Below are 56,703 nucleotides of genomic sequence, written 5' to 3' on the forward strand. Positions count from 1 at the left end.
GGTTGGCGCGCCCCCGCCCCCCGCGGGGGGCCCGGCCGCCCCCACGCGGCGGAGCCCCACACCGCCACCGCCCCCCGCCCCTTCGGGGCGCTCCGGCCTCGTCCAGGCCCCGGGGGCCGGGGTGCCCCCGGAATTCGCGGGGTCCAGGGGCGAAGCCAATGGTTCGGGAAGGGGCGGGGTGGGGACAGAAGCTCGCTCCGCCCCCCCCACAAGCGCACCAGGAAAGGAACGGACATGAGACCACTGGCCATCGCCGTCCTGGCCACCGCCCTGCTCGGCGCCGGGACCCCGGGCGCGGGCGCGGACCCGAGCACAGGCGCGGGTTCCGCCGCCGCTCCTGACCCGGCCGTGCACCAGGCCGCCGACACCCAACTCGACGCGAAAGCAATCTACTTCGTGTCGTACGACGGCCTGGTCAACAACAACGCCTTCCAGAAGAACGGGCTGCTCACCTACAAGGGCTATCAGTACGCCGCCTGGTACACCGCCGACCGCAGCGCGGTCATCGGGCGCCGCGCCCTCACCCAGCAGAGCTGGCAGACCGTCACCCTGCCGCACCGGCTCACCGCCGACGACTCCCACAACGTCATCTCCATGGGGATCTCGCGGACCGACGGCCGGCTGCACCTGAACATGGACTCCCACAGCAGCGGCTTCTTCTATGTGAAGTCGGCGGCCGGGCTGGTGGACGACCCCGCCGGACACTCCTGGACCACCGGCCAGTTCGGCGCCGTCCAGACCACTCTCGACGGCCTCGCCCTCACCTCCCAGTTCACCTACCCGCAGTTCATCGCCACCCCCGAGGGGCGACTCCAGCTCAGCTACCGCGTCGGCGTCTCCGGCAACGGCCGCAACGCGCTCGCCGAGTACGACGGCACCAAGTGGCGGGCGCTCGGCGAGTGGTCCTCCGCCGTCGGCACCTACAGCAGCGAGCACGGCTCCAGCACCGCCCGCAACATGTATCTGCACGGCATCGACTACGGGCCCGACGGCCGGCTGCACGCCTTCTACACCTGGCGCGAGCAGAGCAACGCGGTGATGTGCGCGAGCGGCGGTCTCACCAACCACGACACCGGCTATGTCTACAGCTCCGACCGGGGCCGCACCTGGCGCACCGCGGCGGGCGCCGTCGTCGGCACCACCGGTGGCTCCGACACGGTGGCGGTCGGCGACGCCGGAACGGTCGTCGACCCCCTCAATCCGGACCACTCGCTGATGAACCAGGAGAGCCAGGCCACCGACTCCGCCGGCGCACCCCACGCCCTGATCAGCTATGTCCCCGGCCGCTTCGGGCAGTGCACCACCGACTATGTGGCCGACCGGACTGGATACGGCCGCACCTTCCACGTCTTCAAGGACACGGCAGGCACCTGGAAGAAGACCGAGATCCCGGTGGCCCCCGGCTCCACCCAGCGCAGCCACCTCGTCTTCGACGCTTACGACAACGCCTACGCCGTGATGCCGTACGGCCGGATCGTGGCCGCGTCCAAGTCCTCGGGCTGGACGGACTGGAAGACCCTCTACGACGGCAGCGGGCTGAACGCCTTCGGCGAGGTCGTCGTGGACGACACCCGGCTCGCCCAGGACGGTGTGCTGTCGTTCATGTACCAGCGGAAATCCAGCGGCACCACACCCTCCGCCCTCCGCGTCATCGACTTCACCCTCCCCTCCTGACGATGGCACCAGGCGTGGGCATCAAGGAGGTGGCGCGCGAGGCCGGGGTCTCGGTCGGCACGGTCTCCAACGTCATCAACCGCCCGGACTCGGTGTCCGAGGAGACCCGGGCCCGGGTGCTGTCCACCATCGAGCGCCTGGGCTATGTACGCCAGGAGTCGGCGCGTCAGCTGCGGGCCGGCCACAGCCGGATCATCGCGCTGCTGGTGCTGGACATGGCGAACCCGTTCTTCGTGGACGTCGCGCGGGGCGCGGAGCGTGTGGCGCGGGAGGCGGGTCTTGGGGTGATGGTGTGCAACAGCGCGCAGAGCCCGGAGGAGGAGGCCGACTACCTCGGGCTCTTCGCCGAACAGCGGGTGCGTGGAGTGCTGATGACCCCGGCCGATATGACCGGGCGCAATCTCGCCTCCTTCCGGCGCCGGACCATCCCCTTCGTCCTCGTGGACCGGGTGCTGCCCAGCGCCGAGGGGTGTTCGGTGTCGGTCGACGACGTCACTGGCGGCGAGCTCGCCGCCCGCCACCTCCTGGGCCTCGGCCATCCCACCCTCGCCTATGTGAGCGGGCCGATGCGGCTGGCTCAGTGCCGCGACCGCCGCGAGGGCGCGCTGCGCGCCCTGCGCGAGCGGGGGCTCGGCGAGTCCGCGCTGCGCCATGTCGAGGTGGACCGGCTGGATGTGACCTGCGGCCGGGACGCGGGGGCCCGGCTGCTGGGCATGTCCCCGCGCCCGACGGCGGTCTTCTGCGCCAATGACCTCCTGGCGCTGGGGGTGCTGCAGTCGCTGTACGGGGCCGGGGTGTCGGTGCCGGGGGAGGTGGCGCTGGTGGGGTACGACGACATCGAGTTCGCCGCGGCGGCCGCCGTGCCGCTGACGTCGGTGCGCCAGCCGGCGTTCCGGATGGGGCGTACGGCGGCCGAGCTGCTGATCGAGGAGACGGGGGAGCGGGCCGGGGACCACCGCCACCAGCGGATCGTCCTCCAGCCCGAGCTCGTGGTCCGCGGATCGAGCCTGGTGCGCTCCCGGGGCTGAGCGGGGCCGGGGCCCGCGGCGGCCCGGTCCGGCCCGACCGGTCGAACAGCGCACTACCATGTTCCCGCGACCGCGGTGGGTCGCGGGAAGGCGGAGGCCCGGGTCGTGGGACGCATGGTGGGGATCAAGGACGTCGCGCGGCAGGCGGGAGTGTCGGTCGGTACCGTCTCGAACGTGATCAACCGGCCCGAGATGGTCGCCGAGGCCACGCGCGACCGGGTGCAGGCCGTGATCGAGCGCCTGGGCTACGTACGCCAGGAGTCGGCGCGTCAGCTGCGCGCCGGGCGCAGCCGCATCATCTCGCTGCTGGTGCTGGACATGGCGAACCCGTTCTTCGTGGACGTGGCGAGCGGTGCGGAGCGTGCGGCGCGAGAGGCGGGTCTTGGGGTGATGGTGTGCAACAGCGCGCAGAGCCCCGAGGAGGAGGCCGACTACCTCAGTCTCTTCGCCGAGCACCGGGTGCGCGGGGTGCTCGTCACCCCGGCCGATGTCACCGGCGCCAACCTGGAGAGCTTCCGGCGCCACGACATCCCGTTCGTCTTCGTGGACCGCGAGGTGCCCAGTGCCGACGGCTGCTCGGTGTCGGTCGACGACATCGAGGGCGGTGCGCTCGCCGGGCGCCATCTGATCGCCCAGGGGCACCGCTCCGTGGTCTACGTCAGCGGCCCGATGCTGCTCCCGCAGTGCCAGGACCGGCGCACCGGGCTGTGGGGCGCGTTCGCGGAGGAGGGGCTGCCGGAGGAGGCGATGGTGCACATCGAGGCCGAGCGGCTCGACGTGGCCTCGGGCCGCGACGCGGGCGCCCGGCTGCTGGGGATCTCCCCCCGGCCGACGGCGGTGTTCTGCGCCAATGACCTCCTGGCGCTGGGGGTGCTCCAGGCCCTCTTCGCGGCCGGGGTGTCGGTGCCGGGGGAGGTGGCGCTGGTGGGGTACGACGACATCGAGTTCGCGGCGGCGGCCGCCGTGCCGCTGACGTCGGTGCGCCAGCCGGCGTTCCGGATGGGGCGTACGGCGGCCGAGCTGCTGATCGAGGAGACCGGCGATGAGGCCGCCGCCCACCAGCACCGGCGGATCGTGCTGCAGCCGGAGCTGGTGGTGCGGGACTCGACGTTCACGTCCAGACCGGGCGCTGGCTGACCCAGACGATGACGGCCACGCCACCCACACGGAACTGCCGTCAGCCGGCGGAGAAGTAATGGCCGTTGTCCAAATCGGCGAGCAGGCTGGGCTGAGCGGGTTCCCAGCCGAGGGTCCGGCGGGTGATGAGGTTGGACGCCGGGTAGTCCTGCGTGACTATGTTCGCGAGGAACCCAAAGTATCCCGGCACCATCAGTACGTCCGCGGGAACGCTCACGGCCGGCAGGTCCAGACGGCTGCCAATGGCCTCGGCGACCTCGCGGAACGGGATGCCCCCGTCCTCTACCGCGTGCCAATATTTGCCGGCCGGCCCCTTCTCCAGCGCCAAGCGGAACAAGGAGGCGAGATCGCGGACGTGCACGGCGTTCCACAGGTTCGCGCCGTCTCCGGGGTAGCCGACGAACCCCTTCTCCTTCGCGAGCGCGATCAGCGTGGGGAGGAAGCCGGCACGGTCGGTCGTGCTGTGCGCGATGTTGGCAATCCGCACGACCGAAGACCGCACTCCCCGCTCGGCGAGGCCGACTACGGCGGTTTCCACGACGTTACGAACCCGCAGGGTGCCCTTGTACTCATCGCCGCCGGGAAGGGCCGGGTCCTCCTCGGTGGCCGGCCGGCCCAGGTTCCCGGGCGAGCCTATGCTCCCCGCTGCGACCAGCGGCTTTCCGGTTCCCGCGAGTGCCTCGCCGTACGCGAGCATGATCGGGAGCTCCGCGGCGGCCACGGCGTCGATCCCGCCGGACGGAAGCAGATCTTGCCTGTGCGCGACGTGGATGACGCCGTCGGAGTCCGCGGCCGCCTCCTTGAGCCCGTCGAGATCCTCGAGGTCGCCGCGACGCACCTTCGCGCCGAGTGCGGACACCGCCGCCGCGGCCGTGTCCGACCGGGCCAGGCCGGTGACCTCGTGCCCGGCGGCGATGAGTTCGGGGATGATGTACGAACCGGAATGGCCGGTCCCGCCAGTGACGAAAACGCGCATGCTACTTCCTTGTAAGGGTAAATGGAGGGGCTGTTCTTCTCGTGCCGTAGATCGACTGGCGTGATGTGGTGCGAGAAGTGGTGGTGCGGGTGTGCTCAGCTGAGAATGCTGACGCCGAGGAAGAAATTGGTGTGCTTGACGGAGTGGGCGACGAGGCCCAGCTGCAACAGGGCGACGTTCTCCAGTGCCCGCGCCATTGGCAGCTGCCCGGTGTCCATCGGGCGCAGTCCCAGGCTCTCGATAAACGCTGACACGCGTGCCTTTGCCTGCTCGTCGTCGCCGGCGATGAACACGTCCAATGGGCGACCCTCGACTGGGCCGGCCGCCAGAACATGGGAGAACAGGGTGTTGAACGCCTTGACGACATGCGTGCCGGCGGGGGCGGCCTTGGCGATCTCCTGCGCGCCGGAACTGCCGTCGGGGGTGACAAAGCCCTTGAAATCGGGGGAGACGGGGTTGGTGATGTCGATGATGACCTTGCCGTGTAGTGCGTCCCCGTACTCGCTCACCACTGCCGCCGCGCTGGCGTACGGCACCGCGAGGATAACGATGTCCCCGGCCGGGGCGGCGCCGGCCGTCCCGACAGTGGCGCCGCCGAGCGCGGCGGCCAGTTCCTTGGCCTTGGCTGAGTCGCGGCCGATAATCTCGACGGCGTTGCCGCCGGCGAGCGCCCGGTCGGCCAGGGCGCCGGCCATGTTCCCCAGGCCGATAATGCTGATACTGCTCATTGGTGACCCTGCTTTCTGATTGTTAATTCTCGTTTTGGGTCCTGCTGTCAAGTCCCGATGTCGAATTCTTATGCCGAATTCGCTCCGGCTCCATTAGGTGCCTAATTAAGAATGACATTGGCCTGAGTGGAGTGTCCAAGACCTCTTTCAGTCGTGGTGATACCCTGAAGGCATCGCCGGACGGGAAGGTTCCATGGATCTGGACCTGCGCAAGTTGCGCTACTTCGTCGCCGTCGCCGGTACGTTGCACTTCGGCCGCGCCGCCGATGAGCTGCACATCGCGCAGCCGGTGCTCAGTCGGCAGATCCGCGCGCTGGAACAGGATCTCGGCACCTCGCTGCTGACAAGGGATAGCCATGGCGTGGTGCTGACCGACGCCGGCAGGCAGTTGCTGACCGACGCCGGTCCGCTGCTGGCCTCCGCGCACGCGGTCCGCCGCCGGGTGACCGTGGCCGCGCGGGGCAGCCGGCGGATAACGGTCGGCTTCCGGGCGGGCATCGCGGTTGCCCCAGCGGTACAGCTGTTCGCCGCCCAGCACCCAGACGTTCTGGTGGACGTGCAGCGGATCGAATGGGACGACCAGGCCGCGATGCTGCTCGACGGCCGCATCGACGTCGGCTATGTGCGGCTGCCCATAGACGAGGCCGGCCTACGCGTCGCCCCGCTGTACACCGAGCCGCGGGTGGCGGTGCTGCCCGTCGGCCACCGGTTGGCCGGCCGGGAGCAGATCACCGAGGCCGAACTGGCCGGTGAGCCGCTGGTCTGGCATATGGACACGAGCACGCAGCCCACCAGGCGGCCGCACCCCAACGCCGGGTACCTGGTGCGCGGGGTGGACGAGACGCTCGAGCATGTCGCGGCCGGCCGGGGCATCTCGTTCCTGGCCCGTTCGGCGACGGTGTTCTACTCACATCCGGACATCAGTTACGTGCCCGTCCCGGATCTGGCGTCCGACCAGGTGTGCCTCGCGGTGGCGGCATCGCACACCTCGCCGGTGGTCGAGGACTTCTTCTCCGCGGCTCAGGCGGCGGCCGAGATCACGGCAGAATGTGGGAACTATGAAATGTGGAAGCTTGGAGGCGATGCCGTTTCAAAGCACGATTGAGCGGCTCGGCTGACAACAGCAGCGCCAACAGAGGGCGCGCGGTGGTGCGCGACTCAAACGGAGCTACACCCATCGGGAAGGGCCCCGGCACCGGGCCGGGGCCCTTCCCGACGCATGGGGCCCGGTCAGACCGGGGGCTTGACCGCGACGACGGGGACGGGACTCTCCAGCAGCAGCCGCTGGCTCACGCTGCCCAGCAGGGCCTTGCCCACCGGCGAGCGTCGGCGGAGGCCGATGACCAGCCGGTCGATGTCGGGCCGGGCCTCGATCTCGTCCAGGACGGCGTCGACGGGGTCGCGGTCACCGGGGCCGCTGCGCTCGACGGTCGTGATCTTCAGGTCCTCGGGCACCCCGGAACGGTCCAGCGCCGACAGACGCAGATTGACCAGTACCAGATCGGTGCCCAGCAGTCGGGCCTCGGCGATTCCCGCGGTCAGCGCGTGGTCTCCCTCGCGGCCCTCGGCGATGGCGGTCATGACGGTCATGGTGTGGGAGCCCTTCTGCCGGAGTGGATCGGGTCAGGAGTAGCGGGCACGGAAGTCGTCCTCCAGCTCTTCCAGTGAGCGGTCCTTGGTCTCGGGGACGCAGGTCGCGATGAAGACGATGGCCAGCACACCGAAGGCCGCGAAGGCGAAGAAGGTGTTCGAGATGCCCATGGCCTCCACGACGGGCGGGAAGCCGAGGGCGACCAGGGCGTTCGCCATCCACAGCACGAAGATGCTGATACCGATGGCCAGGCTGCGGATCTTCAGGGGGAACATCTCGGAGAGGATGAGCCAGACCAGCGGACCGATGGTGGCCTGCATGGAGAAGACGAAGAGCACGACGAACACGAGAATGAACCAGGCCTTGGCGCCGCCCTCGGGCATCAGCAGCGCGGAGAGACCGACGAGCAGATGGAACGTCGTGGTCAGGGCGAACCCACCGAGCAGCATGGTGCGTCGGCTGAGCTTGTTGATGACCAGCAGGCCCATCGTGATGCCGATGACGCTGAAGGCGCCGTTGAGGGTGTTCGCGATGATGGCGGAGTCGCCCGAGAACCCGGCGTCGCCGAGCAGCTGCGTACCGTAGTACATGACGGAGTTGATGCCGGTGAACTGCTGGCAGAATCCGAGACCCGCCCCGATCAGGATGAGCACACGCACCCATCGCACCCCGAGATCCACCCTGCCCGCGGTCTTGGCGACCCGCTCCTCCTCGGCGAGGCGATGGACCTCGGCCATCTCGGCCTGGGCCCGCTCGGCGGTGCGGACCTGGGACAGCACCGCGAGCGCCGCTTCGTCACGGCCCTGGGAGACCAGCCAGCGCGGGCTCTCCGGCAGCCGCAGCATGCCGATGAACAGCCCGATCGCCGGAAGGACGGCGACAAGGAGCATGAGCCGCCAGATCCCGTCGACCTCTCCCCATATGTTGAAGATGATCGCGTTGATGACGAACGCGGCGAACTGGCCGGTCACGATCATCACCTCGTTGCGGGTGACGATGGAGCCGCGGCGTTCGGACGGGGCGATCTCGGCCAGGTAGACCGGAACCGTCGCCGAGGCCCCGCCCACGGCCAGGCCGAGGATGAAGCGGAAGAGGGCGAGCACCTGCCAGCTCGGTGACAGGACGCAGCCCAGGGTGCCGACCATGAACACCACGGCCAACAGCAGGATGTTGTGGCGGCGGCCGTGCCGGTCGGACAGCGCTCCGCCGATCATGGCGCCGAAGGCGGCACCGAAGATGAGGATGCTGACGACGATTCCCTCGGTGAGGGCGGTCAGACCGAGGTCGGCGGTGAGGGGATCGAGGGCACCGTTGATGACGCCGGTGTCGTAGCCGAACAGCAGCCCGCCGAAGGTCACGATGACGGCGACCAGGCCGAGCCGTCGTGAATGGGGGCCTTTGGTGTCCGGCGGTAGTTCGGGTTCTTGGGGTGCGATGCCCGAGTGCTTGGGGCCGAGTCGGGTGTTCATCGTCGTTGGCTCCTCGTGGAGGCAGCGGAAGGTTGGTGGCGCCCCGACACGTGCGGTTGTTTCCCGATGTCGGGTGAGTGGCCGCCCAGCCAGCCACGATCGTGCGGCTGCGGAGAGACTTTGTCCTTTTGTCAGTACAACTAGTACGTACAAGTGCCACGTACTATGAGGGCGGCGTGTGATGCATGTCAAGACATGAAGCGCGAGGAGGCAGGGATGGGGGATCCAGGGGGCACCGGCCCCTCGGGCGGGCCGGGAACCTCGGCGGGACGCCTCAAACGGCCGACCATGTCCGACGTCGCCGCGCGCGTCGGCGTCTCGCAGGCCCTGGTGTCACTGGTGTTCCGCAACCAGCCGGGTGCGAGCGCCGAGACGCGTCGGCGGGTGTTCCAGGCGGCCGAGGAACTCGGCTACCGTCCCGACACCGCCGCCCAGCTTCTGCGCCGCGCGCGGAGCCGCCAGTTGGGCGTGTTGTTCACCATGCGCCAGCCGCATGACGTGGGCATCGTCGAGGCCCTGTACCCCGCCGCCCGGAAGCACGGCTACACCCTCGTGCTGAACGCCATGGTCGAAACCCGCGACGAGCGTCAGGCGATGGACGAACTGCTCGGACTGCGCTGCGAAGCCATCATCACCATCGGCACGACGTTCGAGCGGCACCACCTGGCCACGGACGTCGGCCGGCCCTCCATCGTGGAGATCAACCCGCTGACACGAGCCGCCGGTACGGACGTCGTCCGGACCGCCGAGCGAAACGGGATGCGCCAGGCCGTCGACCACCTCGTCGCACAAGGGCACCGCGCCATCGCGCACATCGACGGCGGCGGCATGCCCGCCGCCGAGGAGAGACGACGCGGATACCGCGCCGCCATGCGCCGCCACGGGCTCGCCGATCACATCCAGGTCCACCCCGGCGACTACACCGAGGAATCCGGCGCCCGGGTGGCCCGGGACCTGCTCGCGCGACCCGAGTTGCCCACGGCCGTCATCGCCGGGAACGACCGCTGTGCGCACGGTCTGCTCGGCACGTTGCTGCGCGCGGGCGTCAGCGTCCCCGATGACGTGTCCGTCGTCGGCTACGACGACAGCCAACTCGCCCGGCTGTCCTTCATCGACCTCACTTCCGTACGCCAGGATGCCGCCGAGGCGGCCGAAGCCGCCGTCCGGGCAGCCGCCGAACGACTCGACGAGGGGCGCACCGCCGACCGGGACATCGTCCTCGACCCCACCCTCGTGGTCCGGGGATCCACCGGCCCGGCCCGCACCCCGTCAACGCCCGACGGCGACCTTCTCCGGTGACCACTGGGTGTCGTAAGGGGCACCCAGCAGCGCCTGGATCTCCCGTACGGCCGCCCGGCCCGCCCGGTTGGCGCCGACCGTACTGGCCGACGGCCCGTAGCCGACCAGATGCACTCGCGGATCGCGGACCGCCCGGGTCCCCTCGACGGCGATCCCACCACCCCGCTCACGCAGCCGCAGCGGGGCGAGATGGTCGATCGCGGCGCGGAAGCCGGTGGCCCAGAGGATCGTGTCCGCCTCGACATGGCGCCCATCCGCCCAGGCCACCCCGTCCGGGGTGATCCGCTCGAACATCGGCAGCCGGTCGAGGACGCCCTTCTCCCGGGCGCGCAGCATCGGCTCCGTCAGGGGCAGCCCGGTCACGGACACCACGCTCTGCGGTGGCAGTCCCCGCCGTACCCGCTCCTCGACCAGCGCCACCGCCGCCCGCCCCTGCACCTCGCCGAACGGCCCCTCGCGGAACACCGGCGGGCGCCGGGTCACCCAGGTGGTCTCGGCCGCCACCTCGGCGATCTCCAGCAGATGCTGCACCCCGGAGGCGCCGCCCCCGACGACGATCACCCGCTGCCCGGCGAACGCCTCGGGCCCCGGGTACTGCGCGGTGTGCAGCTGTCGCCCCCGGAAGGTCTCCTGCCCGGGGTAGCGGGGCCAGAACGGCCGGTCCCAGGTCCCGGTCGCGTTGATCAGCGCCCGCGCGGCCCAGGTCCCGGCCGAGGTCTCGACCAGCAGCCGGCCGTCGTCCCCGTCCCGTACGGCATCGACGTGCACCGGCCGGACGACCCGTAGATCGAAGGCGCGCTCGTAGCGTGTGAAGTAGGCCGGGATCACCTCGGACGAGGGCCGCTCGGGATCCGCGTCGTCGCTGGTCAGCCGCATACCGGGCAGGTCGTACATGCCATGCACCTTGCCGTACGTCAGCGACGGCCACCGGGACTGCCACGCCCCGCCGGGCGCGGGCGCGTGGTCGAGCACCACGAAGCCGGTACCGGGCTCGTACCCGGCCCGCCGCAGGTGGTAGGCGGCGGACACCCCCGCCTGCCCGGCACCGATGACCACGACGTCCACGCTGTTGTTCATGCTTCTACTAACTCTGCTCGGTCGCGGTCTCTTCCCCGTCCTCCAGCCGCCGCCCCCGGCTCTCCGCCACCCGCAGCGCGTCATGCAGCGCCTCGGCGAGCCGATGCCCCACGAAGCGGAGCTCACGGGCGCTGGCCCGGTGGTCCCGGAGCAGTGGTCGAGCGTGTCCAAGGAGGTCGACTCCGGTGCGAAGCTGTACGGCTTCCATCTCGTCGGCCAGCCGGGAGAGGTAGCTGGTGCCGGTGTCGTCGGTGACGAGGAAGCAGGGCTGCCCGTTCTGTCCGGGCCAGGGCAGCAGACGGGGGCGGGATGAAGGCATGAGGGCTCCATGGCGTTCCGAGGTTCGGCTACCGCGAGTGATGGGGCGGTGGCGGAAACAGCTTCATGGTCGAAAGAGTTGCTGTGCAAGAGCGATTGAATTTCTCGCTTGAGATGGCATATGTGACCGAGTGGGCTGTTGTCAGAACAAAGTGGGTTTCCGGTGCCAGACTCGGAACTCGCACCACGGCATGGCAGGCTCAACCCACCGGGAGGCATACTCGTGGCAGCACCAACAGGACCCACGGTCCGTCGCATGCAACTCGGCTGGGAGCTCAAGCGGTTGCGGGACAAGGCCGGATTCACTCTCGCGGAGGCGGTGGACGGGTTGACGTTCTCCCCCTCGAAGCTCCACCGCGTGGAGAACGGCCTGACCGGTCTCAAGACCACTGCGGAGCTGCGAACTTTGCTGGACCGCTACGGAGTCGAGGACGAGGAAGACGTGGACTTCCTCATGCAGGTCCACCGCGACTCCCTCAACCGGGGCTGGTGGTCCATCTATCGCAGTGTGCTGCCGTCGGGCATGGGGATGTACATCGGTCTGGAGAGCGGAGCACGCACCAGCCGGACGTGGCAGCCGAACGTGGTCTTCGGTTTGTTGCAGACCGAGCGATACGCCCGTGAGTTGTTTCAGGCGGCGAAGTCCATCGAGGAGACCACGACCGAGTTTGTCGAGCGGCACATCCAGATCCGGATGGAACGCAAGAAGGCCCTGCGGCGCAGGGATAACCCCATGGAGCTCTGGGTCATCCAGGACGAAGCCTCGCTGCGCCGGGTGGTCGGGAACCCGGACGTGATGTGCGAGCAGTACGAGGAGATCGAGACCCTGCTGGGGCTCGACAACGTGACGGTGCAGATCCTTCCGATGGCCACACCCGCGTATCGGCCGCACACGAACTTCAACCTGTGGGAGTTCGGCACCCCATTGCCGACGGTTGTGCAATCTGACGTCGCTGATGGATCCGACATCAGCGACAAGCAAACGACGATCTGGTCCTTCTCCCGCAGGTTCGAGAACCTGCGGGCTGCCGCTCTCGCTCCCGGCGAGACACCGGCGTTCCTGCAACGACTAGCACGGGAGATCTGACATGACCCACGGCATAGCAACCAACGTCGCACCCGAAGACGCCTGGTTCAAATCCTCCTACAGCGAGGCGAACGGCACTGGCTGCGTCGAGATCGCCCACCTGTCCCACACCGCCCAGGTCGGCATCCGCGACTCCAAGGACAAGAACGGCCCGGCCCTGGTCGTCCCCGCCAGGGCGTGGGCGGAGTTCGTCGCCGCAGTGCGCAAGGTCTGACGGCGCTGGGGACGGTGACAGCGGCCACGCCCTGTTCTGGGCGCGGCGGCCGTGACGTGTATCGGGCTCCCGCCTCAGTCGACGGGGCCGTCCCCACCGGACTTCTGCCAGGCGCAACTGCCCAGCGTGGCCCGGCCCTTCTCGACCAGCGGGTCGGCGATCCGGGCAGGGGGCATCGTGCTGTGGCCCCGGTAGCAGATGACCGTGCGGTCCGTGTGTCCGGCGAGGTCGACGAGGATCTGGTCCCAGTGCCGGTACTGCACATCGTGTCCCGTGTCGGCATAGCTGCGCACGGCCGGATTGCCGGGCAGGTGCTGCTTCCAGGTGTCGATCGTGCTGGGCGGCACGGTCGTGTCCTTCTTCCCGCTGTAGATGGTGACGGGGGCCGTCAGCTTCGACAGATCGGGGCCGGGCCGCTGGCAGTAGAGCTTCTGCTCATGCACCTGAGCTGCGGGGTCGGCCTTCTGCCCGCGCTGGTTGTAGGTGCGGGCGCCGTCCTCGAAGGCGGTGTCGGCGAAGCCGGGGATGCGCTTGGTCGGGCTGTCGTCCGGGAGCGCCCACCAGACCCGGGGGTCGGCGATCTGCTTCTCCAGGGACTTGCCCAGCTCCTCGTCGGACATCGAGCAGTACGGACGCTTCGCGCCGTACGGCGGCAGGGCGGCGGCCAGGTGCAGTGACTGAATGCGGTCCGGGGCCAGGGACGCCAGCTCGGCGGCGTAGGGACCGCCGCCGGAGATGGCGATCACACTGACCTTGCGCACCCCGATACGGTCCAGCACCTGGAGCGCGTCCTTGGCGAAGTCCGCCTTCCCCAGGCTCTTGTCGAACTCGGTGTCCCCGAAGCCGTTGCGCTCGACCGATATCAGCCGCAGCCCGAGGGACTCCCGGGTGCTGCGCAGGAAGTCCGTCATATGGGCCACTCGCGCGCTGGTGCCGGTGCCGCCCATGTAGAGCACCGGCTTTCCGTCCCGGGGCCCCTCGTCGATGTAGTGGGCGGTGCGCCCCGAGTCCAGTTTCATCGGCCGGACCTCGGGGCCGAGCGAGTCGAAGTCGTCCTGGATGTGGACCCGGTGGACATCGGTGGCGCGTGGCTCGCGTGGCGCGGTGGCCGTGGCGGTGGAGCTCACGGCGCCGGAGCCGGTGAGCAGGACGGTGGCGACGGCGGTGGCGGCGATCCCGGTGACGAGCGCTCTGGGCACGTGTTCTCCTGGCCGTAGGGGGGAGGGCGGCGTTGATCGGATGGAACAAACGCCACCTACCCCCTCCGACCCGGAAGACACTACGGGGTACCCGCCGCGTGGCAGGGACTTCGCCCCTGGACCTGGGGTCTGGGGCGGAGCCCCCACGCGGCGGAGCCGCATATCGTCAGGGGGTGGGAAGGGGCGAGGAGGGGAAAGCGGCCCGCCGCAGGCACCAAGACCCGCCGGACACCCCCTAGGCGGGGGAGGTCATGAAGTCCCCCGGCCGCAGGGCTCGTTTGACGATGCGGGTGTCGCCGATCCAGCCGTAGAAGCCCTGGCCGAACTTCTCCTCGAACTGGGTGCCACCGATCACGAAGGGCTTGCCGAGGGTCGCGATCCCCGTCGACGGCTGGCTCGGATTGCGGGCGATCTTCGAGCCGTCGACGTACACCACGGTGCGGTGGCCGTCGTTGACGACCGCGACATGGGTCCACCGGCCCACCGGCAGGGCGTGGCTCCAGGAGGTGGGATCGGCGTCCTGCACCTGCGGGTAGACCACGAACTGGAGGAAGCGTTCGGGGGTCACATTGAGGCTGCACGTCGGCTCGTCGGGCGACCAGCCGGTGGTCTTCCCCGCGTCGCCGTTGCGGCCCTCCCAGCTGAGGATGCCCATCCAGGCGTGGTCGCCCTCGAAGGGGTCCGGGAGCTTGAGAAACGTCTCGATGGTGTAGCCACTCGTGAACTTCTCGGAGTTCAGCGGCGCCGTGGCGGAGGTGGTCAGGACCGCGCCGCGGCCGGGCGCCATGCCGCCGTCGAAGCGCAGGCTGGCATGGGCCGGCTGGTCGCCGTGGTGTTCGCCGGACCACGTCAGGATCTCGGGCTTGCTGTTGTGCAGCCGTGTCACCCGGAGGTCGTTGCCGTGGCCGGACAGATCGCGGATCACCGTGTCCGTACCGACGGGTGTGTCCGCGCCCGTCGCACGGGGAGCGGTTCCCGAGGCGTCGAAGCACCAGTACGCGAGGGTGCCGCGCGGCATCACCGCGGACGCCGGGCGCGGCTTGCGCGGCACGACCGGTGCGAAGCCGGAGAAGCGCCGCTCGAAGCCGACGCTCAGGCTGAACCGGTCGGCGGGCCCGGTCAGCTCGATGGTCTCCGCCTCCAGGGGTGTGCGCTTCTCCGGATCGCGGCTGAGGAACCAGGGCGAGAAGGTCTCCACGTCGATCACGTCGCGGACGAGGTCGAAGGCGTAGAGGCGGATCATCCCGGCGCCGCCGTAGTACCGGTCCTGGTAGTTGGTGATGTGGATGTGGACGTCGTGACCCGCGTCGTTGGTCAGGACGGTGCGCCCCGGGGGCCAGTAGTGTCCGCCCAGCGCGAGGAAGATCTGGTCGTTGCCGCGGATGAGGCCGTCCCACAGCCGGCGGCCGTTGTCCGAGAGCTGTGCGGCGCCGTCGTCGTCGGCCCATGCCAGGTCGTGGGTGGTGAGGATCGCGGGCAGGGTGGGGTGCGCGTCGAGCACCTTCTGCGCCCATCCCAGCCCGGAGGCGGAGACTCGCCAGTCGAGCGCGAGGACCAGCCACTCCCGGCCGCCCGCGCGCAGCACGTGGTAGCTGTTGTAGCCGTCGGCCGAGGCGCCGCCGAAGGTGGGCATGGAGGAGAACCGCCGAGGGCCGAAGGCGTTGAGATAGGCGCTGTCGCCGCGCTGGTCGTCGGTCCCGGAGTCGATGTCGTGGTTGCCGGCGAGCACGCTGTAGGGAACCTTGCCGTGGATGGTCCCGAACGTCGTGGCGGCCAGCGAGATCTCCTCCCGCGAACCGTGCTCCGTGACATCGCCCAGGTGCGCCATGAAGGCGATGTTGGCGTCCTCGCGCTGGGACACCAGGTACCGGAAGGTCGCCCGGAGCGGTTCCGGGTCGGAGCTGTCGGCGTCGAAGAGGTACTGCGTGTCCGGCAGGATCGCGAGGCTGAACCGCGGTGACGCGGAGTCGTACCGGTGGCCGTCCGCTTTCGGGGCGGCGGCGTGACCGGGTGTCGTCCCCGACGCGACGGCCACCGTGCCCGCGGCCGGTATCACGGCGGTGGCCCGCAAAAGTGTCCGTCTGCCCAGGTGGTTGCGCTCCGCCGCGTCCATTCGCTCTCCCGCGCGTCATGTGAAGAATCGGTGACCCCGGCCCGCACTGTGGTCAAGGCCCGTGACCACGCGGGGGCGGCCAGATGAACGGCACCTGATCCGTTGAGGGCGGAACGGGCGGAACGGGCGGAACAGGCGGACGGCAGGGCCGACTTGGCGGGCAGCGCCGCTGGTGTCACCCGCCCGGCGTCGGCCCCCCGGGGCGGAGCGGGCCGTGGTCGAAGGCGAACACGGCAGCGTGGACGCGGTCGGGATCCGGCCATCGCACGGGAGTATCCAGCCACCTTCCCGAATGCCACCCTGCGCACCATCGAGGAGGCCGGACACGTCATCGACGCCGACCGTCCCGCCGCCTGCCGCGACGCGGTCACCGCCTTCCTCGCCGCCTTCCTCCACGCCCCGGCCACCGGTTCCCGTTAAGAGCTTGCCGCGCTAAGAATATTAGTGACGGCTATTTTTAGACGGTCCCGCGTGGGATCCAGCGGTTCTATCCGCGAAATTCAGCCGAACTTACTTCCGCAAGCAACCCCCCGTGAGATCGTGGGCATGCCAAGTATCCGTGGGGGGTGTGTACGCCTCACGGGAGTCGCCTCATGGTGATGGGGCGGCGGTGGCATGGGGTGTTGATCGCGCCCCACATGGTGGGCTTTGTCGTCACTTTAACTCTGCTATATTCCGACTTTATTCACCCATGGTGCATACCATTCCTAGGGAATTCCAGGTTTTCCGGCCTGGCATGCTGGTATCGAAAGCCGCCCGAAGAAAGGTTGAATATGCAGCGTTCCTACACCGCTGAGATAGCCGCACCGGGTCGCAAGGTGCCGGTGCGGGCGTGCGATTTCGAGTCGAGCCCGGTGTTCCTGTTCCCCTCGGTCGGCGAATATCCGGTGTACGACGAGGCCGCGTACGAGGCGATGATCAAGGACGAGCGTCGGATGGGCGCCTACGCCGAGGCGGTCCGGCGCTATGCCCCCGGCCGGACGGTGGTCGACATCGGCACGGGGCAGGACGCGGTGTGGGCGCTGGCCGCCGCCCGCGCCGGAGCGCGGCATGTGTGGGCGGTGGAGGTCATCCCCAAGTCCGCGCGGATCGCCCGGGCGAACATCGAGCGGGCCGGTTTCGCCGACCGGATCACGGTGGTGGAGGGGCTGTCCACCGAGATCGAGCTGCCCGAGCCCGTCGAGATGTGTATCTCGGAGATCATCGGCACGCTCGGCGGCTCGGAGGGTGCGGGCTCGGTGTTAAGGGACGCGCGGAAGCGGCTGGTGAAGCCCGACGGGGTGTTCATCCCGCACCGCAGTGCCACCACGGCCGTCGCCCTGGACTTGGATGGCGCGTCGCTCGGTCAACCGCTCGGCTTTCCGGCCATGGTCTTCCGCTATGTGGAGGAGGTGTTCGCCGCGGTGGGCCGCCCCTTCGATCTGCGGGTGGTTCTGGAGGGGGTGCAGGACAATCCGAAGGTGCGGGAGCGGTCGTATCTGTCGGGCCCGGCCGAGGTGGAGCCGCTGGAGTTCAACGGCGACCTGGACCCGGAGGGCGTCGACGGCGCCGAGCTGACGTTCACCGGAGAGGGCAACTTCTCCGGGCTCGCACTGGGCATGCGCCTGTGGGTGGCCGAGGACGACGAGCCCATCGATTCGCTGGTGCAGTCGAGCAGTTGGACCCCGGTCTACGCGCCGCTGTCGGAGAAGGGCCTGCCGGTGCGGCCGGGCGACCGGTTCGAGTTCGACTTCACCACGACGCTGAGTGACGACGGCGTACACCCCGACTACGCGCTCACCGGCGAGCTGCACCGGGCCGACGGCCCGGCGGTGCCACTGAGCTGGAGCTCGACCCACCACGGGGACGGCTTGCGCGCGACGCCCTTCTACCGCTCGCTGTTCCCCGGGCCCTGAGGGCACCGATACCACGCCATCTTCAGCCGTCCGCCACCTCGGCGGACTCAGCGGCTTCCCGTACGAGGCGGGCGAACTCCTCCGGCCGCTGTTCGGGGAACGGCACACCGGCCCCGGACACGATGTGCCCCTTCGCCGACAGCGCCCGCACCATCGGCTCGAAGCTGGGCATCGACGGGTCGTCGTCCTGTCCGCAGATGATCGAGGCCGGGGCGGTGATCCGTGGCAGCCGCTCGTCCATCGCGAACAGCCGGATGGCGATATGCCCGTCCTCCACCCGGTCCAGCACCCGCAGGGCGTCGGCCATGAAGCGGTTGAGCGCGGCCTCCTGCCCCGGCTCGTAGAAGTGTCTGCGCCGGTTCCACAGTTCGGTGAGGTGGGAGCCGTCCGGCTTCGGCTGCACCCAGTCGACCGGGCGCTTCCACGTCGCCCGGGCGCGCTTCTCCGGGGTGATGAACGGGGTCGCGGAGAGCGTCAGGCTGCGCACCCGGGAGCCCAGGCGGGCCGCCACCTCCACCGCGATCACTCCGCCGGTGTGGTGTCCGACCAGGTGGAACGCATCGAGTCCGAGCCCGTCCACCAGGTCCTCGACCCCGTCGGCGAACATCTCGACGCTCTGGTCGTCCGCGGGTTTCGCCGACGCACCGTAGCCGACGGTGTCCATCGCGATCGCCCGGTGTGTGGCGCCGAGCAGCGGAAGCACATCGCGGTACTCGGCCCAGGACCGCGGGGTCTGGTGGAGCAGCAGCACCGGCTCGCCCTCACCGCACTCGACGTAGTGCAGTTGGCCGAACCGGCTGGGGGCATAGTGGGCGGTCAGCATGCGCACTCTCCTGACGTTGCGGGGCGGCGAGCCCGCACTTCTGGTCGTACTTTGTACGGAACTCCTCGGGTGCCGTCAAGAGGAGTCCGGCGCGGACGGGCCCCTCGCTCGGGGTGTTCCGTCAGGCGGTACGGGCCGCTGGACGGACACGGGTGCGCGAGGTCAGTGTCACCTCGTCCGGCACGTCGCCATGCGCCCCGTTCCGTGTGACGGAACGAAAGTTGGCTCGTGGTGAGCGGCGCGTCTATACCGGAGGCCACATCGGGAGCGCCGGGCCCCGGCCCCATGTTCTTCTCCAGGAGGTAGCCCGTGCCGAATGTCCCCGACCACGTCCCGACGGACTCCCTCCCCGGGCCCGTGGTCAAGGCCGCCGACGCACTCGCGGGCGCCACCCGCGACGGGATCGCCTGCGCGCCGGTGCGCACGCTCCTGGACGACGGCGACATCGAGGCCGCCTACGCGGTACAGCGGCTCAACCTGCGACGCGAACAGGCCGCGGGCCGCCGGATCGTCGGCCGGAAGATCGGCTTGACGTCTCCGGCCGTACAGCGCCAACTCGGCGTGGACCAGCCGGACTTCGGCGCGCTGTTCGCCGACACGGCGGTGCCGGAGGGTGGCGAGGTGCCTGCCGGGCGGCTGCTCCAGCCCAAGGTGGAGGCCGAGGTGGCGCTCGTACTCGGCAGCGATCTGCCACACCGCCACTGCACCGTCGTGGACCTGCTGCGTGCCACCGACTTCGCGCTGCCCGCGCTGGAGATCGTCGACAGCCGGGTGCGGGACTGGGACATCTCCATCGTGGACACCGTCGCCGACAACGCCTCCTGCGGGCTGTACGTCCTCGGCGCCTTCCCGGTGCCGCTGTCCGGGGTCAACCTGCGCTCCGTACAGATGACCATGACGCGCAACGGCGAGATGGTCTCCGAAGGGACCGGCGCCGACTGCCTCGGCGGGCCCCTCAACGCGGCCGTCTGGCTGGCCTCGGCCCTCGCCGAGCGGGGCGACCCGCTGCGCGCGGGCGACCTCGTCCTGACCGGGGCACTGGGGCCGATGGTCCCGGCCGCCCCGGGAGATGTGTTCCAAGCCCGTATCTCGAACCTGGGCGCCGTAGGAGTCGGGTTCGCCGCGGAAGGAGACCACCGGTGAGCAGCGAGACGACCACCCGCACCAAAGTGGCGATCATCGGGTCCGGCAACATCGGCACCGACCTCCTGATCAAGGTGCTGCGGCTCTCCGACACCCTGGAGATCACCGCGATGGCCGGGATCGATCCCACCTCCGACGGCCTGGCCCGCGCCCGCCGCCTGAAGGTGGCCACCACCCACGAGGGCGTGGACGGGCTGGTGGCGATGGACGAGTTCGCCGACGTGGGCATCGTCTTCGACGCCACCTCCGCCGGTGCTCACGAACGCCACGAGGAGGTGCTGCGCCCCCTCGGCCGCACCCTCGTCGACCTCACCCCGGCCGCCATCGGCCCCTATGTGGTACCCCCGGTCAACGGCGACGCCCACCTCGACGCCCCCAACGTCAACATGGTCACCTGCGGTGGCCAGGCCACGATCCCGATCGTGGCCGCGGTCGGCGCGGTCGCCCCCGTCCACTACGGGGAGATCGTCGCCTCCATCTCCTCCCGCTCCGCGGGCCCCGGCACCCGCGCGAACATCGACGAGTTCACCGAGACCACCGCCGCCGCCATCGAGCGCGTCGGCGGCGCCGCCCGCGGCAAGGCCATCATCATCCTCAACCCCGCCGAACCGCCGCTGATCATGCGCGACACCGTGCACTGCCTGGTCTCGGACTGCGCCACCGAGGAGGTCACCGCCTCCGTCGAGGAGATGGTCGGCCGCGTCCAGGCGTATGTGCCCGGCTACCGCCTCAAGCAGAAGGTGCAGTTCGACCAGGTGGGGCCGGACGACCCGGTGCGCTCCCTGCTGCCCGCCGATGCCGCGCACACCGACGCGGCGAAGGTCTCGGTCTTCCTCGAGGTCGAGGGGGCCGCCCACTACCTCCCGGCCTACGCCGGAAACCTCGACATCATGACCTCGGCCGCGCTGCGCACCGCGGAGCGCCTGGCCGCACACCGCTCCGGCGAGGAGGCCGCACGATGACCACGACCGACGCCGGTGCGACCCCCGGCACCCCGCCCGTCCCGCCCGCCCTGTACATCCAGGACGTGACCCTGCGGGACGGCATGCACGCCATCCGCCACCGCTACACCGTCGAGCAGGCCCGCACCATCGCCGCCGCCCTGGACGCCGCCGGGGTGGCCGCCATCGAGATCGCCCACGGCGACGGCCTGTCGGGCTCCAGCATCACCTACGGAATCGGCGCCCACACCGACTGGGACTGGATCGAAGCCGTCGTCGGGGCCACCGGCACGGCGATCCCCACCACCCTGCTGCTGCCGGGCATCGGCACCCTGCACGACCTCAAGCAGGCACACGCCCTCGGCATCCGCTCCGTGCGCATCGCCACCCACTGCACCGAGGCCGACATCTCCGCCCAGCACATCTCCGCCGCCCGCGAGATGGGCATGGACGTGGCCGGGTTCCTGATGATGTCGCACATGGCGGAACCGGCCGAACTCGCCCGCCAGGCCCAGCTGATGGAGTCCTACGGCGCCCACTGTGTGTACGTCACCGACTCCGGCGGCCGGCTCACCATGGACGGTGTCCGCGACCGCTTCCACGCCTACCGCGATGTGCTCGACCCGGGCACCGAACTCGGCATCCACGCCCACCACAACCTCGCCCTCGGCGTGGCCAACACCGTGGTGGCCGTGGAGAACGGCGTCACCCGCGTCGACGCCTCGCTCGCGGGCCAGGGCGCGGGGGCGGGCAACTGCCCGCTGGAGGCGTTCATCGCCGTCGCCGACCTGATGGGCTGGAAGCACGGCTGCGACCTGTTCCCCCTCATGGACGCCGCCGACGACCTCGTCCGCCCCCTCCAGGACCGCGAGGTCCGCGTCGACCGGGAGACCCTGACCCTCGGCTACGCGGGGGTGTACTCCAGCTTCCTGCGCCACGCCGAGGCCGCCGCGGTCCGCCACGGCCTGGACACCCGCGCCATCCTCGTCGAGGTCGGCCGCCGCGGGATGGTCGGCGGCCAGGAGGACATGATCACGGACATCGCGCTCGACCTGGCCGCCCACCCGGACACCGCCTCTGGCCCGGACAACACCTCCGGCCCGGACAACACCTCCTGATCGCCGCCCGATCGGCGGGACGCCTGTACGGTGTGGTGTACGACGGCGTCGGTGTCGCCGGTCCCAGGTGGTGTGTGAAGAGGAGAGTCCCAGTGGCGGGTCAGCGGTCGCGTGGCAAGACGCTCACCGCTGAGCGGATCATCGAGGTGGCCACCCGGATCTGCGACGAGGAGGACATCGACGTCCTGACGATCCGGCGGCTCGCCGCGGATCTCGGCGTGGGCGCGATGACGCTCTACAGCTACTTCCGCGGCAAGGAGGAGATCCTCGACGGGATCGCCGACTACGTCATGGGGAACTTCCGGCTGCCCACCGCCGAGGAGACCTCGCCCGAGGCGGTCGTACGGGCCCTGGCGCTGGCCTTCCTCGAGATGATGCGGGAACACCCCAGCATCGTGCGGCTCTTCTCCACCCGGGTGAGCACCGGCCCGCGGTCCATGCGGGGCGCGTTCGAGGCGGTCATCGGGAGGCTGCGCGAGGCGGGTTTCGCGGACCGGGACGCGGTGCGCGTCTACGGGCTGATCGTGCAGTACAGCCTGGGTTTCGCCAGCTATCAGGCGCCCCGCCCGTGGGGGAAGACCGACCATCCCGAGGCCGAGGAACTGCGGCGTCAGCGCAGGCACTTCTACGGGGCGCTGCCGCGTGAGGACTTCCCCCACATGGTGGAGCTCGCCGAGGAGATGACCACGCTGCCCAGCGACGAGCAGTTCCTCTTCGGGCTCGACTGCCTCATCGACGGCGTACTGCGGCACACCGGCGACTGAGCCGCGCCCCCGGCTTCCCCAGCCCCGGCTTCCCCAGCCCCGGCTTCCCCGCCCCGGCTTCCCCAGCCCCGGATCCTTCGGCCCGGGGCCTGTCGGCGACCTTGACGCCATACATCGAACGGTACATAGTACGACCACTTGCGATCGCTGAGCCGACCTCGTCTCGGCCCTAGGACATGCCTGACGGTTCTTGACACCTGCGGCGGGCTGTTCCCCTCCCCGGCCCTTCCCTCGACTGGGACTCCGCCCCTTAACCCCGGGGGCCAGGGGCGAAGCCCCTGCCACGCGGCGGAGCCGCATATCGAGCTCGTCCCTCTCCCGTCCCCATGGACCGTCCCTTAAGGACAAAGGACCCTCATGACAGCAACCGATGTTCATGGCCCCGGCCGGGATCAGAGCACCCGGGCGCTGGTCGCCGGCTGGATCGGCACCACCGTCGAGTACTACGACTTCTCCATCTACGGACTGGCCTCGTCCGTGGTGTTCGCCAAGCTCTTCTTCCCCACCTCGGACCCCGTGACGGGCACGCTGCTCTCGCTGTCGACCTTCGCCATCGGCTTCCTGGCCCGACCGGTCGGCGCCGTGGTGTTCGGCCACTTCGGCGACCGCCTGGGCCGGAAGTCCACGCTGGTGGCCACGTTGGGGCTGATGGGCATCGCCACCTTCGCGGTGGGTCTGCTCCCCACCTACCGTCAGGTGGGGATCGCGGCGCCGATCCTGCTGATCGTCGCCAGGCTCGCCCAAGGGTTCTCCGTCGGTGGCGAATACGGCGGGGCGGTGCTGATGACCATCGAACACGCGGAGCGCGGGAAACGTGGCTTCCGGGGCTCGCTGATCAATACCGGGACCTCGGCCGGGCTGCTCCTGGCCAACCTCGTCTTCCTCGGGGTGCTCCAGCTTCCGGACGACCAGTTGCACTCATGGGGCTGGCGGATTCCGTTCCTGCTGAGCGCGGCGCTCGTCGGCGTGGGTCTGTTCGTGCGGCTCAGTCTGGACGAGAGCCCCGAGTTCGAGGCGGTCAAGGCGCGGAACGCGGTGGACCGGCTGCCCGTGGTCGAGGTGTTCCGCGAGTGCGGCGGGCGGGTCCTGCTGATGGCCGCCGGGATACTGAGCGCGGGGGTGGCCTTCACACTGGCGACCGTCTACAGCCTGGAGTACGCCCGCACCGGGCTGCACCTGGACAAGGGCACCATGATCGCCGTGCTGCTGCCGGCCACCCTCGTCATCATGGTCTGCGTGCCGCTCGCCGGAAAGCTGGCGGACCGGTTCGGAAACCGCACCGTCTTCATCGCCGGGGCGGCCTCGCTGATCGTGCTGCCGTTCCCCTGGCTGGCGCTGCTGCAGACGCGGCAGTACGGGCTGATGCTGCTGGGCTTCACCCTGCTGTTCATCGGCTACTCCGCCAACTACGGCGTGGTCCCGGCGTACTTCTCGCAGGTCTTCCCGGCGCGGCTGAGGTTCACCGGCATGTCGATCGGCTTCACCGTCGGGCTGATCGCCGGGAACGCGTTCTCTCCCGACATCGCCACCTATCTGCTGCACACCACCGGCGGGTGGGTGGGCATCGCGGTGTACATGTCGGCGATGTCGGCCGTCTCGGTGGTGGCGGGCCTGTTCCTGCGGGAAGCGGACGACAGCACCGAGCCGCCCCGCGATCCGGCTCCGCACGTGGCCGACGGCGATACGGCGCGGGTGCGCTGACCACCGTACGCCGTGCCGTACCAAGCACTCACACCAAGCCCTCACACCAAGCCCTCAGGAGGAGACCGTGAACGAGAAGAGCGGGATACGCGTCGGCGTCCGCATACCGCCGTGCGACCGGGTGGACCGGCTGGCCGGGACCGCCCGGCGGGCGGAGGAGCTGGGCTTCGACCAGGTGTGGTTTCCCGACTCCCAGCTGCTGTGGCGGGATGTGTTCACGGCCCTGACCGCCGCCGCGCTGGGCACGGAACGGATCGGCCTGGGCAGTGCGGTCACCAACCTCGTCACCCGGCACCCGGCCGTCGTCGCCTCGGCCGCGCGCAGCGTCGCCGAGCTGGCCCCCGGCCGGTTCACCCTCGGCCTCGGCGTGGGCAACAGCTCGGTGGGCCCCATCGGCATGCGCTCCAGCACCGGGGCCGAGTTGCGCGCCGGGATCGCCACGCTGCGGGCGTTGCTCCAGGGGCAGGAGTGTGACTTCAACGGCGTACGCTCCCGGCTCCGGGACCCGGCTCCGGAGGTACCGGTCCACGTGGCCGCCAGCGGTCCGCGCAATCTGCGGCTCGCCGGGGAAATCGCCGATGGTGTCATTCTGCTCAGCGGGGTCTCGCGGACGACGCTCGCCAGTGCCACCGCCCGGGTGCGGGAGGGCACCGAGGCCGCGGGGCGCACCACGGAGACGATCCCGCTGACGGTCTCGGCGTTCTGCGCGGTGACCGACGATGTGGAGGCCGAAGCCCGGCTGCTCAAGCCGATCTGCGCGTCGATCGCGCAGAACGGCGGAGCGCCCTTCCTCGCCCTGGCCGGGATCGAACTGGATGTCCCGGCGCGGGTGGAGGGGGTCTATCCGGACCTCGTGCACGCCGAGGACTGGGACGCGGCCGTCGAGATCTGCTCGGCCTGGGTGAGCGACGAGGTGGCCCTGCGTTTCGCCCAGGAGTTCTGCCTCTTCGGAACCGCCAAGGAGATCGCCGAACGGCTCACCGCGCTGCACGCCGACGGGGTGACCGATGTGTTCCTCCAGCACGTCGGTTCCTACGACCCGCCCACCGAGCTGATCGAGAGCGTGGGCTCCGCGGTGCTGCCCGCCCTGCGGCCGGACGTCAGCCGGTGAGCGTACCGGACCCGGAACCGCCGTCGGCCGCGACGATCAGATTGAGCACGGTGATGTGCTGACCGCAGTTCGGGCATTCATGGCCGGTGCTGAGCGGGGGCACCGGCGCCACCGACCGGTGGTGCGTCCGGTCCGCGGCGTCCGCGGTGACCGTGTCGCGGCGGTGGGCCCGCCACCACCGGGTCTTGCATCTGGAGCCGCAGAACCTGCGCGTCGGGTTCCTGCTGGTCCAGGTGAACTCGGCGCCGCATTCGGCACACCGCCGTGCTGCGGTGTCCATGTAGCCTCCTCTGTCGGCTCGCGGTGAGACTGATTCCGCATGGATGCGCCCAGTAGATCGGTGCGTGGGTTTCGGCACCGTAACGTCCTCGGTCGCTCGCGCGTCAGGTGGTTCTCGGCCGGTGGGAACCGGCCGGGTGCGATGAAACCTCGCCGAAACCCCCCTCTGTGGAGGATGAGCCCGCCGAAGACGAGGGCAGGTGAGGTGTGCACGATGTCCATCCCCGCGAACGGGCGGACGACCACCCGGCGAACGGGATTGTCACTCCCTCCCGATCTGCCGCTGTCCGAGTGGCGCCACCTCGGCCAGCAGATTCACGTCATCGCCGACTCCTCCGCGTGGTGGCTGGGCGATTGGCTCATCTTCGGCCAGGAGCACTACCCCGACCGCTACCGCCAGGCGGTGAAGCAGACCTCGCTCGACTACCAGACGCTGCGCAACTACGCCTGGGTGGCACGCAAGTTCGAGCCGGGCAGGCGGCGGGGCAAGCTGAGCTTTCATCACCACGCGGAAGTGGCCGCCCTCCCCGAGGCCGAGCAGGAGGAGTTGCTGACCCGGGCCGAGGAGGGCGGCTGGACCCGCAATGCATTACGCCGGCAGATACGGATGCGGCGTCAGTCGCCGGAAGCCGCACAGGAGCCGGGCGTTGTGCAGGTGAGCGTGGTCGCCGAGCGCAGAATCCGCTGGGAGCGCGCGGCGGAGACCGCCGGTCTCGGGCTTATGGATTGGATCATCCAGATGCTGGACGAGGCGGCCGACGGCCCGGTCCCGCATATTCCCGGCCCGGCCGCCGGCCCGCCTGCCCTGGAGGCGTAAACAGCGCTCCGTAGAACCTCTAGCCAATGCTTTCTGTCCCGCCGGCAGGACGACGTCATGGATTCCAGAGCGGCATTCCCGCGATTCCCTCGATTTGGCGTTCCCGCATGCCCCGTGAAAGCATTTCACGCGTGCTCCGGCGCTCCGGGAAGGAACGCGAAAGACCAGGTGAGTGGCTGAACGGAGCCGCATTCACCTCATGTGACGCGTCTTGTCCCGCTGGTATCAGTAAGCACGTACAGAACGCCATCGCTTCCTGGTGATCGCCCTATCCGAAACCATGAGTTCTAGTTGAGTAACCGCGGCGCGCCGCGCGTGGATACGGGGTGTCAAACCGCCTGACCGCTGTTAGAGTCTGCGTCGAAAGATTGAACGGCCTTTCGCGATTTCGCGAAGTGGAGCAACGGGGGGTGGTCGATATTGATCGGCCACGATCGGCGATCTTCGAAGTGGTGCCCAAAGCATGTCTGCCACCCCCCGGATAGAAATTCTTTTCGAGGCGAGCTCGCCTTGGAGCGGGGGGTTGGCGATGTTCGAGCAGCAACTTGAGGAAGTGGTCGTCGAAGTCGACATCGCGTCGATTTCGACGGCGGAATCACCGCGGAGTTCAGGGGAGGACCCGGAGCACATCCAAGCGCTGGCGGAGACGGAAGTCACGTTACCGCCCATCATCGTTCACCGGTCCACGATGCGGGTGGTCGACGGGGCCCACCGGCTACGGGCCGCGGAGCTCCGCGGCGACGAGAAGATCGAGGTCAAGTTCTTCGACGGCAGCAACGCCGACGCGTTCGTCCTGGCCGTCGGCTCGAACATCACCCATGGCCTGCCACTGTCGATGGCGGACCGGAAGTCCGCGGCCGCGCGCATCATCGTGTCGCACCCCCAGTGGTCGGACCGCATGATCGCGTCGGTCTCGGGGATCTCGGCGGGTACCGTCGCGGAGATCCGCCGACGGACGTCGGCCGAGGAGACGGCCAACGGCAGCCGTATCGGTCAGGACGGCCGGGTCCGTCCCATCAACAGCGCCGCGGGGCGCGAGCTGGCGAGCAGGCTGATCACGGCGAACCCGGGACTGTCGCTGCGCCAGATCGCCCGGGCCGCGGGGATCTCCCCGGAGACCGCACGGGACGTCAGGAACCGTATGAGCAGGGGCGAGGACCCGTTGCCGAAGGCGCGCGGCGCGGCGAAGGCCGGGGGCCGGCGGACCGAGGCGCTGAGCCGGTCCACGGCGGGCGCGGCCACCGCCGAGGTGGTCCCGATGACCGACCGCCTCGCGGCCGTGCACCGCCTCACCTCGGACCCCGCCCTGCGGTTCAACGAAACGGGCCGCAGGCTGCTCAGGCTGCTCAACATCAACATGCTCAGCACCGAGGAGTGGCAGGAAATCATCGCGAACGTGCCGCCGCACTGCAGCGGCATCGTCGCCAGCCTCGCCCGTGAATGCGCCGGGATGTGGGACGAGATCGCGGTCCGGGTGGATCTCCAACTCGCCCAGTAGTCCAGCGGCGTTGGCCGGTGGCGTGTCGGGGGCGGTCCTTCCGGCCCGCCCCTCGGCCGCCGGCCACGGTTCGGGCCCCGCCGGGGTCCTTGGCCAGTATCGCCACCGTGCGGCAACTCGACGACCGCGTGGCCGACGGCGGCTGCCAGCGGGTTGCCGCCGAAGGCGGAGCCGTGGCTGCCGGGGCGGATCACACCGAGAACGTCATGGCGGCCGACGACCGCGGAGCCGGGCACGATACCGCCGCCGAGCGCCTTGCCAGGGCCGCGGCGTCGCCGTGGGGGACCGTGCGTAATCCTGGCGCGAAGGGGCCGAATCCCTCACGGGCGAGGGGGTCGCTGGAGAAGCCGACGATCGTGCAGGTCTCGGCAGAAGGGTCCGAGGCGGTCGTTGTGGAAGGCCCGGCTGGTGAGGGTGAAGCGTTCCAACTGCTCGCGGGCCGCGGCCGTCAGCCGGGGGTGGGGTTGGTGGGTGCGCCGGTGGTGGTCATGACGGGGTCCTTGCGATCGAGCGAGGTGTCGGGGCGTCTGGCGATCAGTTCGGCGGCGGCCAGGTAGTCGGCGAGCATGGCGTGGGCGACATCCCGTATCCGCTCGTCGGCCGGCAGGAAGGTGGGCGAATGGAGCTGTCCGGAGCAACGCGCGGGCACCGAGGCGGCCCCCGAGCCCTGGGGGGCTTCGGTCCGTACGTCAGGGAGGTTCCGCACGCCAGGGAGCTCAGGAGGCAGGGGCCGCTGGAGCGCCGCAGGGGTTGGTACCCGCGGATGATCAGCGTGAACCTCCTCGGACACCCCACCCGGAGCCGTCCAACCAGCGGGAATCTCTGATTGGACAGCTCCGGCCGAACCCATACGTCGACACAGCGATCCGGCCAGGACGAGGGGCCCGCCCTGGCCGGATCGCCTCTGCGGACGCCGCTCACCGTACGGTGCGCAGGTTCCGGGCCTCGGTGACATCGGCGCAGCCCGCCAGCCCCAGGGACGACCGCAGTTCGGCGGCCAGCAGCTCGAACACCCGCCGCACACCCGCCTCACCGGACGCCGCCAGACCCCAGATCACCGGCCGCCCCACCAGCACCCCGGCCGCGCCGAGGGCCAGGGCCCGGAGGATGTCCGTACCGCTGCGGACACCGCCGTCGAGCAGCAGCTCGCAGCGGCCGTCGAGCACGGGCGCCAGCTCCGCCAGCGCGTCCAGGCTCGGCACGGCCCCGTCGAGCTGACGGCCGCCGTGGTTGGAGACCACCAGCGCGTCGACCCCGGACTCGACGGCGCGCAGCGCGTCCTCGCGCGCCAGGACGCCCTTGAGCACCAGCGGCAGCCGTGTGTGCTCCCGCAGCCGGTCCACCGAGGCCCAGGTCAGCGCCGGGGAGAACACCTCGCTGGTGTGCGCGGCCACGGCCGAGGCACCGGCGGGCCGGATGTGTGCCGTCCCGCCCGCGTCGATGTTGGCGGCCCGCACCTCGGCCGGGAGCGTGAACCGATTGCGGATGTCCCGCGGCCGGCGGCCCATCCACGGCACGTCCACGGTGAGCATGAGCGCCTCACAGCCCGCGTCCTCCGCCCGGCGGGCGAGCTCCAGCGTCCGGGCGCCGTCGCGCAGCCAGTACAGCTGGAACCAGACCGCCCCGCCGACCGCCGTGATCTCCTCGACCGGCACACTGCTCAGCGTGGAGACCGCGAACGGCACCCCCGCGGCCTTCGCCGCCCGGGCGGTGGCCAGTTCACCGTCCTCGCTCACCAGCCGGTGATACGCCACCGGGGCCACCGCCAGCGGCAGCGCCGCCGGGCGGCCGAGCAGCGTGGCGTCCGTCGTACACCGCGAGACGTCCCGCAGCACCCGGGGCACGAGGAAGGTGCGGTCGAACGCCGTGCGGTTGGCGGCCAGCGTCAGCTCGTCACCGCTGCCGCCCGCCACGAAGTCCCGGACGTCGGGCGGCAGGACGGCAGCCGCGGCGCGCTCGAGGTCGGCCAGGCACTCGACGTCGTCGATGGCGTCAGCAGCTGCCTCGGCCGCACCGCGAACGGTGCGGTCAGCGCCGGAAGTCACGCTGCCCGGTCCTCTCCAGCTCCACGGCCTCGTACAGCGCCTTGATGTTCGCGCTGCCGAAGGTCTGGGCGCCCTGCCGCTCGATGACCTCGTAGAAGAGGGTGTGCCGCGGGTGGGTGGAGGCCGTGAAGATCTGGAACAGCTGCCCGTCGTGGTCCTCGTCCGCGAGCACCCCGGTGGCGCGCAGATCGGCGAGGCGCCGCGGGCTGAGGTCGATCCGCTCACCGAGCAGGTCGTAGTAGGCGTCGGGTGTGGTGAGGAAGGTGACGCCGCGGTTGGACAGGGCGCGCACGGAGCCGACGGCGTCGTGCGAGGAGAAGGCCAGGTGCTGCACGCCCGAGCCCTGGTGGCTCTTCAGGAACTCGTCGATCTGCCCCGGCAGGGCCGTGTCGTCGGGCTCGATGAGGGTGAGGGTGACGGCGCCGGACGGGCTCTGCACGACCTTCGAGTGCATCGCCTGGGCGCCGACGACGATGTGCTCCGCGAAGACGTCCCGGAAGCCCAGCGCCTGCTGGTAGTACGCGACGGCCGGGCCGAGGTCGCCGGTGCCGAGACAGACCGCGATGTGGTCGATGTCGAGCAGACCCACCTCGGCCGGGCCCGCCTCGGCGCCCGGTCCGTCGGGCCGCTCCTGGCCGTCCGCCGGCACGAAACCCGCGGGCAGCCCGGGGCCCGCGTCCGGCGGGCGCTGGACCAGGGTGTGGACCACGTCTCCGAAGCCGCGCACCGCGGCGGTGACGGACGGGCCGTCACCGGTGTGCCGGACCGGTTGCCGGTGGACACCGGCACCGTTCGCCACCGCCACCTCGAAGGCCGCCCGTACATCGGCGGTGCGCAGCGCGATGTCAGCCACGCCGTCGCCGTGGCTGAGCACATACGCCGAGGCGGGGTGGCGGTCGGAGGTCGCCTGGGTGAGCACCAGCGTGATCTCCCCGTGCCGCAGTGCCAGGCTGCGGTGGTCCGCGGAACCGCCGCTGCCGACGATGGCGAACGCATACCGGTCGACCCACTGGAACGCGCTCGAATCCAGGTTCTCCACATACAACTCGACGTAGTCGATGGTGAGATCCGCGAGCGGCTCCGCGGCTTTTGATGAATTCGTCATGATGGCCCCCCAGATGCGGAAGAAAACTGAGCCCGCAGAACTTTAGGCGGCCATAAGCGCGTCCAGCCATCGATGCCATTAAGGCGGTTAGCGGAACTCGTGGACGCCGGGCCTTCTCCATACGCTGTGCCGTGTTTTGTGTTTCCGGGTCGCGGTCCTCTTGGACGGGTGATGTCTTGTGATGAACACGATGGCTGTCATCGGCACCGGCCTCATCGGTACGTCGGTCGCGCTCGCCGCCACCGGGCAGGGCGTGTCGGTGTATCTCTCCGACCGGAACCGGGCCGCCGCCAGGACCGCCGCCGCACTCGGCGCGGGCCGGGCGGAGGACCCGCCGGAGCCGGTCGACCTGGCGGTGCTCGCGGTGCCGCCGAGCCGGATCGCCGAGGTACTCATCGCGGCCCAGGTACGCGGTCTGGCCCGCGCCTACACCGATGTGGCGAGCGTGAAGGCAGGCCCGGAGCGGGCCGTGCTCGCCCGCGCCCCCGAACCCTCCCGCTACGTCGGCGGCCATCCGCTGGCCGGCCGGGAGCGGTCGGGGCCGCTGGCGGCGCGGGCCGAGCTGTTCCGGGGGCGGCCCTGGGCGCTGACGCCGCACCCGCTGACCTCGCGCGCCGCCCTCGACCGGGGTCTGGAGCTCGCGGAGTTGTGCGGCGCCGCCCCGGTCGTCATGCGCGGCCGGGAACATGACGAGGTGGTGGCGCTGACCTCGCACGTTCCGCATCTGCTGGCCAGCGTGATGGCCGCTCGGCTCCGCGACGGCCCGGCCGGGGTGCCGCTGCTGGCCGGTCAGGGGCTGCGCGATGTGACCCGGATCGCCGCCGGGGACCCCCGGCTGTGGACCGACATCCTGCGGTCCAACGCGGCCGCCATGGCCGGGGTGGTGAGGGAGCTGCGGGCCGATCTGTCCCGGGTGGCGGCGGCGCTCGACGTGCTCGCCGAGGAAGACGTGTCCGCCGAGGACGACTACGGAGGCCATGACCAGGGCGTACGGACCCTGGAGGACCTGCTGGCCCGGGGCGTCGCCGGGCTCGCGGGGCTGCCGCGCCCGGGCGCCGGTCCGCCCGTGGCCGAGGCGGGCCTGCGGATCCTGGTCCCGGACCGCCCGGGGGAGCTGGCCCGGCTGCTGGGCGCCGTCGCGGCGCTCGGTGTCGCCGTGGACGACGTCGCCGTGGAGGCCGCGGAGGAGAGCGGGCTGCGGGTGCGCGTGCCCGTTCCCACGGCCGACGCCGAGCGGATCGGGGCCAAGCTGGGCGCCGACGGATGGGACCGGGCACCGGCTGAGTCGGTGCCCGCGGGATAGCGCTCCACAGGGCCGCCGACAAGCCCGTCCAAGCGCGCAGTTCGAGCAATTGGACGGCGTTGTCGAAAGGCCGACGGGCGTGTGATGCTGAAGTATCCGAGCCGCCCTCATTCAGCCGCCCTCATTCAGCCGCGCTCCTTGGAGTCGCATTCATTCAAGCCGCTCTCATGCGAGTCGCCCTCATTCATTTGCCGCCCGGGGGAATTCATGGCAGGAACCACCGTCGCCGCGCAGACCCGTCCACGGGACCATCTGGAAATGGCAGAGCTGCACGGCAGCGTTTCCGAGCCGGTGCTGGACACGATGAACTTCCTCAATGAGGTGACCCATCGCTATCCGGACGCGATTTCCTTCGCCCCGGGCCGGCCGTATGACGGCTTCTTCGACACCGAGCAGGTCTTCACCCACATCCGCCGCTATCTGGACCACTTGGCGGAGCAGGGGAGTTCACCGGCGGACATCCGCACCGCGCTGTACCAGTACGGGCCGACCGCCGGTCAGATCCGCCAGATCATCGCGGACTCGCTGCGCGTGGACGAGGACACCGATGTGCCGGCCGAGTCCATCGTGGTGACCGTCGGCGCCCAGGAGGCGATGCTGCTGGTGCTGCGCGCGCTCTTCGCGGGCCCCGACGACGTCCTGCTGGTCTCCAGCCCCTGCTATGTGGGGATCACCGGCGCGGCCCGGTTGCTGGATGTGGCCGTGTGCCCGGTGGAGGAGCGCGAGGACGGGTTCCACGCCGCCGATCTGGAGGCCGCGGTGCTGGCGGAGCGGGCGCGCGGCCGCCGCCCCCGCGCGTTCTACGTGGTGCCCGACCACTCCAACCCGTCCGGGAACACCATGGGCCCGAAGGCCCGGGAGGAGCTGCTGGAGCTCGCCGAGCGCCATGACTTCCTGGTGCTGGAGGACAGCCCGTACCGGCAGGTGAGCCCCGGCACACCGCTGCCGACGCTGAAGTCCCGGGACCGGGCCCGCCGCGTGGTGCACCTGGGCTCGTACTCCAAGACCGTCTTCCCCGGCGCCCGGGTCGGGTTCGTCGTGGCCGACCAGCGGGTCCGGGACGCCGCGGGCGGTGAGCGGCTGCTGGCGGACGAACTCGCCAAGATCAAGAGCATGGTGACGGTCAACACCTCGTCGCTGAGCCAGGCCGCCGTGGCGGGCGCGCTGCTCGGCGCCCGGGGCCGCCTGTCGGAGCTGAACGCCGAGGCGGCCGCGTACTACGGCGAGGCGATGCGGGAGGTGCTGCGGCGGCTGGACGCCCGGCTGCCCGCCGCCCACCGGGAAGCCCTCGGGGTGCGCTGGAACGAGCCCAGTGGTGGCTTCTTCCTCACCATGCGGGTCCCGTTCCGGGTGGACAACACCGTACTGACCACATCCGCACAGGACTTCGGGGTGATCTGGACGCCGATGGCGCACTTCTACCCCGGCACCGGTGGCCACCACGGCATCCGGCTGTCCATCAGCTATCTGACGCCCGCCGAGATCGACGAGGGCACGGCGAGGCTCGCGCGCTTCATCGAGGCGCACAGCGCGTCGCACAGCGCGCCGCATGACGCGTCCCCCAGCGCGTCGCACAGCACCAGCGGATCCCAGTGAGAAAGGTGAGGCAACGTGTCCGGACTGAGTCGCAGTCGCCGGCCCCGGAGCAAGCCGCGTATGTGGGGGTGGACCTTCCGATGACCCTGGCAGTCGAGTTACGGCCCCGCGCCCTCGGCGTGGGGACGGCGGTGACATCCACGTCGTACACCCAGCAGGAGGTGCTCGACGCCTTCGAGATCACCGACCCCAAGATCCGTTCGGTCTTCCTCAACAGCGCCATCGACCGCCGCCATCTGACGCTCCCGCCGCCGGACGGCAAGGGCGGCCGCGTCCCCGAACCGCAGGGTGACCTGCTCGACAAGCACAAGGCCAAGGCCATCGAGATGGGCGCCGAGGCGCTGCGCGCCTGCCTCAAGCGGGCCGGCGCCGAGCTGGCCGAGCTGCGCCACCTGTGCTGCGTGACCTCCACCGGACTGCTCACCCCGGGGCTGAGCGCGCTGCTCATCAAGGAGCTCGGCATCGACCGGCACTGCAGCCGCTCCGACATCGTGGGCATGGGCTGCAACGCCGGGCTGAACGCCCTGGGCGTGGTCGCGGGCTGGGCCGCCGCCCACCCCGGCGAACTCGCCGTGGTGCTCTGCGCCGAAGCCTGCTCCGCCGCGTACGCGATCGACTCCACGATGCGCACCGCCGTCGTGAACAGCCTCTTCGGGGACGGCGCGAGCGCGATCGCGCTCCGCTCAGGACCGGACGGCGTGGCCGACCCCGAGGGGCCGCGCATCCTCAAGTTCGCCAGCTGCATCATCCCGGACGCGTCCGACGCCATGCGCTACGACTGGGACCGCGAGCAGGGCCGCTTCAGCTTCTACCTGGACCCGCAGATCCCGTATGTGGTCGGCGCCCACGCCGAACTGGTCGTGGACCGGCTGCTGGCGGACACCGGGCTGCGCCGCGGCGACATCTCCCACTGGCTGGTGCACTCGGGCGGCAAGAAGGTCATCGACGCCGTCGTCGTCAACCTGGGGCTCACCCGGTACGACGTCCGGCACACCGTCGGTGTGCTGCGCGACTACGGCAACGTGTCCAGCGGTTCGTTCCTGTTCTCCTACGAACGGCTCCTGGACGAGGGAGTCGCCAAACCGGGTGAGTACGGCGTGCTGATGACCATGGGGCCCGGCTCCACGATCGAGACGGCGCTGGTCCAGTGGTGAGCGCGGAGGGTGTCATGGAAGAACTGCTGACCGTGGCGATCGACGGGGCCGAGCCGCCGACCGCCGCGACCGTGAACGCCGTACAGGCCGTGTGCGAGAAGGCCGAGGACCGCCCCGGCCGCGGAGTCGTCGCCGTACAGGCCGGCGGGGCCCCGGCGGCGGGCTGGACCGGCGACCTCGATGTGATGCGCGTCAGCAAGTGGGAGCGGACACTGCGCCGCCTGGAGCGGCTGCCCCGGGCCACCGTCGCGGTGGCCTCGGGCGACTGCGGCGGCGCGGCCCTGGACGCCTTCCTCGTCTGCGACATCCGGGTGGTCACCCCGGGCACCCGGCTGCTCGTCCACGGCGACACCACGGCGACCTGGCCCGGTATGGCCGGCTACCGGCTCGTCCAGCTGGCCGGACCCGCGCGGGTCCGTCGGGCACTGCTGTTCGGCGTGCCCATCGAGGCCCCCGAGGCGCTCGCGCTCGGCGTGGCCGACGAGCTGGCCGACGACCCGGCCGGTGCGATCGCGGCCGCCGCCGGGCTGGTCAGCGGGCTGGCCGGGAAGGAGGTCGCGATCCGCAGGCAGCTGCTCTTCGACGCCGCGACGACCAGCTTCGAGGACGCCCTGGGCCCCCATCTGGCCGCCTGTGACCGGGTGTTGCGGCGGCCCGTGGTGGAGGCGTCATGACCGTGGTGGAGGCGTCATGACCGTCCCGCTCTGGCCGGAGCTGCGGCAGGCGGTCCACCGCGTCGACGAACTGGTGGCGAAACTGCCCGAACCCGGCACCCGGGGACCTGAGGAGCGGGCCGAGCTCGCCGCGGCCAAGGACACCGCCCGGACGCTGCGGACGCGCTATCTGCACACCCACGCCGACGCCGTGTACGACCACCTCACCAGCGGCGGCAGGCGGACAAGGAGGGGTACGAGATCGATCAGGGCATCTTCCTGCGCGCCGTGCTGGGCTCGCCCCGGTCCGGGCCGCATCTGCTCGACGCGATGCTGCGGCCGACGCCGCGGGCGCTGCGGTTGCTGCCGGAGTTCACGAAGACCGGCGTTCTCGAGACGACGTCCGTACGGATGGAGCGGCGCGACGGCGCGGCGTATCTGACGATGTGCCGGGACGACTGCCTGAACGCCGAGGACGAGCAGCAGGTCGACGACATGGAGACCGCCGTCGACCTCGCGCTGCTCGACCCGGAGGTGAGGGTCGGGGTGGTGCGCGGCGGCCCGATGAGCCATCCCCGCTACCGGGGCCGACGGGTGTTCAGCGCGGGCATCAACCTCAAGAGCCTGCACGCCGGGGCCATTTCGCTGGTCGGCTTTCTGCTCCGCCGCGAGCTGGGCTATATCCACAAGCTGGTCAGGGGAGTGCGCACCGACACCGCGCCCTGGCACTCCCCGACGGTCGAAAAGCCGTGGGTCGCGGCCGTCGACACGTTCGCCATCGGCGGCGGCACCCAGCTGCTGCTCGTCTTCGACCATGTGCTCGCCGCGTCGGACGCCTACCTCAGCCTGCCCGCGGCCCGGGAGGGCATCGTGCCGGGGGCCGCGAACTTCCGGCTCGGCCGGCACACCGGACCCCGGATCTCCCGGCAGGTCATCCTCCAGGGCCGCCGGATCCGGGCCACCGAACCCGACGCCCGGCTGCTGATCGATGAGGTGGTCGAGCCGGAGGAGATGGACACGGCCGTGGCCGGCGCCGTGGAGCGGCTCGGCGGCCCGGCGGTCGTGCCCAACCGGCGGATGCTGGGCGGGGCCGAGGAACCGGTGGAGGAGTTCCGCCGCTATATGGCCGAGTTCGCGCTGCAGCAGGCCCTGCGCCTGTACGGCGAGGACGTCATCGGCAAGGTCGGCCGGTTCGCGGGGCAGGGCGCATGACCGCGGCCGCGCCCCGGTGCGCCACCGAGAAGGGCGAGAAGAGCGAGAAGCGCGAGAAGAGCAATGAACGCCAGGAGGGGGAAGCAATGAGCAGTGAGGGTCGTGAGCAGTACGACGTCGTGGTGGTCGGGGGCGGTCCCGGTGGGTCGACGCTGGCCGCGCTCGTCGCCATGCGGGGCCACCGGGTCCTGATTCTGGAGAAGGAGACGTTTCCGCGGTATCAGATCGGCGAGTCGCTGCTGCCGTCCACGATCCACGGCGTCTGCCGGATGACCGGGGTGGCGGAGAAGCTGGCCGCGGCCGGGTTCACCCCGAAGAAGGGCGGCACGTTCCGCTGGGGGGCCAACGCCGAGCCGTGGACGTTCTCCTTCTCGGTGTCCCCGAAGATCGCGGGTGCCACCTCGCACGCGTACCAGGTCGAGCGCTCGAAGTTCGACAACATCCTGCTGGAACACGCGGTGGAGAAGGGCGCGGAGGTGCGCTTCCGGGTGTCGGTCTCCGATGTGATCGAGGACGGTGAGCGGGTCACCGGCGTGCGGTACACCGACGAGGACGGCACCGAGCACGAGGTGCACGCCACGTACGTCGTGGACGCGTCGGGCAACGGCAGCCGGCTGCACAAGCGGGTGGGCGGCACCCGGGAGTACTCGCAGTTCTTCCGCAGCCTCGCGCTGTTCGGCTACTTCGAGGGTGGCAAGCGGCTGCCCGCCCCCAACTCGGGCAACATCCTGTCCGCGGCGTTCGAGAGCGGCTGGTTCTGGTACATCCCGCTCACCCCGGACCTCACCAGCGTCGGCGCGGTCGTCCGGAGGGAGAACGCCGACAAGATCCAGGGCGATCCGGAGCGGGCCCTGCTGGCGCTCATCGACGAATGCCCGCTGATCAAGGAGTATCTGTCGAACGCCACCCGGGTGACGGAGGGCCAGTACGGCCAGCTGCGGGTGCGCAAGGACTACTCGTACCACCAGACCAAGTTCTGGCGGCCCGGCCTCGTGCTCATCGGCGACGCCGCCTGCTTCGTCGACCCGGTCTTCTCCTCCGGTGTCCACCTGGCCACCTACAGCGCCCTGCTGGCGGCCCGCTCGATCAGCAGCAGCCTGGCCGGGATCGTCTCCGAGGAGGAGGCGTTCACCGAGTTCGAGGCCCGCTACCGCCGGGAGTACGGCGTCTTCTACGAGTTCCTGATGTCCTTCTACGACATGCACGTCGACGAGAACTCCTACTTCTGGTCGGCGAAGAAGGTCACCCGCAACCAGCACACCGAGCTGGAGTCGTTCGTCGAGCTGGTGGCGGGCGTGTCGTCCTCCGAGTTCGACCTCGACGGGGCCGAGTCGGCCGCGCTGCGCATGAAGTCCAAGTCGGCCGAGTTCGTCTCCGCCATCGACGAGATGTCCGCCGACGCCGAGGGGAACATGACGCCGCTGTTCCGCTCCTCCGCGGTGCGCCAGGCGATGCAGGAGGGCGCGCAGGTGCAGAGCCGGGCCTTCCTCGGCGAGGACCTCGGCCCCGATGTGCCGATGTTCCCCGGCGGGCTCATCACCTCCGACGACGGCATGCTCTGGCAGCCGGGGCCGGCCTGACGATGCCTGTCGTCCGGATCAACGGGATCCAGCTGAACTACGAGGAGCACGGAACGGGGGACCCGGTCGTCATGGTGACCGGCACCGGGGCCCCCGGCCGGATGTGGCGCACCCACCAGGTGCCCGCGCTCAAGGCAGCCGGCTTCAAGGTGATCACCGTGGACAACCGCGGGATCCCGCCGAGCGACCCCTGCGCCGAAGGCTTCACCCTCGACGACATGGCGGCGGACATCGCGGGCCTCATCGAACACCTCGGCGCGGGGCCGTGCCGGATCGTGGGCTTCTCGCTGGGCGGCATCATCGTCCAGGAACTGCTCCTGGCCCGGCCCGAACTCGTCCGGTCGGCCGTGCTGATGGCGACCAGCGGCCGGGCCGACACCTTCGCCACCGCCCAGGCGATCGCGGAGATGGACCTGGCCGACAGCGGGGTCAAGCTGCCGCCCCGCTACGCCGCCTATGTCAACGCGCTGCAGAGCCTGTCCCCGCAGACCCTGGCCGATGAGCAACGGCTGCGGGACTGGCTGGACATCTTCGAGATCTCCGCCGTCGACCTGGCCTCGGTCCGCGGCCAGCTCGGGCTCCAACTGATCCCCAACCGGCTGCCCGCGTACGCGGCCATCCGCTGCCCGTGCCTGGTCCTGGGCTTCGAGCACGACCTGATCGTACGGCCGCAGCTCACCCGGGAGGTCGCCGACGCCATCCCGGGCGCCCGCTACACCGAGATCCCCGGCTGCGGGCACTACGGCTATCTGGAGAAGCCGGCCGCGGTGAACGCCGTGCTCGTCGACTTCTTCACCGCTCCCCTCGCCGCTGGGGTGGCGGTCCCGGGCGGTGGGCGGGTGGCGGTTCCTGCCGGTCGGCCGGTGGCGGTTCCTGCCGGTCGGCCGGTGGCGGTTCCTGCCGGTGAGCCGTTGGCGATCCCGGCCGGTGGTCCGGTGGCGGTTCCTGCCGGTGGTCCGGTCGCGATCCCGGCCGGTGGCTCGGTGGCGGTTCCTGCCGGTGGACTGGCGGGTGCGGAAAGCCGATCGTGAAGACGAGGCCCCCCTCCGGGCGGGCCTCCACGGCGAGCGTGGCGTCATGCGCCACCGCGATGGCCTGCACGATCGACAGCCCCAGGCCCAGGCCGTCCTTGTTGGTCCGAGGGTCGCCGAGCCGCTGGAACGGCTGGAACATCTGGTCCAGCGCGCTCGGCGGCACCACCGGACCGGAGTTGGCCACGGTCAGAACGGCCCGGCCGGGCTCGTCCACCGTGGCCAACTCCACCCAGCCGTACGGCTCGTTGTGCCGCAGCGCGTTGTCCACCAGGTTGATGACGAGCCGTTCGGCCAGCGGCCGGTGGCCCGCCGCGACCGTGGCGGCGAGCGAACAGCGCAGCGTGACCCGCCACTGCTCCGCATCCGTTCGGCGGGCCGCCACGACCTCCCGCGCCAGCCGGTCCAGGTCGAACGGCCGCCGCACCTCGATCCCCGCGTGGCTACGGGCCAGGGTCAGCAGCGCCTCGATCATGCGCTCCTGCTGGGCGCCCGCGGCGAGGATCCGTTCGTGTGCCGCGCGCAGCGATGCCACGTCCGCGTCGGGGTCCGACAGGGCGAGCTGCCCCAGCGTCCGCTGCCGGGCGAGGGGAGTGCGCAGCTCATGCGAGGCGTTGGCGACGAACCGCCGCTGTGCCTCGAACGACGTCTCCAGCCGGCCGAGCAGACCGTCGAACGTGTCGCCCAGCTCCTTGAGTTCATCGCGCGGGCCCTCGAGGGCGAGGCGCTGATGCAGGCTGGTCGCCGAGATCTCCCGGGCGGCGCCGATGACCGTACGCAGCGGGCGCAGTATCCGCCCCGAGACCACCCAGCCCAGCGCGATCGAGATGACCGACATCAGCCCGAGCGCGATCGCGGACTGCACCAGCAGATCGTGCAGCACGGCGTCCCGCTGCAGCTCCATGATCTCCCGCGCCGCGGCCGGGAGGACATCGCGGGTGCTCTCCCCGATACGCCCCCGCGGCGGCGGCACCGGCGGGGAGTGGCCGCCGGTCTCGCCCGCCCGCGGCCCACCACCGTCCGGCGCCTGCTGCCCGCCGGACAGCGAACCGCCGTTGGAGCCCAGCACCAGCAGATACGTGATCGTCAGCAGCGCCGCCCCCGAGAGCAGGAACAGCGCCCCGTACAGCAGGGTCAGCTTCAGCCGGACCGTACGCCGTGGCAGTGGCGAATGCGCGAGCCGGGCGGTGAGCCGGGACAGCGGAGACATGAGCCGGGACAGCGGAGACATCGGCGGCCTCAGATCCGGTAGCCGCGCTTGGCGACGGTCTCGATCACCGGCGGATCGCCCAGCTTGGCCCGCAGCCTGCTGATGGTGATCTTCACGGCGCTGGTGAACGGATCGGCCGCCTCGTCCCACACCCGCTCCAGCAGCTCCTCCGCCGACACCGCCCGCCCCTTGGCCGACAGCAGCAGCTCCAGCACGCCGAACTCCTTCGGCGCCAGCTCCAGCGGCCGGCCCGCCCGGGCGGCCTTGCGGCGCGCCGTGTCCACCACCAGGTCGCCGTGGTGCACCACCGGCGGCACGGCCGGATGCGCCCGCCGCGCCAGCGCGCCGATCCGGGCGATCAGCACCGGGAAGTCGAACGGCTTCGAGAGATAGTCATCGGCCCCCAGATTGAGCCCGTCGACCAGATCCTCCGCGGAGGCCGCCGCGGTCAGCATCAACACCCTGCTGCGGCAGCCGGACGCGATCAGCTCGGAGCAGATCTCATCGCCGTGCATCCCGGGCAGATCCCGGTCCAGCACGATCACGTCGTAGTCACTGAGCAGCGCCCGCTCAAGACCGCTCTCCCCGTCGAACGCCACATCGACGGCCATCTGCGCCCGCCGTAAGCCGACGGCCACCGCCTGCGCCATTTCCTGGTCGTCCTCCACCACGAGCACGCGCACCCGCTCCCCCTCCTCGGTCTGTCCAACCGGCCCTGCTCGGCCCTGCCCCCTGGACAACGGGATCCAGAATGCCCCGGCTCCGGTTTCCGCGGGGTTTCACCCGTTGTCCAAGTGCAGAGAATACGCGGTTGGACGCCACTTCAATAGTCGACCTTGCCGCTCCCGATGGGCCCTCGTTACCTTGAATTCCGGCCCGCTCCGGGGAAGTTGGAAGGAGTGAAGATGACCAATCCGTTCGACGACGAAAACGGTTCCTTTCTGGTCCTGCTGAACGACGAGGGCCAGTATTCGCTGTGGCCCGCCTTTGCCGAGGTACCGGCCGGCTGGCGCGTCGTATTCGGCGAGGACGCCCGCAAGAACTGCCTGGACTACATCGAGGAGAACTGGCGCGACATGCGCCCCAAGAGCCTCATCGACCAGCTCACATAGGTCGGAACGACCCAAGCCGAGGAGAGCGTCGTGTCCATAGGCGGCCCAGGGCCGATGATGATTCGCGCGGTGGGCCCCGACCCATCCGTGACCAAGCAGAAAATAAAAGCCGGGACCGCGAAACGGATAGTTCCGTATACCCGGCCGTACCGCGTCAGCATCTGTCTGCTGCTGCTCATGACGGTGGCGAACGCCGCCATTGTGGTGGCCGTCCCCATCCTCTTCAAATACCTCATCGACAATGGCATCGCCGAACATGATTCCGATGTCGTCGTGGGTATCGCCGTGGCGGTCGGCGGACTGGCGGTCCTCGGCGCGCTGCTGGGGTTCGGCGAGGCGTGGTACTCGGCCCGGGTCAGTGAAGGGCTCGTCTACGAGCTGCGCACCAAGGTCTTCGACCATGTGCAGCGCCAGCCGCTGGCGTTCTTCACCCGGGCCCAGACCGGCGCCCTGGTCAGCCGGCTCAACGCGGATGTGGTCGGGGCCCAGCAGGCCCTGACCTCACTGCTGTCCACGGTCGTCTCGGCCGCGCTCACCCTGCTGTTCGTCCTCATCACGATGTTCTACCTGTCCTGGGTGATCACCCTGATCTCCCTGGTCGTGCTGCCCTTCTTCATCCTCCCCGGCAAGGTCGTCGGGCGCCGGCTGCAGCGGCTCATGCGCTCCCAGATGGAGCAGAACGCCGAAATGGGCGCGCTGATGAACGAGCGGTTCAACGTGACCGGAGCGCTGCTGGCCAAGCTGTACGGCCGGCCCAGCCGGGAGCTGCGCCAGTTCACCAAGCTGGCCGGCAAAGTCCGCGACCTCGGCGTCCTGACCGCCGTCAACGGCAAGCTGCTCTTCCTGTCGATGGTCCTCCTCAGCGCGCTCGCCACCGCCGTGGTCTACGGCGTCGGCGGCCGCCTCGTCATCGAAGACGCCTTCGAGATCGGCACCCTGGTGGCCCTGGCCACGCTGCTCACCCGGCTCTTCGGCCCGATCAACCAGCTCTCCAGCGCCCAGGCCAACGTGGTCACCGCGCTCGTCAGCTTCGACCGGCTCTTCGAGATCCTCGACCTCAAACCGCTCATCTCCGAGAAGCCCGACGCGATCGCCCTGCCCCGCGACGGCGCGCCCGAAATCGTCTTCGACGGAGTCTCGTTCTCGTACCCGGCCGCCGCGGACGTCTCGCTCGCCTCCCTCGAATCGATCGCCCTGCCGCGGATGGAGCGCACCAGGAACGACTGGACCCTGCGCGAGCTGAGCTTCCGGCTGCCCGCCGGGAAGCTCACCGCCCTCGTCGGCCCCTCCGGCGCCGGCAAGACCACCATCACCCATCTCGTACCCCGGCTGTACGACCCCGGCGAGGGCACCGTCCGCATCGACGGACACGACCTCCGGGACCTCACACTGGAGTCCCTCTACGACACCATCGGCGTCGTCACCCAGGACGCCTACCTCCTCCACGCCACCATCGGCGACAACCTCCGCTACGCCCGCCCGGAGGCCACCGAGCAGGAGATGATCGACGCCTGCAAGGCCGCCCAGGTCTGGGGCCTGATCGAGTCCCTGCCGGACGGTTTCGACACCGTCGTCGGCGACCGCGGCTATCGGCTCTCCGGCGGCGAGAAGCAGCGCATCGCCATGGCCCGGCTGCTGCTCAAGGCGCCGCCGGTCGTCGTCCTCGACGAGGCCACCGCACACCTCGACTCCGAGTCCGAGGCCGCGCTGCAACGGGCGCTGGAGACCGCGCTCGCGGGGCGCACCTCGCTGGTGATCGCCCACCGGCTGTCCACGATCCGCGACGCCGACCAGATCCTCGTGATCGACGGTGGCCGGGTGCGGGAGAGCGGCACCCATGAGGAACTCCTTGCCCTGGGTGGGCTTTACGCGGAGCTGTACCGCACGCAGTTCGCGGGGCGTGGGGGGTCGGGTGGCCATGAGGGACCGCCCAATGGGCGTGGGCCGGTGCCGTCTCATGGCCACGGGCCGGGGGGCAATGGGCATGCGCCGGGGCCCCATGGTCAAGCGCCCATGCCCCATGGCCATGCGCCGGTCGGTCCTCCCCATGGGCCGTATCCGGCGGGCCCGGGGGCGGGTCCGTTCCCGGGGCCGGGGCCCCATCCGGGGATGCGGGCGATGCCCGGCGGCCCGCCGCCCGGCCACGGCTGAGCACACGTAGCTCCGGCCACGGCTGAGCACACGTAGCTCCGATCACCGCCATCGCGTACCGCAGTAGGCAGTAGAGGGAGACATCCATGCATGGCACGACCGAATCCTGGCGACCGCTGGGCGAGTTGTTCGACGCCCAGGTGGCCGAGTCGCCGGACGCGGTGGCGGTGATCGGCCCGGACGGTCTGGAGTGGTCGTACGCGGAGCTGGGGGCGCGGGCGGACCGGGTGGCCGGGGCGCTGGCCGCGCACGGGGTCCGGCGCGGTGACCTCGTGGCGGTGGTGCTGGACCGGTCCGCCGAGCTGGTGGCGGTGTGGCTGGGGGTGGTGAAGGCCGGGGCGGGATTCGTTCCGGTGGATCCGGCGTATCCGGCCGAGCGGATCGGATGGATGGTCGAGGACGCCGGGCCGGTGCTGGCGGTGTGCTCGGAGGAGACGCGGGCGTTGGTTCCGGCCGGGGTGGAGTGCCTGGTCCGGGATCCGGCCGCGGACGGTGAATCGGCGCCCGCGGCGTCCGTGGATGCCGATGATGTGGCGTATGTGATCTACACATCGGGTTCGACGGGCCGTCCCAAGGGCGTGCTCGTGACCCATCGCGGCATCGGCAACCTGGCGGCCGCGCAGATCGAACGGTTCGCGGTGGACGCCGATGCGCGGGTGCTGCAGCTGGCGTCGTTGAGCTTCGACGCCGCGGTGTCCGAGATCTGCATGGCGTTGCTCTCGGGCGCCGCGTTGGTGATGGCGGACGCGGACAGGTTGCCGCCGCAGGGGTCGTTGAGCGAGACGGTGGCGGAGTACGGCGTCACGCATGCGACCGTGCCGCCGTCGGTGCTGACGACGGTGGACGAGCTGCCGGGGAGCCTGCGGACGCTGGTGGTGGCGGGTGAGGCGTGCCCGCCGGGACTGGTGGAGCGGTGGGCTCCTGGACGGCGGATGATCAATGCGTACGGCCCGACCGAGGTCACCGTCTGCGCCACGATGAGCGCGCCTCTGGAGCCGTCCGGGCCGGTGCCGATCGGTGGGCCGATCGCCAACACGCGGGTGTTCGTGCTGGATGAGCGTCTGCGGCCGGTCCCCGAGGGCGGGCTGGGCGAGCTGTACGTCGCGGGCCCGGGGCTCGCACGTGGCTACCTCGGCCGCCCGGGGCTGACGGCGGAACGGTTCGTGGCCTGCCCGTTCACGGACGGGCGGATGTACCGCACCGGCGACCTCGCCCGGCGGACGGCCGATGGCGAGCTGGTCTTCGGTGGGCGTGCCGATGAGCAGGTGAAGGTGCGTGGCTTCCGGGTGGAGCCGGGTGAGATCGAGGCCGTTCTCGCCGGGCATCGGGGTGTCGGCCACGTCGCCGTGGTCGTGCGGGAGGACCGTCCCGGGGACCGGCGGCTGGTCGCCTACGTCGTCCCCGACGGGGATGTGGACACCGGCGGGCTGCGGGAGTACGTGGCCGAGCGGCTGCCGGAGTACATGGTGCCCACCGCGGTCGTCGCGCTGGACGCGCTCCCGGTCACGGTGAACGGCAAGCTGGACCGCGCGGCCCTCCCCGCCCCCGACTTCACCGACGCCGCCGAGGGCCGTGGTCCGCGGACGCCCACCGAGGAACGGCTGTGCCGGCTCTATGGCGAGATCCTCGGCCTGGAGCGGGTCAGCGCGGAGGCCTCCTTCTTCGAGCTCGGCGGCGACTCGATTCTGACCATGCTGCTGGTGTCGGTGGCCCGGCGCGCCGGGCTGGTGATCGCCCCGTACCAGGTGTTCGAGCTCGCCACCCCGGCCCGCCTCGCCGACGTCGCCGAGCCGCTGGACGCGGGCGCCGCGACGGGCGACCGGGCGCGGGGCGCCGGGCATGTGCCGCTCTCCCCGGCCATGCACGACCTATTGGACCGGGAGGGACTTCAGGGGCCCGGCAGACCCGAGGTGGCCGCGGGATTCCGGTCGGCCGTGCTGGACCTCCCGGCCGGCCTCGGCCTGGGCGACATCGCCCGTGCGCTGCGGACTGTCGTCGATCGCCACGACATGCTGCGGGCCCGGCTCGAGACCACGCCGGAGCGTCGGCTGACCGTACCCCCGGCGGGTTCGGTGTCCGTCCGGCCGTGGACGCGGCGGGTGGCGACGGCAGGTATGGACGCCGATCGGCTCCAGCGGCTGCTCGCCGCCGAGTCGGCCGCGGCCGGACGGCGACTGGACCGGCGGGCCGGGGTGATGGCCCAGGCCGTGTGGTGCGACAGCGGGCCGGACGCGCCGGGGCGGCTGCTCGTCGTCGCGGACCGGCTGGTGGTCGATGCGATGTCCTGGTGGATCCTGCTGGAGGACGTGGCCGCCGCGGTCGTGGGGCGGGAGATCGCGTCGGTCCCGACGTCGTTCCGCCACTGGACACGGGCCCTGGCCACGCAGGCCGACAGTCCGGAGCGGCGTGCGGAGCTGCCCGTCTGGACCGAACTCCTGGCCGCCGGCGCCCCGTTGCTCACCACCCGTCCCGCCGACCCGGCCCGCGACGCCAACGCCCCGGTGCGCTGCGCCTACGTGCGCATCCCGGCCGACACCACGGCGGCGGTGCTGACTGCCCTGCCGGACGCGTTCCACACCGGCGCCGGGACCGTCCTGCTGACCGGGCTGACCGCGGCCCTCACCGCCTGGCGCGACGGCCAGGACCGGACCGGTGGCTTCCTCGTGGACGTGGCGGTGCCGGACCATGGACGTGGCGCCCTGGGCGGCGGCGCCGATCTCTCCCGCACCGTGGGTTCGTTCGCCCACCGCCACCCCGTACGGCTCGACACCGGCCCCCTCGACCTCGCGGAGATCCGCCTCGGCGGGCCTGCCGCGGGCCGGGCCGTGAAGCAGATCAAGGAACGGTTGCGGGCCGTCCCCGGCGATGGACTCGGCTACGGCCTGCTGCGCCACCTCAACCCCGACACCGCCGCCACGCTCGCCGACCTGCCCACCCCGCAGCTCGGCTTCACCGCCCCGGGCGACGACGACCGGCCGCCCACGCATCCGCTCGAAGCGGCGGCCCGCGTCGAGGGCGCCGAACTGGTCCTCAGCCTGGACTGGCCGGAGCCCCTCCTCCCCGAACCGGCCGCCCGGCGCCTGCTCGACGCATGGGCGCAGATGCTGTCCGGCCTCGCCGCACACTCCGGCGGTGGCCACACGCCGTCCGACTTCGCGCTGATGGCACTCGACCAGGCCCAGATCGAGGAGCTGGAGGCCGAGGTGGCGGGCGGCCTGGTCGACGTACTGCCGCTGTCACCGCTCCAAGAGGGCCTGCTCTTCCACGCGATGTTCGATGAGCGGGAACGGGACATCTACGTGGAGCAGAAGGTCCTGGAGCTGGAAGGGCCGCTGGACGTACGGAAGTTGCACGCCACCTGGCAGGCCCTCGTCGAACGGCACGGCAGTCTGCGCACCGGCTTCCGCCGCCTGGTCGGCGTGGACGAACCCGTCCAGGTGATCGCCCGCCATGTCACCCTGCCCTGGCACGAGGTGGACCTGTCGCACCTCGGCGCCGAGGCGGCGCGGGACCGGGCGGACCGGTTGGAGAGCGCGGAACGGGCCCGCCGCTTCGACCTCGCCGCCCCGCCGCTGGCGCGGATCCTGCTGGTGAAGACCGGCCCCGACCGCCACCGCATGGTCGTGACCCTGCACCACATCGTGCTCGACGGCTGGTCGCTGCGGATCCTCATCCGCGAGCTGTGGGCCGCCTACGCGGCCGGCGGCGACACCCGCGAACTGGCGCCGACCACGCCCTACGGCGAGTATCTGGCCTGGCTCGCCCGCCAGGACCGGGAGGCTGCGCGCGCCGCCTGGCAGCGGGCGCTGGACGGCGTGTCCGAGCCGACGACGGTCGCCGCGCTCGACCCGAACGCCGAACCCGTCCTGACCCGCAAGGTTCTCGCCGAGACCGGCGACCAACTGGCCGGTGCGCTGCGGGAGCTCGCCCGAGGCCACGGCGTCACACTGAACACCGTGCTGCAGGTGGCCTGGGCCCAGGTCGTCGGCAAGCTCACCGGCCGGAGCGATGTGGTGTTCGGCGCCGCCGTGGCCGGACGTCCGCCGGAACTGGCAGGGATGGCGGACATGCTGGGGCTCTTCATCAACACGATCCCCGTACGGGTCCGGCTGCGCCCGGCAGACTCCATCGCCCACCTGCTCAGCGTCGTGCAGACCCAGCAGTCGGCGCTGCTCGACCACCAGCACCTCGGCCTCAAGGAGATCCAGCGCCTGGCCGGACCGGGCGCCACGTTCGACACCTTGATGGCCTTCGAGAACTTCCACGCGGGCGAGACCGGACCGGCCGCCCCTCTGCGACTCACCGACAGCACGACCCGGATGGCGACCACCTTCCCGCTGACGCTGGGGGTGGACCCGGCGGACGAGCTGAAGTTCTGGCTGGACTATCGCCCGGACGCGTTCGACGAGGACGCCGCCCGGGGCGTGGTACGGCGGCTGGTCCGGGTGCTGGAGCAGATGGCGGCGGACCCGGCGCGGCGGGTGAGCGAGGTCGAGGTGCTGGGGTGCGGTGAGCGGGAGCGGGTGGTGGAGGGGTGGAACGCCACTGATCGGGTGGTGCCGGTGGGGTCGTTGGGGGAGTTGTTCGATGAGCGGGCGGCCGTCTCCGCTGATGCGGTGGCGGTGGTGGGTGCGGGTGGTGAGGAGTGGTCGTACGGGGAGTTGGCCGAGTGGTCGGATCGGGTGGCGGGTGTGTTGGGTGCGCGGGGTGTGGGGCGGGGTGATCTGGTTGCGGTGGTGTTGGAGCGGTCGGTGGATGTGGTGGCGGTGTTGTTGGGGGTGGTGAAGGCGGGGGCGGGTTTTGTGCCGGTGGATCCGGCGTATCCGGTGGAGCGGATCGGGTGGATGGTCGAGGATTCGGCACCTGCGCTCGTCGTGTGTTCGGAGGGGACGCGGGGTTTGGTTCCGGCCGGGGTGGAGTGTCTGGTGTGGGATCCGTCTGGGGTGGTGGCGGAGTCCGTGCCTGCGGTTTCGGTGGATGTCGATGGTGTGGCGTATGTGATCTATACGTCGGGGTCGACGGGGCGGCCTAAGGGCGTGGCGGTGACCCATCGCGGCATCGGCAACCTGGCGGCGGCGCAGATCGAGCGGTTTGCGGTGGGTGCCGATGCTCGGGTGTTGCAGTTGGCGTCGTTGAGTTTTGATGCCGCGGTGTCCGAGATGTGTATGGCGTTGCTTTCGGGTGCCGCGTTGGTGATGGCGGGTGTGGACAGGTTGCCGCCGCAGGGGTCGTTGGGCGAGGTGGTGGCGGAGTTCGGTGTTACGCATGTGACGGTGCCGCCGTCGGTGTTGGCGACGGTGGAGGTGCTGCCGGGGAGTTTGCGGACGTTGGTGGTGGCGGGTGAGGTGTGTCCGCCTGGGTTGGTGGAGCGGTGGGCGTCGGGGCGGCGGATGGTCAATGCGTACGGGCCGACCGAGGTGACCGTATGCGCGACGATGAGTGGGCCTTTGGAGCCGTCCGGGCCGGTGCCGATCGGTGGGCCGATCGCCAATACGCGGGCGTTTGTACTGGACGAGTTCCTGCGGCCCGTGCCCGAAGGCGTGGCGGGCGAGCTGTATGTCGCGGGTCCGGGGCTCGCGCGTGGCTATCTCGGCCGCCCGGGGCTGACGGCGGAACGGTTCGTGGCCTGCCCGTTCACGGGTGGCCGGATGTACCGCACCGGTGACCTCGCCACATGGACGACCGATGGTGAGCTGATGTTCGGTGGCCGGGCTGACGATCAGGTGAAGGTGCGTGGCTTCCGCGTCGAGCCGGGAGAGATCGAGGCCGTTCTCGCCGGGCATCGGAGTGTCGGCCACGTGGCCGTCGTCGTACGGGAGGACCGCCCCGGGGACCGACGGCTCGTGGCATACGTCGTCCCTGACGGGGATGTGGATACTGCGGGGCTGCGGGAGTACGTGGCCGAGCGGCTGCCGGACCACATGGTCCCCGCCGCCGTCGTCGCCCTGGACGCCCTGCCCGTCACCGTCAACGGCAAGCTGGACCGCGCCGCCCTCCCCGCCCCCGACTTCACCGACGCCACCGGGCGCGGCCCCGCCACGCCGACCGAGGAGATCCTCTGCGGCCTGTACTGCGAGGTTCTCGGGCTCGAACGGGTCGGCGCCGAGGTGTCGTTCTTCAGCATCGGTGGCGACTCGATCCTCGCCATGAAGCTCATCGCCCGGATCGCCGCCGTCCTCGACACCGAGCTCAACATCGGCGAGCTGTTCGCCGCCCCCACGGTGGCCGGGGTCGCCCGCCTCGTCGCGGCGGCGGGAGGTACGGCTGTCCGGTCCGCACTGACACCACGGCCGAGGCCGGAGGTACTGCCGCTCTCGTACGCCCAGCGGCGCATGTGGTTCCTCAATCGGCTCGAGGAGACCAACCCGGGGGCCGGAGCCGTCTACAACCTGCCGCTGGCCCTTCGGCTGACCGGAGAGCTGGATATCACCGCGCTGGAAGCCGCCCTCGGTGATGTCGCCGACCGGCACGAGAGCCTGCGCACGGTCTTTCCGGAAGCCGATGGCGAGCCGCGCCAGCAGGTGCTGGAGGGCGAGGCGGGCCGACCGCGGCTGGTCGTCGTGGAGACCAGCGGGGAACTCCTCGCGGCCGAGCTCGGGCTGTACGCGGACCGTGGCTTTGATGTGACCGTCGATCTGCCATGGCGGGCACGGCTGTTGAAGACGGGGCCGTCGGAGTATGTGCTGCTGATCGTCGCGCATCACATCGCCGTGGACGGCTGGTCGATGGGCGTGCTGGCGCGGGACCTGGGGGCGGCGTATGCGGCCCGTCGGGCGGGTGGCGCGCCGGGGTGGGAGCCGCTGCCGGTGCAGTACGCGGACTACGCGCTGTGGCAGCGCGAGGTACTGGGCGACCCCGAGGACCCGGACAGCGTAATCAGCGGCCAACTCGACTACTGGCGTGAGGGGTTGGCCGGGGCGCCCCAGGAGCTCGCGCTGCCGACCGACCGGCCCCGGCCCGCGGTGTCCTCCTTCCGCGGTGGCGAAGTGCCGATCCAGATCAGCGCGGAGACCCACGCCCGGCTGCTGGACGTGGCCCGCCGTGGTCGCGCCACCATGTTCATGGTGGTGCACGCCGCCCTTTCCGCGCTGCTGAGCCGGGTGGGTGCGGGCGACGACATCCCGATAGGCGTGCCGATCGCGGGCCGTGGCGACCCGGCGCTGGACGACCTGGCCGGGTTCTTCGTCAACACCCTGGTCGTCCGCGCCGACCTCAGCGCGGACCCGTCCTTCACGCAGCTGCTGGCCCAGGTGCGGGAGACCGATCTGGCCGCGTACGCGCATCAGGACGTGCCGTTCGAGCGGCTGGTCGAGGACCTGAACCCGTCGCGCTCGCTCTCCCACAACCCGCTGTTCCAGGTCCTGCTGGCCCTACAGAGCGTACCGGCGCCGCAATGGGGCCTGCCCGGGCTGCGGGTCCGGCGGATACCGGCGGCCGCCCAGGTCCCGGCGCGCTTCGACCTGTCGCTGGACCTGGCCGAACACCGTGATGGTGTGGGGGCGCCGGCGGGGTTGGGTGGGGCGTTGTTGTTTGCGGTGGATTTGTTTGATGAGGGTACGGCGCGGGGGTTGGTGGGGCGGTTGGTGCGGGTGTTGGAGGCGGTGGCGGTTGATCCGGGGGTGCGGGTCAGTGAGATTGATGTGTTGGGTGAGGTGGAGCGGGCTCGGGTGGTGGATGAGTGGAATGCCACGAAGGCTGCGCTGTCTGGTGGCTCGATTGTGGAGCGGTTTGAGGGGTGGGTTGTGGCGGCGCCGGATGTGGTGGCGGTGCGGTGTGGCGATGAGTCGGTGTCGTATGGGGAGTTGGATCGGCGGGCGAATCGGTTGGCGCGGTTGCTGAATGGCGCTGGTGTGGGTCGGGAGTCGCGGGTGGCGCTGTGTCTGCCGAGGTCGGTGGACGTGGTGGTGGCGGAGTTGGCGGTGTGGAAGGCGGGTGGTGCGTTCGTTCCGTTGGATCCGGAGTACCCGGCGGACCGGCTGGGTTTTGTGATCGCGGACAGCGGTGCCGAGGTGGTCCTGGGTACGTCGGAGAGCTTGGCCGGGGTGCCGGTCGGTGGTGCCCGTGTTGTGCGTATGGAGGAGGCGGACGGCTTCTCGGCTGAGCCGTTGGGGACGGTCATTGTGCCGGGTCAGTTGGCGTATGTGATCTATACGTCGGGTTCGACGGGGCGGCCGAAGGGTGTGGCTGTGGCGCATGGTGGTGTGGCGAATCTGACCGAGGTGATGCGTCCGGTGTTGGGTGTGGACGCGGGTGTGGTGGCGTTGCAGTTCGCGTCGTTCAGCTTTGACGCCGCCGTCCTCGACGTCGCCGTCACCCTCGCCGCCGGTGGCACTCTCGCGGTGGCGAGTGCGGAGGAGCGTAAGGATCCGCAGGCGCTGGCCGAGATGATCGGCCGGTGTGGCGTGCGGGTGGCCAGTGTGGTGCCGTCGCTGTTGGGCGTGCTGGATCCGGATGCTGTGCCGGGTGTGAGCAATTGGGTGCTGGGCGCGGAGCGGTTGAGTGCGGAGCTGGCTGGTCGGTGGTCGGCCGGTGCGCGGGTGTGGAACACCTACGGGCCGACCGAGGCCACCGTCATCACCACCGCCACCGCCATGCCCCTCGATCCCGGGCTGGGTACGGCCCCGCCGATAGGCCGCCCTCTGCCCAACAACAAGGTGTTCGTGTTGGACACCTTCCTCAATCCGGTTCCCGTGGGCGTCACGGGCGAGGTCTATATCGCCGGTGCTGGTCTGGCCCGGGGCTATATCGGTCGGTCGGGGCTCTCCGCGGAGCGGTTCGTCGCCTGTCCCTTCGCTGTTCCGGGTGGCCGGATGTATCGCAGTGGGGACCTGGCGAAGTGGACCGCTGAGGGTGATCTGGTCTTCGCGGGCCGCGTTGATGAGCAGGTCAAGGTCCGTGGTTTCCGTGTCGAGCCCGGCGAGATCGAGGCGGTGGTGGCCGCCTGCGAGGGCGTGGCACAGGTCGCGGTGGTGGTCCGTGACGACGGGCCGGGGGACAAGCGGCTGGTCGCGTACGTGGTCCGCAACGGGGAGCTGGACGTGACGGCCGTACGGGAGTTCGCGGCGGACCGGTTGCCGGAGTACATGGTCCCGACCGTCATGGCGCTGGACGCGCTGCCGCTCACCGTCAACGGCAAGTTGGACCGCGCCGCGCTCCCCGCTCCCGACACCGCCGAGATGACGTCGGGCCGGGCCGCCGAGACGCCGGCCGAAGAGATCCTCTGTCGGCTTTTTGCCGAGGTGCTTGGTCTCGATGAGGTCAGTACCGACGCGTCGTTCTTCGAGCTCGGCGGTGACTCGATCATGTCGATGCTGCTGGTGTCGAGGGCGCGTAAAGCGGGCCTGGTGATGAGTGCCCGGCAGGTGTTCGAGCGACGGACTCCGGCCGAACTCGCCGTGGTGGCCCGTGATGTGGCCACTGCCGATGGCCTGGAGGGGAGTGGCGACACGGGCACCGGCGAGGTGCCGTTGACCCCGGTGATGCATGAGCTGCTGCTCCGGGCCGGAGCAGAGCGCATACGTGGGGTGTTCCAGTCGACCGTGGTGATGGTTCCGGCGGGGACGCGGCTGGAGACGCTGACCGGTGCCGTTCAGGCGGTGGTCGATCACCACGACATTCTGCGGGCCCGGTTGGACACCGAGCCCGAACCCCGCCTCCTCGTCCCCCCGACCGTGTCCGTGGCTCCATGGGTGCACCGAGTCGACGCGAGTGCGGCGGGGGGTGACCTCGAGCGCCTGATCGCCGAGCAGTCGCGGGCCGCCGCGGACCGGCTCGATCCGCGGGCCGGGGTGATGGCGCAGGTGGTCTGGTTCGACCTCGGCCCGAGCACTCCCGGACGGCTCCTGTTCGTCGTCCACCACTTCGCCGTGGACACGCTCTCCCTCCGCGTCCTCGTCCCGGACCTCGCCCAGGCATACGCGGAGCTGGCCGCCGGCCGTGCGGTCGTGCTGGAGCCGGTGCCCACCTCCTTCCGGCACTGGGCCCGCGCCCTGCGGGCCGAAGCCACCGGCCAGCCGCGGCTCGCCGAACTCCCCGTCTGGACCCGACTGCTGCGCGGCTCCGACGCGCCACTCGGCGGGCGCCCCCTGGACCCGGACCGCGACGTGGGTGCCACGCTGCGGCGGGTCTCCGTGACGGCCTCGGCGGAGCTCACCGCCACCCTGCTGACGGCGGTCCCGGCCGCCTTCCACGCCGGGATCGACGATGTGCTGCTCACCGCCCTGGCCTCCGCCGTCGCGGAGTGGCGGCGGCACCGCGGGCAGCATGCGCGGAACGGGGTCCTCGTGGACGTGGAAGGCCACGGCCGGACGTCCGGCGGTCTCGATCTGGCCCGTACGGTGGGCTGGTTCACCAGCACGTACCCCGTACGACTCGACCCCGCGACACAGGACTTCGCCGGGCTGCGCGGTGGCGGGTCCGTGGCGGGACGGGCCGTCAAGCACATCAAGGAACAACTCCGTGCCGTCCCGGGTGACGGCCTCGGCCACGGCCTGCTCCGCCATCTCAATCCGGAGACCGCGCCCGCGCTCGCCGCCCTGCCCACCGCTCAGATCGGCTTCACCTACCTGGGCCGCTTCGCCGACGGGACACCGGAGCAGACGATTGCCGCCTGGTCCGCCGCCCCCGAAGGCGGTCTCGGCGGCGGAGTGGGCGACGAGGTCCCGCTGGCCCACGCCCTGGAGGCGGTCGGCCTGGTCCGCGACCTGCCGGACGGCCCGCTGCTCACGTTGACACTCGCCTGGCCCCAGCACCTCCACCACACAGACGACATGCGACGACTCGCCGACGGCTGGCTGGCGATGCTCACCGGCCTCGCCACCCACACCACCGGCTCCGGCGGCGGCCACACACCGTCGGACTTCTCACTCATCACGCTCGACCAGAGCCAGATCGACGCGCTCGAAGCGGAACTCGCGGACAAGGGGGGAGCACGATGACTCAGATGCGAGTCCAGGACGTCTGGCCGCTGTCGCCGCTGCAGGAGGGCCTGCTCTTCCACGCGGTGTACGACGAGCGGGGCATCGACGTCTATGTCGAGCAACTCGTGCTGGATCTGGAGGGCAAGCTGGACCCCGCGGTGCTGCGCGACGCGTGGCAGGCGCTGCTCGACCGGCACGAGAGCCTGCGCGCGGGCTTTCGGCAGCTGGCCGGGGTGGCAGAGCCGGTGCAGGTCATCGCCCGGGGCGTGAAGTTGCCGTGGCGGGAGGAGGACCTGTCCGGGCTCGACGCGGATGTCGCCCGTGCGGAGTCGGAGCGGTTGGGGATCGGGGAGCGGGAGCGGCGTTTCGACCTGGCGGTGCCGCCGTTGTTGAAGGTGTTGCTGGTCAAGGTCGGGCCTGATGAGTACCGGATGATGGTGACGCTGCATCACATCCTGTTGGACGGCTGGTCGCTGCCGGTGCTGATGCGGGAGTTGTGGACGTGTTACGAGGCCGGGGGCAGCACCCGTGGCCTTCCGCCCGTCACCCCGTACCGCGACTACCTCGCCTGGCTCGCCCGCCAGAACAAGGAAGCCGCGCGGGACGCATGGCGACAGGAGCTGACGGGCGCGGACGAGCCGACGCTGGTGGCACCGGGCGGACAGTCCACCGCCCCGGTCGCCTCCGGCAAGGCGGCCACCGACGCCGGGGCGGAACTCGCCGGCCGACTGCGGGACCTCTCCCGCCACAACGGCCTGACCCTGAACACCGTGATCCAGGCCGCCTGGGCCGTTGTGCTCGGTCGACTCACCGGCCGCCGCGATGTGGTGTTCGGCGCGACGGTGGCGGGGCGTCCCGCCGACCTGCCGGGCATGGAGAGCATGCTGGGGCTCTTCATCAACACGCTGCCCGTGCGCGTGCGCTTGGACCCGGCGCGTACGGTCGCCGAGCTGCTCGCGGAGCTACAGGAACGGCAGTCGGCGCTGCTGGACCACCAGCATCTGAGCCTCACCGAGATCCAGCGGCGGACCGGGCCCGGGGCGACGTTCGACACCATCATGGCGTTCGAGAACCACCCCATCGGGGCGCAGGACTCCACGGCGGCGGCCGCTGGGCTGCGGATCACCGGCACGGCGATGCGCGAGTCCACCAACTTCCCGCTCTCGCTGGGCGTCCACCCGACGGCAGAGCTGCGGCTGAGGCTGGACTACCGCCCGGACCTGTTCGACCCCGAGGCGGCTCAGGGGCTCCTTGACCGCTTGGTGCGCGTGCTGGGGCAGATGGCGGCCGATCCGGAGACGTTGGTCGGTCGGCTCGATGTGCTGGGGGAGGCGGAGTGGTCGCGGGTGGTGGCGGAGTGGAATGCCACGGAGACCACACTGCCCGGCGGTTCGATCGTGGAGCGCATCGAGGCACGGGTGGCGGCAACGCCGGATGTGATGGCGGTGCGATGCGGTGAAGAGGCGCTGTCGTACGGGGAGTTGGAGCTGCGGGCGAATCGCTTGGCGCGGCGTTTGACCGAAGTTGGCGTCGGTCCGGAGTCGCGGGTGGCGCTGTGTCTGCCGAGGTCGGTGGACATGGTGGTGGCGGAGCTGGCGGTGTGGAAGGCGGGTGGGGCGTTCGTTCCGCTGG

Annotated in this window: 41 protein-coding genes and 3 pseudogenes; 28 read left to right on the plus strand and 16 right to left on the minus strand. The window is 70.7% G+C overall.

Going from position 1 to position 56,703, the window contains the following annotated elements; all coding sequences use genetic code 11:
- The first annotated feature begins 234 nt into the window (after positions 1–234).
- The 3 genes from ACFXB5_RS02665 (at position 235) to ACFXB5_RS02675 (ending at position 3,839) form a co-directional block, all read left to right on the plus strand.
- The gene (locus ACFXB5_RS02665; RefSeq protein ID WP_385201688.1) at positions 235–1,674 is read left to right on the plus strand and encodes a BNR repeat-containing protein; all 1,440 of its coding nucleotides are present in this window, start codon (positions 235–237) and stop codon (positions 1,672–1,674) included.
- A 2-nt stretch (positions 1,675–1,676) separates the two neighbouring features.
- Entirely contained in the window at positions 1,677–2,702 is a 1,026-nt protein-coding gene (locus tag ACFXB5_RS02670) for a LacI family DNA-binding transcriptional regulator (RefSeq protein ID WP_385201689.1), read from the plus strand.
- A gap of 114 nt (positions 2,703–2,816) precedes the next feature.
- The gene (locus tag ACFXB5_RS02675; protein ID WP_385201761.1) at positions 2,817–3,839 is read left to right on the plus strand and encodes a LacI family DNA-binding transcriptional regulator; all 1,023 of its coding nucleotides are present in this window, start codon (positions 2,817–2,819) and stop codon (positions 3,837–3,839) included.
- 40 nt (positions 3,840–3,879) lie between these two features.
- On the opposite strand, the gene ACFXB5_RS02680 is transcribed toward ACFXB5_RS02675, so the two are convergent.
- Both ACFXB5_RS02680 and ACFXB5_RS02685 read right to left on the minus strand, forming a co-directional pair.
- Complete coding sequence (locus tag ACFXB5_RS02680) at positions 3,880–4,815, minus strand: SDR family oxidoreductase (RefSeq protein WP_385201691.1); 936 nt, start codon at positions 4,813–4,815, stop codon at positions 3,880–3,882.
- Between the two features lie 95 nt (positions 4,816–4,910).
- Positions 4,911–5,543: an NADPH-dependent F420 reductase gene (locus ACFXB5_RS02685; protein WP_385201693.1), complete on the minus strand. Its 633-nt coding sequence runs from the start codon at positions 5,541–5,543 to the stop codon at positions 4,911–4,913.
- 193 nt (positions 5,544–5,736) lie between these two features.
- On the opposite strand from ACFXB5_RS02685, the gene ACFXB5_RS02690 reads away from it, so the two are divergent.
- Positions 5,737–6,648, plus strand: a complete 912-nt coding sequence (locus ACFXB5_RS02690) for a LysR family transcriptional regulator (RefSeq protein WP_385201695.1) — start codon at positions 5,737–5,739, stop codon at positions 6,646–6,648.
- Between the two features lie 125 nt (positions 6,649–6,773).
- Here ACFXB5_RS02690 and ACFXB5_RS02695 read toward each other — a convergent pair whose 3' ends face one another.
- Together ACFXB5_RS02695 and ACFXB5_RS02700 are read right to left on the minus strand one after the other, a co-directional pair.
- A complete protein-coding gene (locus tag ACFXB5_RS02695; RefSeq protein WP_385201696.1) occupies positions 6,774–7,124 on the minus strand; it encodes a universal stress protein in 351 nt (116 codons plus the stop codon).
- Between the two features lie 42 nt (positions 7,125–7,166).
- Positions 7,167–8,603 carry a sugar porter family MFS transporter gene (locus ACFXB5_RS02700; protein ID WP_385201698.1) on the minus strand — a complete coding sequence of 479 codons (1,437 nt, stop codon included), beginning with the start codon at positions 8,601–8,603 and terminating at the stop codon, positions 7,167–7,169.
- A gap of 216 nt (positions 8,604–8,819) precedes the next feature.
- Between ACFXB5_RS02700 and ACFXB5_RS02705 the strand changes: the two genes are divergently transcribed.
- On the plus strand, positions 8,820–9,902 hold the full coding sequence (locus ACFXB5_RS02705; protein WP_385201700.1) for a LacI family DNA-binding transcriptional regulator: 1,083 nt from the start codon (positions 8,820–8,822) through the stop codon (positions 9,900–9,902).
- On the opposite strand, the gene ACFXB5_RS02710 is transcribed toward ACFXB5_RS02705, so the two are convergent.
- Positions 9,873–10,979: an NAD(P)-binding domain-containing protein gene (locus ACFXB5_RS02710; protein ID WP_385201702.1), complete on the minus strand. Its 1,107-nt coding sequence runs from the start codon at positions 10,977–10,979 to the stop codon at positions 9,873–9,875. The two genes, ACFXB5_RS02705 and ACFXB5_RS02710, sit on opposite strands and share 30 nt — an antisense overlap.
- 7 nt (positions 10,980–10,986) lie before the next feature.
- On the minus strand, positions 10,987–11,298 hold the full coding sequence (locus ACFXB5_RS02715; RefSeq protein ID WP_385201703.1) for a hypothetical protein: 312 nt from the start codon (positions 11,296–11,298) through the stop codon (positions 10,987–10,989).
- Between the two features lie 255 nt (positions 11,299–11,553).
- Here ACFXB5_RS02715 and ACFXB5_RS02720 point away from each other — a divergent pair, with 255 nt between their 5' ends.
- Positions 11,554–12,384 (plus strand): helix-turn-helix domain-containing protein, encoded by an 831-nt coding sequence (locus ACFXB5_RS02720; protein ID WP_385201705.1) that lies wholly within the window; start codon positions 11,554–11,556, stop codon positions 12,382–12,384.
- 1 nt (position 12,385) lies between these two features.
- Complete coding sequence (locus tag ACFXB5_RS02725) at positions 12,386–12,598, plus strand: DUF397 domain-containing protein (RefSeq protein WP_385201707.1); 213 nt, start codon at positions 12,386–12,388, stop codon at positions 12,596–12,598.
- Between the two features lie 74 nt (positions 12,599–12,672).
- Here ACFXB5_RS02725 and ACFXB5_RS02730 read toward each other — a convergent pair whose 3' ends face one another.
- Positions 12,673–13,797 (minus strand): alpha/beta fold hydrolase, encoded by a 1,125-nt coding sequence (locus ACFXB5_RS02730; RefSeq protein WP_385201708.1) that lies wholly within the window; start codon positions 13,795–13,797, stop codon positions 12,673–12,675.
- A gap of 235 nt (positions 13,798–14,032) precedes the next feature.
- Positions 14,033–15,910 (minus strand): LamG-like jellyroll fold domain-containing protein, encoded by a 1,878-nt coding sequence (locus tag ACFXB5_RS02735; RefSeq protein ID WP_385201710.1) that lies wholly within the window; start codon positions 15,908–15,910, stop codon positions 14,033–14,035.
- 102 nt (positions 15,911–16,012) lie between these two features.
- Here ACFXB5_RS02735 and ACFXB5_RS02740 point away from each other — a divergent pair, with 102 nt between their 5' ends.
- Both ACFXB5_RS02740 and ACFXB5_RS02745 read left to right on the plus strand, forming a co-directional pair.
- Entirely contained in the window at positions 16,013–16,330 is a 318-nt protein-coding gene (locus ACFXB5_RS02740; RefSeq protein WP_385201712.1) for an alpha/beta fold hydrolase, read from the plus strand.
- A 353-nt stretch (positions 16,331–16,683) separates the two neighbouring features.
- Positions 16,684–17,805 carry a 50S ribosomal protein L11 methyltransferase gene (locus ACFXB5_RS02745; protein ID WP_385201713.1) on the plus strand — a complete coding sequence of 374 codons (1,122 nt, stop codon included), beginning with the start codon at positions 16,684–16,686 and terminating at the stop codon, positions 17,803–17,805.
- Between the two features lie 22 nt (positions 17,806–17,827).
- On the opposite strand, the gene ACFXB5_RS02750 is transcribed toward ACFXB5_RS02745, so the two are convergent.
- Entirely contained in the window at positions 17,828–18,628 is an 801-nt protein-coding gene (locus ACFXB5_RS02750) for an alpha/beta fold hydrolase (RefSeq protein WP_385201715.1), read from the minus strand.
- Positions 18,629–18,937: 309 nt separating this feature from the next.
- On the opposite strand from ACFXB5_RS02750, the gene mhpD reads away from it, so the two are divergent.
- The 6 genes from mhpD (at position 18,938) to ACFXB5_RS02780 (ending at position 25,406) form a co-directional block, all read left to right on the plus strand.
- On the plus strand, positions 18,938–19,771 hold the full coding sequence (gene mhpD, locus ACFXB5_RS02755; RefSeq protein WP_385201717.1) for a 2-keto-4-pentenoate hydratase: 834 nt from the start codon (positions 18,938–18,940) through the stop codon (positions 19,769–19,771).
- Positions 19,768–20,733 (plus strand): acetaldehyde dehydrogenase (acetylating), encoded by a 966-nt coding sequence (locus ACFXB5_RS02760; RefSeq protein WP_385201719.1) that lies wholly within the window; start codon positions 19,768–19,770, stop codon positions 20,731–20,733. The genes mhpD and ACFXB5_RS02760 overlap by 4 nt, the downstream gene beginning before the upstream one ends.
- Positions 20,730–21,830 (plus strand): 4-hydroxy-2-oxovalerate aldolase, encoded by a 1,101-nt coding sequence (gene dmpG / locus ACFXB5_RS02765; protein WP_385201721.1) that lies wholly within the window; start codon positions 20,730–20,732, stop codon positions 21,828–21,830. The genes ACFXB5_RS02760 and dmpG overlap by 4 nt, the downstream gene beginning before the upstream one ends.
- A gap of 92 nt (positions 21,831–21,922) precedes the next feature.
- The gene (locus tag ACFXB5_RS02770) at positions 21,923–22,594 is read left to right on the plus strand and encodes a TetR/AcrR family transcriptional regulator (RefSeq protein WP_385201723.1); all 672 of its coding nucleotides are present in this window, start codon (positions 21,923–21,925) and stop codon (positions 22,592–22,594) included.
- 357 nt (positions 22,595–22,951) lie between these two features.
- Entirely contained in the window at positions 22,952–24,295 is a 1,344-nt protein-coding gene (locus ACFXB5_RS02775) for an MFS transporter (protein WP_385201725.1), read from the plus strand.
- Positions 24,296–24,362: 67 nt separating this feature from the next.
- Complete coding sequence (locus ACFXB5_RS02780) at positions 24,363–25,406, plus strand: LLM class flavin-dependent oxidoreductase (protein ID WP_385201727.1); 1,044 nt, start codon at positions 24,363–24,365, stop codon at positions 25,404–25,406.
- On the opposite strand, the gene ACFXB5_RS02785 is transcribed toward ACFXB5_RS02780, so the two are convergent.
- Entirely contained in the window at positions 25,396–25,686 is a 291-nt protein-coding gene (locus ACFXB5_RS02785) for a hypothetical protein (protein ID WP_385201729.1), read from the minus strand. The two genes, ACFXB5_RS02780 and ACFXB5_RS02785, sit on opposite strands and share 11 nt — an antisense overlap.
- Positions 25,687–25,899: 213 nt before the next feature.
- On the opposite strand from ACFXB5_RS02785, the gene ACFXB5_RS02790 reads away from it, so the two are divergent.
- Both ACFXB5_RS02790 and ACFXB5_RS02795 read left to right on the plus strand, forming a co-directional pair.
- On the plus strand, positions 25,900–26,502 hold the full coding sequence (locus tag ACFXB5_RS02790) for an LmbU family transcriptional regulator (protein ID WP_385201731.1): 603 nt from the start codon (positions 25,900–25,902) through the stop codon (positions 26,500–26,502).
- Positions 26,503–27,031: 529 nt separating this feature from the next.
- Positions 27,032–28,000, plus strand: a complete 969-nt coding sequence (locus ACFXB5_RS02795; protein WP_385201733.1) for a ParB N-terminal domain-containing protein — start codon at positions 27,032–27,034, stop codon at positions 27,998–28,000.
- 44 nt (positions 28,001–28,044) lie between these two features.
- Here ACFXB5_RS02795 and ACFXB5_RS02800 read toward each other — a convergent pair.
- The 4 genes and pseudogenes from ACFXB5_RS02800 to hppD form a co-directional block, all read right to left on the minus strand.
- Positions 28,045–28,461, minus strand: a pseudogene (locus tag ACFXB5_RS02800) (aminotransferase class III-fold pyridoxal phosphate-dependent enzyme); the annotation flags it as partial.
- Positions 28,449–28,706 (minus strand): hypothetical protein, encoded by a 258-nt coding sequence (locus ACFXB5_RS02805; RefSeq protein WP_385201735.1) that lies wholly within the window; start codon positions 28,704–28,706, stop codon positions 28,449–28,451. The gene ACFXB5_RS02805 and the pseudogene ACFXB5_RS02800, both read right to left, overlap by 13 nt.
- A gap of 211 nt (positions 28,707–28,917) precedes the next feature.
- The gene (locus ACFXB5_RS02810) at positions 28,918–29,988 is read right to left on the minus strand and encodes an alpha-hydroxy acid oxidase (protein WP_385201763.1); all 1,071 of its coding nucleotides are present in this window, start codon (positions 29,986–29,988) and stop codon (positions 28,918–28,920) included.
- A 40-nt stretch (positions 29,989–30,028) separates the two neighbouring features.
- Complete coding sequence (gene hppD, locus ACFXB5_RS02815) at positions 30,029–31,150, minus strand: 4-hydroxyphenylpyruvate dioxygenase (RefSeq protein ID WP_385201737.1); 1,122 nt, start codon at positions 31,148–31,150, stop codon at positions 30,029–30,031.
- A gap of 181 nt (positions 31,151–31,331) precedes the next feature.
- Between hppD and ACFXB5_RS02820 the strand changes: the two genes are divergently transcribed.
- From ACFXB5_RS02820 to ACFXB5_RS02850, 7 genes and pseudogenes are all read left to right on the plus strand, one after another.
- Positions 31,332–32,453 (plus strand): prephenate dehydrogenase, encoded by a 1,122-nt coding sequence (locus ACFXB5_RS02820; protein WP_385201739.1) that lies wholly within the window; start codon positions 31,332–31,334, stop codon positions 32,451–32,453.
- Between the two features lie 207 nt (positions 32,454–32,660).
- Entirely contained in the window at positions 32,661–34,049 is a 1,389-nt protein-coding gene (locus ACFXB5_RS02825) for a PLP-dependent aminotransferase family protein (RefSeq protein WP_385201741.1), read from the plus strand.
- 80 nt (positions 34,050–34,129) lie between these two features.
- Positions 34,130–35,203 carry a 3,5-dihydroxyphenylacetyl-CoA synthase DpgA gene (gene dpgA, locus ACFXB5_RS02830; protein ID WP_385201743.1) on the plus strand — a complete coding sequence of 358 codons (1,074 nt, stop codon included), beginning with the start codon at positions 34,130–34,132 and terminating at the stop codon, positions 35,201–35,203.
- 14 nt (positions 35,204–35,217) lie between these two features.
- Positions 35,218–35,877 carry an enoyl-CoA-hydratase DpgB gene (dpgB, locus tag ACFXB5_RS02835; protein WP_385201745.1) on the plus strand — a complete coding sequence of 220 codons (660 nt, stop codon included), beginning with the start codon at positions 35,218–35,220 and terminating at the stop codon, positions 35,875–35,877.
- Between the two features lie 16 nt (positions 35,878–35,893).
- Positions 35,894–37,068: pseudogene (gene dpgC, locus ACFXB5_RS02840) on the plus strand ((3,5-dihydroxyphenyl)acetyl-CoA 1,2-dioxygenase DpgC).
- Positions 37,065–38,648 (plus strand): tryptophan 7-halogenase, encoded by a 1,584-nt coding sequence (locus tag ACFXB5_RS02845; RefSeq protein WP_385201747.1) that lies wholly within the window; start codon positions 37,065–37,067, stop codon positions 38,646–38,648. Before dpgC ends, ACFXB5_RS02845 begins: the two are co-directional and overlap by 4 nt.
- Before the next feature lie 2 nt (positions 38,649–38,650).
- Positions 38,651–39,442, plus strand: a pseudogene (locus ACFXB5_RS02850) (alpha/beta fold hydrolase); the annotation flags it as partial.
- On the opposite strand, the gene ACFXB5_RS02855 reads toward ACFXB5_RS02850, so the two are convergent.
- On the minus strand, positions 39,441–40,910 hold the full coding sequence (locus ACFXB5_RS02855; RefSeq protein WP_385201749.1) for an ATP-binding protein: 1,470 nt from the start codon (positions 40,908–40,910) through the stop codon (positions 39,441–39,443). The pseudogene ACFXB5_RS02850 and the gene ACFXB5_RS02855 sit on opposite strands and share 2 nt — an antisense overlap.
- An 8-nt stretch (positions 40,911–40,918) precedes the next feature.
- Positions 40,919–41,572: a response regulator transcription factor gene (locus tag ACFXB5_RS02860; protein ID WP_385201751.1), complete on the minus strand. Its 654-nt coding sequence runs from the start codon at positions 41,570–41,572 to the stop codon at positions 40,919–40,921.
- Between the two features lie 222 nt (positions 41,573–41,794).
- On the opposite strand from ACFXB5_RS02860, the gene ACFXB5_RS02865 reads away from it, so the two are divergent.
- The 4 genes from ACFXB5_RS02865 to ACFXB5_RS02880 form a co-directional block, all read left to right on the plus strand.
- The gene (locus tag ACFXB5_RS02865) at positions 41,795–42,001 is read left to right on the plus strand and encodes an MbtH family protein (protein WP_020866836.1); all 207 of its coding nucleotides are present in this window, start codon (positions 41,795–41,797) and stop codon (positions 41,999–42,001) included.
- 54 nt (positions 42,002–42,055) lie between these two features.
- The gene (locus ACFXB5_RS02870; RefSeq protein WP_385201764.1) at positions 42,056–44,152 is read left to right on the plus strand and encodes an ABC transporter ATP-binding protein; all 2,097 of its coding nucleotides are present in this window, start codon (positions 42,056–42,058) and stop codon (positions 44,150–44,152) included.
- An 86-nt stretch (positions 44,153–44,238) separates the two neighbouring features.
- Complete coding sequence (locus tag ACFXB5_RS02875; protein ID WP_385201752.1) at positions 44,239–55,089, plus strand: amino acid adenylation domain-containing protein; 10,851 nt, start codon at positions 44,239–44,241, stop codon at positions 55,087–55,089.
- The coding region (locus tag ACFXB5_RS02880) for a condensation domain-containing protein (RefSeq protein ID WP_385201754.1) at positions 55,086–56,703 on the plus strand (1,618 nt) is incomplete at its 3' end. The genes ACFXB5_RS02875 and ACFXB5_RS02880, both read left to right, overlap by 4 nt.

Origin of the sequence: Streptomyces sp. NPDC059455 (assembly GCF_042750115.1) — a bacterium.
Lineage (GTDB): Bacteria > Actinomycetota > Actinomycetes > Streptomycetales > Streptomycetaceae > Streptomyces > Streptomyces endocoffeicus.

What these genes read in the sequence shown, in the direction of transcription:
- ACFXB5_RS02825 (WP_385201741.1), top strand. Translation starts at nt 32,661, where the DNA reads ATGGCAGGAACCACCGTCGCCGCGCAGACCCGTCCACGGGACCATCTG.
- ACFXB5_RS02695 (WP_385201696.1), bottom strand. Translation starts at nt 7,124, where the DNA reads ATGACCGCCATCGCCGAGGGCCGCGAGGGAGACCACGCGCTGACCGCG.
- ACFXB5_RS02725 (WP_385201707.1), top strand. Translation starts at nt 12,386, where the DNA reads ATGACCCACGGCATAGCAACCAACGTCGCACCCGAAGACGCCTGGTTC.
- ACFXB5_RS02845 (WP_385201747.1), top strand. Translation starts at nt 37,065, where the DNA reads ATGACCGCGGCCGCGCCCCGGTGCGCCACCGAGAAGGGCGAGAAGAGC.
- ACFXB5_RS02670 (WP_385201689.1), top strand. Translation starts at nt 1,677, where the DNA reads ATGGCACCAGGCGTGGGCATCAAGGAGGTGGCGCGCGAGGCCGGGGTC.
- ACFXB5_RS02735 (WP_385201710.1), bottom strand. Translation starts at nt 15,910, where the DNA reads ATGGACGCGGCGGAGCGCAACCACCTGGGCAGACGGACACTTTTGCGG.
- ACFXB5_RS02865 (WP_020866836.1), top strand. Translation starts at nt 41,795, where the DNA reads ATGACCAATCCGTTCGACGACGAAAACGGTTCCTTTCTGGTCCTGCTG.
- ACFXB5_RS02705 (WP_385201700.1), top strand. Translation starts at nt 8,820, where the DNA reads ATGGGGGATCCAGGGGGCACCGGCCCCTCGGGCGGGCCGGGAACCTCG.
- ACFXB5_RS02820 (WP_385201739.1), top strand. Translation starts at nt 31,332, where the DNA reads ATGAACACGATGGCTGTCATCGGCACCGGCCTCATCGGTACGTCGGTC.
- ACFXB5_RS02710 (WP_385201702.1), bottom strand. Translation starts at nt 10,979, where the DNA reads ATGAACAACAGCGTGGACGTCGTGGTCATCGGTGCCGGGCAGGCGGGG.
- dpgA (WP_385201743.1), top strand. Translation starts at nt 34,130, where the DNA reads ATGACCCTGGCAGTCGAGTTACGGCCCCGCGCCCTCGGCGTGGGGACG.
- ACFXB5_RS02855 (WP_385201749.1), bottom strand. Translation starts at nt 40,910, where the DNA reads ATGTCTCCGCTGTCCCGGCTCATGTCTCCGCTGTCCCGGCTCACCGCC.
- ACFXB5_RS02665 (WP_385201688.1), top strand. Translation starts at nt 235, where the DNA reads ATGAGACCACTGGCCATCGCCGTCCTGGCCACCGCCCTGCTCGGCGCC.
- ACFXB5_RS02775 (WP_385201725.1), top strand. Translation starts at nt 22,952, where the DNA reads ATGACAGCAACCGATGTTCATGGCCCCGGCCGGGATCAGAGCACCCGG.
- ACFXB5_RS02745 (WP_385201713.1), top strand. Translation starts at nt 16,684, where the DNA reads ATGCAGCGTTCCTACACCGCTGAGATAGCCGCACCGGGTCGCAAGGTG.
- ACFXB5_RS02875 (WP_385201752.1), top strand. Translation starts at nt 44,239, where the DNA reads ATGCATGGCACGACCGAATCCTGGCGACCGCTGGGCGAGTTGTTCGAC.
- ACFXB5_RS02680 (WP_385201691.1), bottom strand. Translation starts at nt 4,815, where the DNA reads ATGCGCGTTTTCGTCACTGGCGGGACCGGCCATTCCGGTTCGTACATC.
- ACFXB5_RS02750 (WP_385201715.1), bottom strand. Translation starts at nt 18,628, where the DNA reads ATGCTGACCGCCCACTATGCCCCCAGCCGGTTCGGCCAACTGCACTAC.
- ACFXB5_RS02720 (WP_385201705.1), top strand. Translation starts at nt 11,554, where the DNA reads ATGCAACTCGGCTGGGAGCTCAAGCGGTTGCGGGACAAGGCCGGATTC.
- ACFXB5_RS02715 (WP_385201703.1), bottom strand. Translation starts at nt 11,298, where the DNA reads ATGCCTTCATCCCGCCCCCGTCTGCTGCCCTGGCCCGGACAGAACGGG.
- ACFXB5_RS02870 (WP_385201764.1), top strand. Translation starts at nt 42,056, where the DNA reads ATGATGATTCGCGCGGTGGGCCCCGACCCATCCGTGACCAAGCAGAAA.
- hppD (WP_385201737.1), bottom strand. Translation starts at nt 31,150, where the DNA reads ATGACGAATTCATCAAAAGCCGCGGAGCCGCTCGCGGATCTCACCATC.
- ACFXB5_RS02795 (WP_385201733.1), top strand. Translation starts at nt 27,032, where the DNA reads ATGTTCGAGCAGCAACTTGAGGAAGTGGTCGTCGAAGTCGACATCGCG.
- ACFXB5_RS02690 (WP_385201695.1), top strand. Translation starts at nt 5,737, where the DNA reads ATGGATCTGGACCTGCGCAAGTTGCGCTACTTCGTCGCCGTCGCCGGT.
- ACFXB5_RS02790 (WP_385201731.1), top strand. Translation starts at nt 25,900, where the DNA reads ATGTCCATCCCCGCGAACGGGCGGACGACCACCCGGCGAACGGGATTG.
- dmpG (WP_385201721.1), top strand. Translation starts at nt 20,730, where the DNA reads ATGACCACGACCGACGCCGGTGCGACCCCCGGCACCCCGCCCGTCCCG.
- ACFXB5_RS02675 (WP_385201761.1), top strand. Translation starts at nt 2,817, where the DNA reads ATGGTGGGGATCAAGGACGTCGCGCGGCAGGCGGGAGTGTCGGTCGGT.
- ACFXB5_RS02685 (WP_385201693.1), bottom strand. Translation starts at nt 5,543, where the DNA reads ATGAGCAGTATCAGCATTATCGGCCTGGGGAACATGGCCGGCGCCCTG.
- ACFXB5_RS02785 (WP_385201729.1), bottom strand. Translation starts at nt 25,686, where the DNA reads ATGGACACCGCAGCACGGCGGTGTGCCGAATGCGGCGCCGAGTTCACC.
- dpgB (WP_385201745.1), top strand. Translation starts at nt 35,218, where the DNA reads ATGGAAGAACTGCTGACCGTGGCGATCGACGGGGCCGAGCCGCCGACC.
- ACFXB5_RS02700 (WP_385201698.1), bottom strand. Translation starts at nt 8,603, where the DNA reads ATGAACACCCGACTCGGCCCCAAGCACTCGGGCATCGCACCCCAAGAA.